Genomic DNA, 57,671 nt, shown 5'->3' with positions numbered 1-57,671 from the left:
GCATGCTGCGCTCGCGCACGTACCGCAGATCGAGCGCGAGCTTCGCCGGCATCACCTCGTCCAAGTACACGCGCTCTGGATCGCTGGCGCGGCCCAGCACTTCGTTCTCGTCGATGTACGCGATGCTCGCCAGGCTGGTGAGTCCAGGCCTGAAGCTGAGGACCTGCCGTTGCTCTTCGGAATAGAGCGCCACGTAGCGCGGCACTTCGGGACGCGGTCCCACGACGCTCATTTCGCCCGCAACGATGTTCAGCAGCTGCGGCAGTTCATCGAGCTTGGTCTTACGCAGCACGTAGCCGATGCGCGTGATGCGTGGATCGCGGCCGCCCACGGTGATCTGGCCGGCGGCCTCGCTGCCCAGCCGCATGGTGCGGAACTTCAGCAGCCGGAATTCCCTTCCGCCTTTGCCCACGCGCACCTGTCGGAAGAAGGCGCCGCCCGGCGATCCAATGGCCACGGCTGCAGCGATGATCAGCAAGAGCGGGGCGAGCAACAGCAGCGCGCTGGCCGATGCGATCAGGTCGAACGCGCGCTTGCCCATGCGGCGAAGGAACGCAACACCGGGCGATGCGGCGGACGCGCGGCCTTCGCTATTCCACCACCAGTCGCAGCGAGCGTGTGGCTCCGCTTCCCTGCATGCTGAGCATGTACACGCCAGCGGGTCGGCCCGAGAGATCAACGACGGCCCGGCCGGCGGTTGCGCGTTGGCGCAGCACCTCGCGCCCGAGCGCATCGCGAGCGATCAGCTGCACCGGCTCGGAGGATTCGATCACCAGATGGAAGACGCCCGTACTCGGATTCGGGTAAGCGCTCAGCTGTGGTGATGCAGCCTCTTCAATGCCGATGGATTCGGCGTCTGCTGTGCGCAGCCCCAAGCTCGCCACCGGACCGCCGGTGAAGCCGATGAACCAATTGCCGCCGTTGCTGATCGGACTGGTGGGCTGGCCGTACACCGTCTCATTCAGGCCGTAGTGGACATGCTCATGGTAGCCGAAGAACACGGTGGGGTTGCTGGTGACGGTGCAGAAGAGGTAACGCGCATCGTCCTGGAGCAGCAGCGGCTCGGTGAAAGGGAAATGGACCATGGCGGAGTTCCCGGTGGCGGTGATCACGTGCTCCTCGTCGTGGATAAGGGAGAGCTGGCTGAAGCCGAATCCTGGATCGTCCATGGTGACGAAGGGATCCTGCCATTCATACACGCGGGTGATCACGCCGTCGCCCGCGATCGTGAGGGGCTCGTTCACCGATACCTGCCGATCCATCCCGGTGACGGCGATGCGTGAGGCGTGCGCATCGCTGAAGTGGATGCAGCTTTCATACGCTCCCGCGCTTTGGGCGGGCTGCATGCCCACGGTGCTCACGGGTGCGCCTGAAGCCGGTTCTACAGGCGCTGGGGCATAGCTGTCTGCGTAGTGCAGCGGCACGGTGTACTGGTTGTCAAGCACGTGCTGGTCATTGAGGGCCACCACGTTGTAGGTGAGCTGGTAGTTGCCGCTGAAGGCGGGCTGCGTCCAATCCGGGAGCTCGGCAAGCAGGCTATCGCCGGGTGCAAGCGCGAAGGGGGGTGTGGCCTCATCGTACACGCTTTCGCCATCCTGTTCGATGACGGCGCGGAGCACGAGCAAAGCGATGTCCTCGGCGCCGAAGTTGTGCACCATGGCGCCGATTCCCACGGCATGGTCACCGGGCTGTGAGGCGAGCAAGCTTGGCAGCGCGAGGCTCTTGGGCAGCAGCACGCCCTGCTTGCGCACGCCGGCATCCACGGCGTAGTAGCCATCCTTGTTGCCGAGAAGCACTGAGAGCGTTGCGCCGGAATCGATGGCCTCCATCCATGCTTCGCCGTCACCCAAGGTGATCTGGAACACCGGTATGTTCACCTGCGGCCCATACGGCCCGCCGCCCATTTCCACGGGCGGGCCCTGAACATTATTGATGATCACAACGGCAATGGCGCCGGCTTCCTGACAATGCTTCGCCTTCAACGCATAGTCGCAGGTGCCGCGGTAGAGCAGGGCCACCTTACCGGCTACCGCCGTTGGATTGATCAGCGGCGAGCAGGCCAGGCTATCGTCCTGTCCACCGCTGTGCGCGCGCACCAGATCGCCGATCACCCGGTTCGATGCATAGAGCATATTCGGCGTGTCCCATGAGCCAGCGGCGGGTTCGGCCCAGGTGTGCGCATAGCTTCCTTGCAAGGGACCTGCACTGAGGATGTCGCAAGCCACTTGGGCCCGGAACGGGATCGCGAGCACGAGGGAGGCGATGAGTGCGATTGCTTTCATGGTGATCGGTGTTGACGCCACGAAGGGAAAGCGCCTCTCAGCGGACGCCGCGGAATGGATGACGGCCCGTGTGATATGGGGCGCAACGCTTCATCCCGCGATTGCACCGTTCATCCGCAGCCGGGAGAGAAGCCCAAGCGGTCTGACTTCCCACGAATAGCTTCGCCGATCATGAAACGCATCCTCCTGCTCACCGCGCTCTCGGCAACGATTTCTGCTTCGGCCCAGCCTCTGTGGCTCCGCAACGCCGCCATCAGCCCAGATGGGCAGTCCATCGCCTTCTGCTATCACGGCGATATCTGGCGCGTACCAGCAACCGGCGGAGACGCCATGCCGCTCACCTCCAACGAAGCCTACGACCATACCCCGGTGTGGAGCCGCGACGGCAAGCTGGTCGCCTTCACGAGCAATCGCCATGGCAACAACGATGTGTTCGTGATGCCCTCCACCGGCGGTGCGCCCACACGCCTCACCTTCCATGGCAATGGCGAAGTGGCCAGCGATTTCAGCGTCGATGGAACGCAGGTGATCTTCTACGGCACGCGCCAGGACGATGTGAAGCACCAGCAGTTCCCCGTGGGCGGCCTCGGTGAGCTCTACACCGTGCCCGTGAAAGGCGGCCGCGTGATGCAGCTGAGCACCATCGCCATGCAGAACGCGCGCTACAGTCCCGATGGTAGCCTGATCGCCTACCACGACCGCAAAGGCTATGAGGACAATTGGCGCAAGCACCACACTTCATCCGTCACGCGCGACATCTGGACCTTCAATCCCGCCACCAAGGAGTACAAGCAGCTCACCCCCTTCGCCGGCGAGGACCGCGATCCGGTCTGGAGCAAGGACGGCGGCACGCTCTTCTACCTCACCGAAGTGAGCGGCAGCTTCAACGTGCACCGCATGCCGGCATCCGGCGGGCGCAGCATGCAAGTGACGCGCTTCACGGATCATCCGGTTCGATACCTCAGCATCAGCAGCAACGGAACGCTCTGCTTCAGTTACAGGGGCGAGCTCTACACCATGGCCGATGGTGCTGAGCCGAATAAGGTGGACATCCGCATCCATAGCGATGGCCGCTATCTCCCGCAGCGCACGATCAACGTGAGCAGTGCCGATGAATACACCTTGAGCCCGAGCGGCAAGGAAGCCGTGTTCATCCATCGCGGCGAGGTCTTCGTGACTAGCATCGCCGAAGGCACCACGCGCCGCATCACCAGCACGCCCGAGCAGGAGCGCAACGTGAGTTTCAGCCCCGATGGCCGTACCATCCTCTACGCCAGCGAGCGCGGACAGAGCTGGGACCTGTTCACCACTTCGTTGGTCCGCAAGGAGGAGAAGTACTTCTTCAACGCCACCCTGCTGAAGGAAGAAGCCTTGCTCAGCACGCCCGCTGAGGAGTTCCAGTGCGCCTATTCGCCCGATGGAAAGGAAGTGGCTTACCTGGAGGAGCGCACCGCGCTCAGGGTCCTCAACCTGGCCACGAAGCAGACGCGCGTCATCGTTCCGGGTAATAAGAATTACAGCTACAGCGACGGCGACCAGTGGTACCAATGGAGCCCCGACAGCAAGTGGTTCGTGGTCAATTTCCTGCACGACAAGCAATGGATCGGCCAGGTGGGCCTGGTGAACGCCTCGGGCAAGGAGCCCATCATCAACCTCACGCGCAGCGGCTACGGCGGCTACACGCCCCGTTGGGCCATGGAAGGCAAAGCCATCGTGTACATGAGCGATCGCGACGGGCAGAAGAACCACGCCAGCTGGGGAGGTGAGAGCGATGCCTACGCCTTCTTCCTCACGCAGGAGGCTTTTGACAAGTTCAAGATGACGAAGGAGGAAGCCGCATTGGTGAAGGAAGAGGAGGAGAAGAAGGACGAAGGGAAGGACGGGAAGGACGGCAAGAAGGACAAGGAGGCGAAGAAGGACAAGGAGGAGAAGAAGGAAGAGGTGAAACCCTTGAAGATCGAATTGGAGGGGATTGAATACCGCCGGGTGCGGCTAACGCCGAACAGCAGCGCCCTCAGTGATGCCCTGCTCAGCCCCGATGGAGAGAAGCTGTACTACCTCGCGGCCTTTGAGAAAGGCACGGACCTGTGGCAGTTCGAGATCCGCACGCGCGAGACGAAGGTCCTGAACAAGATGGGCGATGGCTGGGCGCACAACCTCGCTTGGGACAAGGATGCCAAGAAGCTCTTCTATCTGAACAACGGCAGCATCGGTTACTACGACACCGAGAAGAGCGAGAACAAGGGCGTGGGCATCGGCGGCGAGATGATCCTCGACGAAAGCGCCGAGCGCGCCTACCTCTTCGAGCACATCTGGAGGCAGGTGAAGAAGAAATTCTACCGCGTGGACCTGCAGGGCGTTGACTGGGACAAGTACAAGGCCGAGTACCAGCGCTGCCTGCCCCATATCAACAACAACTTCGATATGGCCGAGTTGTGCAGCGAGATGCTGGGAGAGCTCAACGCATCGCACACCGGTGCCGGTTACCGGTACGAAATGCCCAACGACGACCAGACCGCCTCACTCGGCTGCTTCTTCGCCAATGAACCCGGGCCTGGCCTGCGCATCACGGAGATCATGCCCCGCAGCCCGCTCACAAAAGAAGGCAGCAAGGTGAAGGCCGGGCACGTGATCGAAAAGATTGATGGCGCGGAAGTCGCCGCCGATATGGATTGGGCCATGCTCTTCAACCGCAAAGGAAACAAGCCCATGCTGCTGAGCATGTTTGACCCCAAGACGAAGACCCGCTGGGACGAGAGCGTGAAACCGCTCGCCGAGGGCGAGGACTACGGCCTGCTCTACAAGCGTTGGGTGGAGCGCTGCCGGCATCTGGTGGATAGCCTCAGCGGCGGCCAACTCGGATACGTGCATGTCCAAGGCATGAACGACCACAGTTTCCGCGTGGTGTATGAAGAAGCACTCGGCCGCTACCACGACAAGAAAGGCCTGGTGGTGGACACGCGTTTCAACGGGGGCGGTTGGCTGCACGATGATCTCGCCACCTTCCTCAATGGCAAGACATATATGACATTCCTGCCGCGCGACCAGATCCTGGGCACCGAGCCGCACTTCAAGTACCAGCGACCCAGCGTGGTGGTGATGAGCGAAAGCAACTACAGCGATGCGCACATGTTCCCCGTGACCTACCGCGCGCTGGGCATCGGCAAGCTCGTGGGCATGCCCGTGCCCGGCACCGGCACCGCCGTGTGGTGGGAGGGCCTTCAGAACGGCATGTGGTTCGGCATCCCGCAGGTGGGCATGGTGGACAATGCGGGCAACTACCTCGAGAACCAGCAGCTCGACCCCGACGTGCGCCAGCCGCTCGATCCGGGTGTCGTATCGCAAGGAAGGGATCAGCAACTGGAGGCGGCGGTGAAGGTGCTGATGGGGAATTGAGTTCCGCTGCTTGGTTCGTCGCTGGCGCATCCTATATTAGGAGCGTGCCAGCAGCCCGCACCCATACCGCCCCCCGCGCCCGCAAGCCGCGTCGCGTGCCCGATGAGCTGCTCACCGCCGTGCGCTGCGGCAAACGGAAGAAGCCCGATTGCGTGGCCCTTCAATGGCACGATGGCGCTGGCGAATTGCACATCGAGGTGTTGAGCCCCGCGCAGAGCTGGCCTTACCTGAACTGACCTCTTCGGCTGTGGACGCCGGCGCCGCTCGCGACCTCCTGCTCGCCCTGCCAGACGTCACTGAGCACGCGCACTTCGATAAGCAGGCATTCCGCGGGATCACGCCCAAGGGCAAGGCTTCAAGGATCTTCCTCACGCTCTGGGCAGAGGAGAACCGGGCCGTGCTGATGCTCGATCAGGAGCAGCAGGCCGAACTGCAAGCGCGGCATCCGCTGGTCTTCCTCCCGGTGCCGAACAAGTGGGGCGAGAAGGGCGCCACCTACGTGGAACTGAAGGCGTGCAGCACTGCGCTCTTCCGCGAAGGGGTGAAGGCGGCCATGCGAATCGCGGGTTGTGCTTGAGGTCGATCGTGCAATGATCATCTTCGTGGTTCTGATGGCGTTCGTCGAAGGCCCAGGCAGCGTACGACTTCAGCCATGCGTCATTCCCTCAAGACAGCTGCAAGCATGAAAGCAACGCTCACTCTCGCATTCGCTCTTCTCGGCACGATCGCTGCCTCCCAATGCGACCACGACCCGGTGATCACCCCCGGCGAAGCGATCCTCTGTCCGGATGAGAGCATCATCCTCAGCACCCAGCCTGCCGATAGCTATCAATGGTACAAGGATGGCTCGCCCCTCTTCAATGCGAACCAGCAGACCTTGATGGTGAGCGCTGCCAGCGATGCCGGCTCGGTGTTCACGGTGCTCAGCACCTTGGATGAATGCGGCGAGCTCTCGCCCGGCGTTCTCGTCGATGGATGGGCGTTCCTGCCCCCGTACGTGATACATGAAGGCGATGAGCCCGCAAGCATCGGCACCAAGGGGGAGAGCTACTACTGCCCCGGAGCCTTCATCCAGCTCACGCTCGGCAGCGTCACGGAGAACATCCAGTGGACCTTCAATGGTGACCCCATCCCCGGCGCGAACGGAACCGTGCTTTACCCCACCGAGGCCGGCTTCTATAGCGCCAGCGGCGCACCGGCGGAGTGCCCGGATTTCATCATGAGCCTCGGCGTGGAGATCGGCATCTTCTACTTGGAGGAAGCCCCCCCCGTGATCTTCCAATTCGAGGAATCGATCTGCTTCTACCCCGTATCGACCGATTACCAGTGGTACCTCGATGGTGAGCCGTTTCAAGAGGATGCCTGCTTCATCCCCACGGAGGGCGGGGTGTACACCGTGGAAGCCACCTACGCCTGCGACCCGATCCTCTCAGAGCCTTTCGATCTGGTACTGGGCGTCACGGATGTAAGCAGGCCGCGATTGTCCGTTGCGCCCAACCCGGCGCAGGATGAGGTGCGCATCCGGAGCGCGGCTGCCTTGAGCGGGGCTTGGCGGATGGTCGATGCTGCTGGCCGTGAGGTTTTGCAAGGCCGATTCGCGAATAGCACCGATTGCGTTCTCGCGCTTGAAGGCCTGGAGCCCGGGGCCTACACCTTGTTCACGGGGAATGCGGTCCCACTGCGCTTGGTGGTGAATCGGTAAGTGCACCCATCGGTATAGCGAGGCGCATCCGTCAGGCCAGCCCGGTGGTCTGACGGATGGCAGCTTCATGTGGTCGCGTGGCGCTTAGCTTGCCGCGCCGCCACGCAGGACTCTCCCTGCGGAAAGGCATGAATGGGCCCCAAGCAGCGCATCAAGTTCATCCCGCAGGAGAAGACCGATTTCCACGCCACTGTGCGGGCTCGTGTCGAAGGGTATTTCAATGAGCAGGGCATCAGCCCTCACGCGAACGCCGCCATGGTGCTGAAGACCGTGGTGCTGCTCACCGTCTACCTCGGCGCATTCGTGGGGCTGGTGGTCGTGCAGCCCTCGCCAGGCGTGCAGATGGCCCTTTGGGCGCTCATGGGGTTCGGCCTCGCCGGCATCGGCATGAGCGTGATGCACGATGCCAACCACGGCGCCTATTCCGCCAACGAGCGTGTGAACTGGTGGCTGGGCCACACCCTGAACCTGCTCGGCGGAAGCACGCACAACTGGAAGCTGCAGCACAACATCCTGCACCACACCTACACCAACATCACGCACGTCGATGACGATATCCAGGACCGTCTCGTGCTGAAGTTCTCGCCGCACACCGGCCGCAAATGGTACCACCGTTTCCAGTGGCTCTATGCCACCTTGTTCTATGGCCTGCTCACCCTGTACTGGGTGCTCGCCAAGGATATCATCCAGTTCAATCAGTACGACGCACGCGGCGTGATGCCCGGCAGCGCGCGCTCCAAGCGCATCGCCCTGCTGCGCATCGTCGCCCTCAAGGTCGTTTACTTCCTGGCGGTGGTCGGCCTGCCCATCGCCCTTGGCCTGCCCTGGCTGTTTGTCTTACTGGGTTTCCTGCTCATGCACTTCATCGCAGGCGCCATTCTCACGCTGGTATTCCAGTTGGCGCATACGGTTGAGGGCACCGATCACCCATTGCCGGACGAGCGTGGCGTGATCGCCGACGATTGGGCCGCGCACCAGATGCGCACCACGGTGAACTTCAGCCCCGGCAATCCCATCATCGGCTGGTACGTGGGCGGCCTCAATTACCAGGTGGAGCACCACCTCTTCCCGCGCGTGTCACATGTGCATTATCCGGCCATCGCGCCCATCGTGGAACGCACCGCACGTGAGTTCGGACTGCCCTACAACGTGAACCCGACCTTGTTGAGCGCGCTGCGCTCGCACTTCTCGCTCATGCGCCGGATCGGGCTGCCTAGCCTGAATGAGGCGATCGGGTAGTTGCCCCTATTGCGCCATCACCACCTTCAGGTCCTTCACCTGCAGCATCATGCCGTACTCGTTGCGAAGGCCATTCTCCGGGCCGGTTCGGCTCATGCGATAGCCGGCATGCAGCGGTTGCTCGCTCACGGGGGCCTCGGCATCGATGCGCCCGTGGAGCATCAGCGCGCGCGCGAAATGGAAGGTGACATCGAAGCCGAGCATGGCGTACTCATCGACATCGTGCTGAAAGCGCTCGCGGAAGCGCGCGATGAAGCGCTGGGTCCCGGGGTCCGTAGCGTCGAAATGGTTCGCTGCGGCGTAGGTGAATCCCAGCGCATCGAGGTCGGTGGCCGCGATGGGATCCATGCGGAGCCAGCTCTCCATGCCGACGAGGCGCACGCTGTGCTTGGCGGCCAATGCCTTCAGTTTCACGACCACGGTGGTCGCGAATTCCACGTCCTCACTGGGCACCACGATCACGTTGAGGCGCGCCGGGTCGAGCTTCGCGGCGAGTTCTCCGAGGTCGCGGCGGCCGGTGCGCATCACGAGCACGCTGTCGCGCAGGCGCCCGCTCTGGTTGGCGAGCGCTGAGTTGAGGGTGTTGATCATCGGCTCTTGGATCTCCTTGTCGCCGGTGATCTCAGGGCGCAGCACGATGAGGTTGTCGCGCGCGTGCTTGGCGGCGAGCCAGCGTGCGGCGTGGCGCACCAGGTCGGTGCGTGCGGGTACGGCCTTGCTCACGTTAGGGAAGCCCAGCACCACTTTATTGCTCTGCGGCACCGGGCACACGATGGGCAGGCGCGGGTGCGCGCGAGCCAACTGCTCAATGGCCGCGCGGTGGAAGGGGCCGATGCTCAGGTCGAGGTCGGCGATCGCAGGGTCCTTCAATGCGCTGCCCCATTGCCTCGCATCGTCGCCCACGTCGATGGGTCTCACTTCGGCGTTGAGTCCCAACGCGGCGAGCGAATCGAGGGCGATGAGCGCTCCTGCGTAGAACAGCGCCGCAATGCGCGAGGCTTCGTGGAAGCGCGGTCCGTTGGTCGCGGCGGCCGAGGCATCCAGCGCGCTATCGTTGCGTGCGGTGGAGAAGGGGAGCAGCAGGCCGATCCGGCGCAAAGCACTTGTGACCACTACGGAGGCAGGTGGTTTCGGTGGTTCCGGTGCGGGCCCCACTCGTGGAATGAGGATCGTGGAACCGGCTTTCAGTCCATCGGGCAGGCCGGTGTTCGCGGCCACGATCGCTTCGGGCCTTACGCCGTAACGCTGGCCCAGGCTGAAGAGCGTTTCGCCAGGCTGCACCACGTGATCGATGGTGTGCATGGGTTCCGCGCGCCGGAGGGCCGGATTGCCCGTGGACTGCACCGCCGGTGCCGGAACGATGATCACTGCGCCTTCGCGCAAACCGCCCACGGCCTCCGGGTTTCGTTCGAGCAGCACGTTGATGTCGGTGCCGTATCGCTTGGCGATCCCGAATAGCGTCTCTTTCTTCCCGACGGTGTGCCGGAGCTCGCCATCCTTCAGCAGCAGCGGCGCATTGCGCGCTTCCTTCCTGATCACTGCGGCTTGTGGGACCATCAGTTCCTGCCCGATGCCGATGCCGGCCTGCACCTCCGGATTCGCCTTGATCAGTTCATCCACGGGCACAGCGTACGAGCGCGCGATGGCGAATAGGGTCTGGCCTTGCTCCACCCGATGCACGGTGAATTTCTTCCCATCGATGATGCGCGTCTCTTGCGACCACGAAGCAAGCGGCAGCATGAGGCATGCAGCGAGCAGCAACCTGCAACGCGCGAAGGCCTTTTGCCCAGGGCCAGACCACAGCCCCTCAACTCGAGCGTTCATTCCCATTCAATGGTAGCGGGCGGCTTGCTGCTGATGTCGTACACCACTCGGTTCACGCCCTTCACGCGGTTGATGATCTGGTTCGATATCCGTGCCAGGAACTCGTAGGGCAGGTGGCACCAATCGGCGGTCATCCCGTCGGTGCTGCTTACCGCGCGCAGGGCCACGGCGTTCTCGTAGGTGCGCTCATCGCCCATCACGCCGACGCTTCGCACGGGAAGCAGGATAGCTCCCGCCTGCCACACTTGATCGTAGAGCCCCTCATCGCGCAGTCCTTGGATGAAGATGTGGTCGACCTCTTGCAGCAGCGCCACTTTCTCAGGCGTGATCTCACCCAGGATGCGTATTGCGAGGCCCGGGCCGGGGAAAGGATGGCGGCCGAGGATGTTGGGGTCGAGGCCCAGTTCGCGACCCACGCGGCGCACCTCGTCCTTGAATAGCAGGCGCAGCGGTTCCACCACTTGCAGCTTCATGCGGTCCGGCAAACCGCCCACATTGTGGTGGCTCTTGATGGTGACGCTGGGGCCGTTCACGCTCACGCTCTCGATCACATCAGGGTAGATGGTGCCCTGCCCCAGCCATTTCACATCCTGGATGCGGTGCGCCTCCCGGTCGAACACTTCAATGAAGGTGCGGCCGATGGCCTTCCGCTTCGCCTCGGGTTCCTCGAGGCCTTTCAATGCAGAGTAGAACTCGGACTTCGCATCCACACCGGTGATGTTGAGGCCGAGGTGCCGGTAACTCTCCAGGACGCGCGAGTATTCGTCCTTGCGCAGCAGGCCGTTGTCAACGAAGATGCATTGCAGCCGGTCTCCAATGGCGCGATCGAGCAGCAAGGCGGCCACGCTGCTGTCCACGCCACCGCTGAGTGCGAGCACCACCTGGTCATCGCCCAGCTGCTGCTGCAGGCTGGCCACGGTGTGCTCAACGAAGCCGTGGGGCGTCCAATCTCCGGTGCATCCGCAGATGCCGATCACGAAGTTGTGCAGCAGTTGCAGGCCATCGGTGCTGTGATAGACCTCCGGATGGAACTGCACCGCATAGGTGAGCAGGTCACGCAGCGCGTAGGCGGCAACGGGCACATCGGCCGTGCTGGCGATCACGTCCATGGCCTCGCTCGGCGCTGTGATGCTGTCGCCGTGGCTCATCCATACCTGCGTGCCGGCCTCGATGCCATCGAAAAGATGGTTGTCGGCGATGGTGCTCAGGTGCGCGCGGCCGTATTCGCGGATCCGGCTCTTCTCCACCGGCGCGCCCATGCGCTTGGCGATGAGCTGTGCGCCGTAGCACACCGCGAGGATGGGTTTTACGCCGATGATGCCCGTGAGGTCGGTGTCGGGCGCGTTCGTGTCATGCACGCTGCTGGGGCTACCGCTCAGGATCACGCCCTTCACGCTGGGCTCGTGGGCGAATTGCTGCGCCTTGCTGAAGGGGTGGATCTCGCAATAGACATTCAGCTCGCGAACCCGGCGGGCGATGAGCTGGGTGTACTGCGAGCCGTGGTCGAGGATGAGGATGGATTCGGGCAAGACGGAGCGCCGCGCAGATCAGGTAGCCAGCGGCGGGCGAAGGTAGCCAGCGCGCTCAGAGCGGTGGATCGAACCATGCCGCGCGTGGCGCATCTTTGGTGTCATGAACCGGGCACTTGCCATTGCGGCGATCACATGCATCGCCTTCCGTGCTTCGGGCCAGGCCAACTGCGCACAGACCACTGTCGGCCTCGTTCCCATCATGGACATGGGTTCCTCGTTCTACGATGGATACGATGGCGGCTTATATGGCGGCGGCAGCAATGCCATGCCGCAAGCGCATGCCGACGAGGGACTCGCGCTGGCGCTGGCCGTGGGGCCCTTGGACGCCACAGGCGCTCCCGACGCGGTGAGTGGCCGGATCGGTTGGCTATCCATCGGAATGTCGAACACCCAGCAGGAGACGGCCGCCTTCATCGCACTGGCGAACGGGCATCCTGCAGTGAATCCGGACATCACGTTCGTGAATGGCGGCGTCGGTGGGCAGACCGCGCAGGTGATCTCGGCGCCATGGCATCCGAATTACCAGAACTATTGGACCACCGTTGGCAGTCGCTTGCAGCAAGCAGGCATCTCGGCGCAGCAGGTGCAGGTGATCTGGCTGAAGCAGGCGAATCAGGCCAATGGCCAGCCTTTGCAGACCTACCGCGATAGCCTTTACGTCCAGACCAAGCGCATCGCGCATGAGATGCGCTCCCGATTCCCGAACGCGCGCCTGTGCTACGTGGCCAGCCGGGTTTATGGCGGTTATGCCGTCGGCGCGCTGAATCCCGAGCCATACGCCTACGATCAGGGCTTCATCATGCGCCAGGTGATCCTGGAGCAGATCAACGGGAGTCCTGAACTCGCGTTCGACGGACCCAACAGTGTTTCTCCCTGGCTTGCATGGGGCACCTACCTCTGGGCCGATGGCGCAACGCCGCGAAGCGATGGGCTCACGTGGGAATGCCCGGACGATTTCGAGCAGGATGGGGTCCATCCCTCAGCGGTCGGGGAACAGAAGGTCGCCGCGCTGCTCTTCGATTTCTTCAGCAACGAGGCCACCGCATGCCCATGGTTCCTGAGCAATTGCACAACGGGCTCACAAGAGCTGCGGTTGAACAGCATTCGCTGCTTCCCGAATCCAGCCATGGACAAGGTCGTGATTGATGGTTTCGATGGGCCGGGGGGCTACATCATTGTGCAGGATGGAGCAGGTCGTGCCTTGTGGACAGGGTCCGTGGATCAGGCACCGGCCGCCATTGACCTGAGCGGCTTGGCTGCGGGCCTTTATGTGATCCGAGTCCTTGATCGGAATGGTCGCCGCGTGGCCTCGAGCCGCTTGACGAGGGCCATGCGCTGATCAGCGCGCGTCGATCGACCGCTGGAACACCACCAGGTCGTTTGCGGGGATTCGCTCCAAACCGAGGAAGCGCATCTGGGTGATCAGCTGGCCCCGATGCTGCGTGCTGTGGTTGAAGCAATGCATGAGCATGCGCCACACCCGGCTTCGGTGCTCGTTCCCCTTCAGATCGCGGTAGGACCGCTCTTTCTCGAATTCAGCCTCATCCATGCCATGCACGAGATCATGCAGGCGCTCGCAATGCGGGATGAGCGTGGCGATGTCCGTGCCCGGTTCAGCAGGCCATCGCACCGGTGCGCCCAGCAAGCGATGGGTCCAAGCGCATTCGGCATCGCGGATGTGCAGCAGGGTCTTGCGCAGCGTAGGGAAGCTGCTTGGGGCGAGCGCATCGAGGATGCCCTCCGATTCCTCCGCTAATCGCTCGAAGAAGCGCGAATTGGCCCACCGATCGTAGGCCGCGTACTCATGCAAGAGGGTCTTCATGCTGGTGGCAGGTGGATAACAATGTTGAAATCGGACGAAGCGGCGCCCCGGATCGACGGGCGCAAGCTCTGGACCTTCGCGGGAACCAAGATCGGCATGATCTCAACACTGTTCGGAAGGAAGCGCATCACGGAGGAGAAGCTGGCGAACGTGTTCATCAATTCGGTGCTCGAGATGTGCGCCGATGGATTCCCGTTGGTGGTGGCGGAATTGAATGAGGCACCGGAATTCGAGGAGTCGCCCGGCCTTCGGGAGGATGATGACGCCCGTTTCCTGCTGATCGTGCTCACGGCCAACCTGATGGAGATGCATCGCGCGCTCGGACCCGGCACCGACAAGCGCATGCACGCATTGTCCATCTCGAAGTTCGCGCAGGCCACGGGCCAGGGCTGCACCGATGTGGAAGATGCGGTGCGCGCGCTGAGCGACCGCATGTCGCGCCTGAACGCGCCGAGCAAGAACTCCGTGTACGCCATGGGCAAGGCGGTCTTCCTCGAATACGATCTGTACCGTTTCCAGGACGAGTATTTTCGAGGCACGCGCTCGCCGAATCCCATCGTCCTCAAGCGCCTGAACGCCCTGTTCGGCTACTTCCTCTTCAGCTGGTCCGAAGTGCAGGAGCAGTACCGCATCGGGTAGTGGCGTCGGACGAAGGATCCGTTCACGGCTTACTTTCGATGGGCCGTGCGGAATCTGGCCGTTGCACTCGTCCTGTTGCCTCTGAGTACCAGCGGCCAGCTTGCCGTATGGGGCGAGGAGTTCGAGAATGCGTGCATGGGCGGCTGCTACGCATCGGCTTACATAGGTCCCAACGGCGCCTGGAGCATTACGAATACCGGAGCCAACGGAGCGTGCGCCAATCGCTGGTTCATCAGCTGCCGCGAGAACGGGCAGGCCGCCGGTGCGTGCGGAGCGGGTTGCGGAAACAACGAGACGCTGCATGTGGGCAACGACATCAGCTGCATATCGCCGAACGGCTGCTTCTTCTGCCCTTCGGGTGATTGCGGGGCCGCCTATGATGCCGGCTGCCCGCCGGCGCTCTGCGCCTTCTGCTGCTCGTGCAACTCCTCCCAGACCGATCAGCGCGCCGAGTCGCCGGTGATCGACCTCACGGGGCTCGCGGGCCTCACGCTCAGCTTCAAGTACATGGAGAACGGGCAGGGCGCCACGGACAATGCCACGCTCTGGTTCTACAACGGATCGGTCTGGACCCAGCTCATCGACCTTCCGAAGACACCCGTGTGCGGTAGCGGCCAAGGACAATGGACCAGCTACAGCATCGCCTTGCCCGCCAGCGCCGACAATAACCCGAACGTGCGCATCGGTTTCCGCTGGGTGAACAACAACGATGGCTCGGGCGCCGACCCCAGTTTCGCGGTGGATGACGTGCAGCTCACCATCCCCTTCAGCGCGCCGGGCACAGGGCTGATCGTGAACGAACTGAGCAATGGACCCAGCGGCGCGAAGGAGTACGTGGAGCTGATCGCCGTGGGGCCGCCCTGCTCCACGATCGATATCCGGGGCATCAAGGTCGATGACAATAACGGCGCGCTCTACAACGGATTCGGCGCCACGCTCGTGAATAGCGGCACCGCCGCTGGCCACCTGCGCTTCGCGAGCATCGGGCAATGGGCAGCCGTGCCCACCGGAAGCATCATCCTGCTCTACAACAACACCGACCCCAACGCCTCGCTGCCTCCCGATGATCCCAGCGATGCATCGCCTGCGGACAAGCGGTACATCCTGCCGGTGAGCCATGCGAGCATGCAGGGGTGCGGTTCATCGCCCAATCCGGCCAGCACATCGGGCTACTTCAACTGCGCCTGGGGCGCCGGCAATTGGAACTACATGAGCTTCCGCAACGAAGGCGATGCGGCGCAGACGCGCGATGCACAAGGCCGTTACTTCCACGGCATCAGCTATGGCACCAATGGGCAGAACATGAACAACGGAGGGCTCGACAACCTCCGCATCAGTGCCATGGACCACACCGGCCGCGTGCTCTTCTTCAACAGCGGCAACTACCGTGTCGCCGCCAACTTCACCAGCGCAGGCGTCGCGGGCGTCGAAACGCCGGGCGCACCGAATAATCCCGCCAACCTCGCCTTCATCGCCACCTTCGATTGCCCGTTGCCCATCGAGCTGCTCACCTTCACGGCGCAGGAGGAGGATCGCGTTGCGCGCCTGCGTTGGAGCACCGCCAACGAGCAGGGCAATGCGTGGTTCATCGTCGAGCGATCAACCGACGCGCAGCGCTTCATGCCGATCGCGCAGCTGCCCGGTGCAGGCGATTCGCACGAGCGGCGCGATTACATCTTCGATGATGCGCAGCCCTTGCCGGGGATCGGCTATTACCGCCTGCGCCAGGTCGATCTCGATGGAGGCGGCTCATTGAGCCAGGTGGTGGCGCTGAGTCGTTCGGCCATTCCTGGGCTGTGGGCGAGCCAAGGGGCGGATGGCCGCTTGCGCATCGGCGGCGGTGATGGAGCTGCGCGCCTTGAAATGAGTGATGCGCTTGGGCGGTTGCTGCTGCGGAAGGCGATTGATCAATGGCCGATTGAATTGGTGCCGCCTCAACGCGCTTTGGGCCTCGTGGTGATCACGGTCGATTCGGGATCCGGGCGATGGAGCACCCGCATGGTGCTTGACTGAACGCTATCGGGTGCTGGCACCGGTAGCGCGCGGTGCGGTGCGAGCGGCTTGCGCTCGTTCGGCAACCGCCCCATGCACCGCCTCTTGCACCTTGGTGCGGATGCCCAGTTCGACCAGCTTGTTGGTGGCGGCGCTGGGGTGCACGCGATTGCTGAGGAAGATGTACACCACCTTCTGCTCCGGATCGGCCCAGGCCATGGTGCCTGTGAAGCCGGTGTGCCCGAAGCTGGCGTAGCTCACGCACTCGCAGGTGGGGCCGCCCTTGCCATCGCGCACGGGCTTGTCCCAGCCCAGGCCGCGGCGGTTGCCGGTGCCGTTCGGCGCGCAGAACTGGCACTTGGTGAATTCGTTCACCACGCGATCGCTCAAGTAGCGCCTGCCTCCATAGGTTCCGCCGTTCGCGAGCATCTGCATCACCTTGGCCAGATCATTGGCGCAGCCGAAGAGGCCCGCATGGCCGGCCACCCCGCCCTTGATCGCCGCGCCGGGGTCATGCACATCGCCCCGGATCACGCGCTGGCGGAAGAGCTTGTCATCCTCCGTGGGAGCGATGCGCGCATGCGCGAAGCGTTCGTGCGGCCGGTAGGTGAGGGTGGTGGCGCCCAAGGGGCGGTAGAATTCCTCCTGCACATACCGGTCGAGCGCGATGCCCGTGATGCGCTCGATCATCTCCTGCAGCAGGTAGTAGCCCATGTCGCTGTACACGTATTCGCCCTTCTTCTCCAAGGGCGTGTCGAGCACCCAGTTCAGCAGGCTGTCGCGGTATTCATTGCGGATGAAGAGCCCTTCGGCCACGCGCACCCCATGCGTGGCGCTCGCCGTATCGCTCGCCACGCCCGGCTTGAGCCTCCCGTCCTTCATGAGCTTGTTCTGGAAGGGCACGAAGGGCTTGAGGCCCGCTTGGTGCGTGAGGATATCGCGCAGCTTCATGCGCGCATGCGCCGGGTGCTCACCCTCCATCTCCGTGAGGTAGTGCCCAACGGACTGGTCCAGGTCAACGCGTCCTTCATCCACGAGCTTCATGAGCGCGAGCGTGGTGCTCGCCACCTTGGTGATGCTCGCCAGGTCGTAGAGGTCGTCGGTGCGCACCCGCTGCAGGCCGTCATAGCTGAGGTGCCCATAGGCCTTGTTCCAGATCACCTCACCCTCAACGGCAACGAGCACCTGCGCGCCGGGATAGGCTTTGGCCGCGATGCCCTCCTGCACGATGCGGTCGATCGCGGCGAGGTCGGTTGTGCGCACGCCCATTGCCTCGGGCGGTGCGTAGCCCATCCGGCCTATCGGTGAAAGGGTGCGGCCATCGCCGCACTGGTAGAACGAACTGGCCGTTACCGGCAGCCTGCCATCGGCTCCGATCGCGCCGAAGATGGCCTGCGCCGCGAGGTCCTGGGTGTCGTCGTTCTCTTCGTAGGCCACCACGATGCTGGCGAGGTGGTGCGCGCCATACGCCCGCGTGAGGCGGTACGGATTGGCGAAGAGCGTGAGCACGGTGGGTTTGCGCGACGCGATCTCGCGCACGATATCCATGGCGGTTTCAGGAACTCCGAAGTCGCTCTTCACGCGCCACGAGGTGCGGTGGATGCTCACGATCACGCGGTCACAGCCTTCGAGCGATCGCAGCAGGGCCATCAGGCTGTCCTTCTTCAGGGCCTTGTCGCAGCGCAGGAGCTTCACATCGGCGTAGCGCGAGAGCGATTGCTGGAAGGCGTTGTTCAGCGTATCGCCGATCACCAACGAAGCGATGCGGCCCTTGTGCAGGTCGCGCAAGGGGAGCAGTTCCTTGTGGTCGGCCAGCACGGTGATGGCGCCTGCGTACAGCTTTCGGCGCAGCGCTACGGCCTGCTCGGTGTTCAGGTCCTCCGCGATCCCCTCGGCCTTCACGTGCTCAACATGATCAAGCCTGGCCCATTGCTTGGCGCGGAGCAGCTTCAAGCATTTGTGGTCGATCACCAACGGGTCGAGTTCCTTGTCATCAACGGCTTTGCGTATCCGTGCCATGGCCTTGACCGGATCCTGAGGGAAGAGCAGCACATCGTTGCCGGCGAGCAATGCGCGCAGCTCGATCTCGCCGGGCTTGTCGGCATTGGCCACGCCCTTCATGTTGAGCGCGTCGGTGAACACCAGGCCCTGGAAGCCGAGCTCGCGCGACAGCAGATCGCTCACGATAGGGCGGCTCAAGGTGCTGGGCAGGCCCTTGCTGCTGTCCAGCGCAGGAACCTCGAGGTGCGCCACCATCATGGCGCTGAGTCCTTCTTCCACCAGGCGCTGGAACGGGTAGAGCTCCAACGAATCGAGGCGCATGCGGCTGTGCGCGATCATCGGAAGCGTCAGATGGCTGTCGCTATCCACGTCACCATGGCCCGGGAAGTGCTTGGCCGTGGCGATCACGCCGCCTTGCTGCAAGCCGCGCATGTAGGCGATGCCCTTGCGCGCCACGTTCTCCCGGTCCTCACCGAAGCTGCGGTCGTTGATCACGGGGTTCGCCGGGTTGTTGTTCACATCGACCACTGGACTGAAGCTCACGTGCACCCCGAGCCTGCGCATCTGCCGCGCGATCTCCTCGCCCATCTCGGTGATCGGTGCCTCATCCTGCACCGCGCCAAGCGCCATCTGGTGCGGGAACTTCATGGTGCTGTCCAGGCGCATGCCCAGGCCCCATTCGAGGTCCATGCCGATGAGGATCGGCGTCTTCGCAGCGGATTGGTAGCGGTTGGTGAGCTTCGCCTGACGTGCGGGACCGCCCTGGAAGAAGATGAGCCCGCCGATGTTGCGCTCCCGGATCAGCGCCTCGATCTCTGCTTCATGCTTCGCGTCCTTGTTGCTGTACGCGGCCACCATCATCAGCTGCGCGATGCGCTCGTCGAGGCTCAGGGTGCTCAGCACGCTGTCGGCCCACAGGGGCGATTGCGTCAGGAAGGGCGGCTGCCCGGACCGTCGCGGAAGGCCATCTGGACGGGCCGGCTGCGGACGCGCGCTGCTGAGGCTCACCAAGGATGCAGCGGCGACGGTGAATAGGATGAAGGTGCGTCTCATGCGTTCTGCGCGAAGCTACCGGGGTGCGTTGCGGGCCTCCGGGCAGCTACCGCGCCACTTTTGAACACGCGCCATGTGGCGGTGATATTGCGTTGCGATGATCGCCGCGAACGCCGCGTGGCAGCTGCCCGGAATCGCGAAGGGCCCCTTCCGGAGCCCCACGCTTGGTCTTGGTTCAAGGGTATGGTCAGTGCAGGCTCAGCTTCTTCTCGAGGTCCTCGAGGTATCCGCGGAACTGCTTGTCGGTCTCGGAGAGGTTGTTCACGGTGCGGCACGCATGCAGCACGGTCGCATGATCCTTGCCGCCGCAGTGCGCGCCGATGTTGGCCAGCGAGCTCTTGGTCATCTTCTTCGCGAAGTACATGGCGATCTGGCGGGCCTGCACCACCTCGCGCTTCCGGGTCTTGCTCTTGAGCAGTTCGATCGGCAGGTCGAAGTAGTCGCACACCACCTTCTGGATGTAGTCGATGCTCACCTCACGCGCCGTGTTCTTCACGAACTTATCGATCATCTGCTTCGCGAGATCGAGCGTCACGGCCTTCTTGTTCAACGAGCTCTGCGCGATCAGGCTGATCATGGCGCCCTCCAGTTCGCGGATATTGGTGGTGATGCTATAGGCGAGGTATTCCACCACTTCCTTGGGCAGGTCGATGCCCTCGGCGTACATCTTCTTCTCCAGGATGGCGATGCGCGTCTCGAGGCCCGGTGCCTGAAGGTCGGCGCTGAGGCCCCACTTGAAGCGCGAGAGCAGGCGTTGCTCCATGCCCGCCATCTCTACTGGTGCCTTGTCGCTGGTGATCACCAGTTGCTTGCCGCTCTGGTGGAGCGCGTTGAACACATGGAAGAACACGTCCTGCGTCTTCTCCTTGCCGGCGAGGAACTGCACATCGTCGATGATGAGCACGTCCATCATCTGGTAGAACTGCGTGAAGTCGCCCACGGTATTGTTCTTCACCGCCTCGATGAACTGGTGGGTGAACTTCTCGGCCGGCACGTACAGGATGGTCTTGTCCGGATGGTGCTTCTTGATCTCGATGCCGATGGCATGTGCGAGGTGCGTCTTGCCAAGGCCCACTCCGCCATAGATCAGCAATGGGTTGAATGCGGTGCCGCCGGGCTTCTGGGCCACGGCATAGCCTGCGCTGCGCGCCAGCCGGTTGCAATCGCCCTCGATGAAATTGTCGAAGGAGTAATTGGCGTTGAGATGGCTCTCGACCTTGATCTTGCGGAGGCCGGGGATCACGAACGGGTTCTTGATCGGGCTGTTGGCCACATCGATCGGCAAGGCCACCGAAGGATTCTTGGTCTCGCGAGCATTGCTCGTCGGCATCTTCACCGTGTACGGATGGGCGCTTTGGAATCCGTTCTCCATGATGATGGAGTATTCCAAACGGCCATCGGCACCGAGTTCCTTGCGGATGATCTTCTTGAGCAGACCGATGTAATGCTCCTCCAGCCATTCATAGAAGAACTGCGAAGGCACTTGGATGGTCAGGACATTGTCCGAGAGCTTCATGGCCTTGATCGGTTCGAACCAGGTCTTGAAGCTCTGCGGGTTCACGTTGTCCCTGATCACCGCCAGGCACCGTTCCCAGGTCTTCTCGGGATCCTTCTTCATGGATGGGTCGTCGGATGTTTAGGCGTTGATGGAATCGAAACGGGCTTCTTCGCGATGGTGATCGGTGATGGTCAGTGCATCGCGCTAAGGGGGGCAAATATGTACCGAAGAAAGTGAAAAAAAAACGCGGGCTTCATGTTGCGGCGATGGAAATTTCTCCTTGTCGCGTGATCCGCTTTCGCGTATAGTCCCACCTCGGGAAGCCTGCGCCACGAAGCTGAGAAGAACCGCATCCGCATCGCGCACTCCATCGATCACGTCCGCCGCCATGTGGTGAAGGTAGTTCGCATCCCGTGCCATGCGCAACATCGGCGGATCGCATGGCGGTCGGCTAAACTTGCGGCATGTACAGCCACGAGACTCGTATGCGCGTGCGCTACGCCGAGACCGATCAGATGGGACAGATGTATCATGGCCGCTATGCCGAGCTGTTCGAAGTGGGACGTGTGGAGGCCTTGCGCAGCATCGGGTTCCCATACAAGGCGATCGAGGAAAGCGGCGTGCTGCTGCCGGTCCGTGACCTGAGCATCCGTTACCACCGGCCCGTGCGCTACGATGATGAGGTGATCGTGCGCACCACGATCGCCGCTTTGCCCCAAGTGCGCATCCTGTTCCGCTATGAGCTCCGCGATGCGGATGGCGCGCTGCTCACGGAGGGGGAGACCACCTTGGTCTTCCTTGACAACGCGACCAAGCGGCCATGCCAGGCGCCGCAGGCGATCTTGGAGGCGCTGCGGCCTTTCTTCGATTGACTGCGCTCATGCGAGCAGGATCAGCCCCATGGCGATCACGGCGAGCGCGATCCCGCCTGCTTGCACGCGGCGAAGGCGGTCGCCGAAGAGCGCAAGGCCGATCACCGTGCTGATCAGGATCACGCCGATGTTGAGCAGTGGGAATACGCTGCTTGAGGCCAGTCCGCTGCGCGCCAGCGTGGTCACCAGGAAATACAGGCTCGCGTAGTTCATGCTGCCCAGCACGATCCCGCCGATGAGCGCCTTCGGCTGGAGCACCGTGCGCAGCTCGCCGCGCATGGCCAAGGCGCCGAACCCGATCGCGCCGGCCACCGCGAATACCAGTGTCGGGAACAACGGCTCCGTCATGGGGGTGAGCAGATCGCGCTGGACCTTGTTGATGGTGATGTCGATCGCGGCATTGCCTACGAAGAGCAAGGCCGGCATGAGCCATGCGCCCCGTGCGCCGGGAGCGCCACGCGCATACGAGGCCAGCGGCACGGCCACCAGAGCGAGCCCGATCCCGATCCACCCGATCGTTGAGGGGCGCTCGCCCAGGAACAGCACGGCGAATAGCACAGTGAGCACCAGGCTCATCTTGCTCGCCACCGAGGTTGCGGCCACCCCGGCGCGCTGCGAGCTCAACGCGGTGAGGTAGAAGAGCGCGATGAAGAGCACGCCGAGGAGGAGCGCGGGCATCAGGAGGGCGGTTGGCATCTCTATGCGCCACGGCCTGGTCACCGCGATGCCCCAAGCGCAAGCCGTGGCGTAGTTGATCGCGATCGCGGGCAGCAGCGGCACCTCGCGCTTGCCGAATACCTTGAAGCAGATCAGCAAGAGCGCCATCCAGAGCGCGGTGATCGCTACCAAAGCCATGCTGCATCCGGCACTGCGCGCCGGTCCCTGTTGATGAGGAGGTCGATGCGGTCGGTGCCGTGCTCGATCGATCGCACAGCAGCTGCGGGCGGCTCCGGCGCGGCTGTCCCATGCCCGAGCACGATGTCTCCCGTGATCACCCGCGCCTCGTCCCAAAGCCCGCGGCGCATGAAGTGCCCAAGGAGCTCAGCGCCTCCTTCAATCAGCACCGAACGCACGGCGCGCGCATGCAGCTCGCCGAGCATGCGGTCGATCGGGTCCTCGTGATCCTGCACAACGACCTGCTCCGCTGCGATGCCCGCACGCTCCTTCGCGGTGAACAGCAAGGTGCTGTTCGTGCCTTCGAAGACATTCGACCCCAACGGTGCGGCCCCGCAGCGGTCGAGCACCACGCGCAACGGCTGGCGGCCATCCACATGCCGCACGTCGAGGCGGGGATCATCGTTCACCACGGTTCGGCTGCCTACGAGGATCGCTTGCTCCTCGCTCCGCCATCGGTGCACCAGCGCATCGGTTTCCGGCGATGAGATCCTCTGCGAGCCGCGCTGCATGCGTGGTGAACGGTCGATGAAGCCATCACGGCTCTGCGCCCACTTCAGGATGACATATGGCCGCGCTTCGATGATGGAGGTGATGAAGCGCCTGTTCATCCAGCGGGCCTCATCGGCAAGGACGCCCTCGGTCACCTCGGTACCGGCAGCGATCAACCGTGCGATGCCCTTCCCATTCACTTCCGCGAATGGGTCACGATGCGCGATCACCACGCGCCTCACTCCGCGGGCGATCAGCAGATCGGCGCAGGGCGGCGTGCGGCCTTGGTGCGCGCAAGGCTCGAGGTTCAAATGCATCACCGCGTCGCCCGGCACATCCATGCTGTTGATTGAATCAAGGCAGGCCCGTTCAGCGTGCGCTGTTCCCGGCGTTCGGTGCCATCCTTCAGCGAGCACCCGGCCTTCATGCACCAGCACGGCGCCCACCATCGGGTTGGGCGCTGCACTGCCCGCCCCCAGCCGCGCCAGTTGCAGGCAGCGGCGCATCCAATGCTCGTGCGTTCCCATCAAGGCGGCGCAAAGGTGGATGATCCGTTCCGTGGCCCTGCCGCCCCGCTACTTTTGGCGCCATGGGCGTCCGCAGCAGCAGCAACCGCGTGGGTTCCGTGCTCGATCAGTACCGGGAGCAGCTCGCGCCGCTCTATGATGCGGGTGAGGTGAGGGCCATCGCGCGCGCCGTGTTCCATGAGAAGCTCGGTTGGGATGCTGCTCAACTCGAATTGCGCAAGTTCGAATCGCTGCACGAGTCTGACCTGCTGAAGGTGTACCTGCCGCTCAAGCGACTGCGCGCTGGTGAGCCCCTGCAGCACATCCTGGGCAAGGTCCGCTTCCACGGACTCGATATCGCGGTGACGCCGGATGTGCTCATCCCGCGACCTGAGACGGAAGAGCTCGTTGAGCTCATCACGCAGGATGATTACGTGCCTGCTGCTGTGGCGGATATCGGCACCGGGAGCGGATGCATCGCTTTGGCGCTCAAGCAGGCGTTCACCAAGGCGAAGGTCTTCGGCATCGACCTCAACGAGGCTGCGCTCCAGATCGCACGTGCCAATGGCCGCGCAACGGGCCTGGAGGTGGAGTGGCGCCAAGCGGATGCCTTGCACCGCGCCTTCGGACTGCCCGCCTCGGTTGACCTTGTGGTCAGCAATCCGCCGTACATCCCGGTTGAAGAAGCCGATTCCCTCCTCTCGCGCGTGCGCGCGCGCGAGCCTTATACAGCCTTGTTCGCTCCGGAGGGTGACGCACTGGCCTTCTACCGAGCCATCGGGAAAGCGGCCCTGCGGGTTCTGCCAGCCGGTGGCCGCCTGTGGTTCGAGGCCCATTACAGGCACGCTGCTGAAGCGGCTGCCCTGCTGCGCGAAGCCGGATTCAAGCAGGTTGACCTGCTGCGCGACATGAGCGGCAACCATCGCTTCATCCGGTGCCTGGCATGAGGGCCGCGATGCTCATCCATCTGCTGTTCGTGGTGCTCAGCGCGTGCGCGCAGCAAGAGGCCAAGGTGCGGACCAAGGCCGCCTTCCGCGTGATCTTCAACTTCGATTACCGAAACACCACGGTGAACGCGGAGCGTGTGCGATTCTATGGCTTGCGCCTCGGTGCGCAGCGCGGCAGGGATATCCTGGCCATCGGCTTCTATGGCCTTGGTGACGATTACATCCAGCCCGCCGTGCCCGTCGAAGGCGTCGGCATCCGGGAGCACCATACCGACTTCGATTTCGTCGCGCTCAGCTATGAGCGGCTGCTGATCGATACGCGCAGGTGGCAGGTGGGCGTGCCGGTTGCGATCGGCCTGGGGACGTATCGCCGATCCTACCTCAACGAGAAGGGCCTTCTTGTGCCTTATGCCGTGAATGAGCTCGTGCCCATCGAGGCCACGCTGCACGCTGATTACAGCATCTTCCGCTGGTTGTTCATCGGCGCGGGAGCGGGCTACCGGCATGTGCTCGCGGCCGACCGAGCGGCAACGGTCACATTGAGCGATTGGACATGGTACGGCAAGGTCGGCCTACGTTTGGGCGTCCTGGTCAAGGGCATCTTCAACGGAAAGGAGAAAGACGATGGACCGAGCAAGCGCTGAACGACGCATCGCCGAATTGAGCACCGAGCTCGAGCGGCACAACCACCTTTACTACGTGCTCGCCGCACCGGTCATCAGCGACCTCGAGTTCGATCGCAAGCTCAAGGAGCTGGAGGCGCTGGAGTCCGGGTTCCCCGACCTCGCATCGCCCAACAGTCCCACCCAGCGCGTGGGCGGCGGCATTACCAAGGGCTTCCCCACGGTGCCGCATCGCTATCCCATGCTCTCGCTCGGCAACACCTACTCGCGCGAGGAAGTCGAGGAGTTCGTGGCCCGCGTGGAGAAGGCCATTGGACCTACGCGCTTCAGCATGGAGCTGAAGTACGATGGCGTCGCCATCAGCCTCAGCTACACGAACGGCGAGCTCGTGCGCGGCGTTACGCGCGGCGATGGTGAGAAGGGGGAGGACATCACCCCCAACGTGCGCACCATCCGCAGCATCCCCTTGCGCTTGCAGGGCGAGGATTGGCCCGATGAGCTCGAGGCGCGCGGCGAAGTGATCTTCACCAAGCACCAATTCGATAAGCTGAACGCGCTGCGTGAACAGGAAGGGGAGGAGCTGTATGCCAATCCGCGCAACACCGCAGCCGGCACGCTCAAGCAGCAGGATCCGAAAGAGGTGGCCAAGCGCGGCCTCGATAGCTTCATCTACAGCCTGCAAGGCGATGCGCTCCCGACGCGCAGCCACTTCGACAACCTGATGCGCGCGCAGGAATGGGGCTTCAAGACACCCGATCCGAAGCGGCGATTCATCGGGCGCGCGACCGATGCGGCGGGCATCATGGCCTTCATCGATCATTGGGGCCAGCACCGCAACGAGCTGGAGATGATCATCGATGGCGTGGTCGTGAAGGTGGACGACCTCGACGTGCAGGATGAGTTGGGCCTCACCGCCAAGAGCCCGCGTTGGGCCATGGCGTACAAGTACGCGCCCGAACAGGCCGTCACGAAGCTGCTCGGCGTCACCTTCCAGGTGGGCCGAACAGGGGCGGTGACACCGGTGGCTGAACTGGAGCCCGTGCAGCTCGCGGGCACCACGGTCAAGCGCGCATCGCTCTTCAACGCCGACCAGCTCGAGCGGCTCGACTTGCACCAAGGCGACGAGGTGCGCGTCGAGAAGGCCGGCGAGATCATCCCGCAAGTGGTGGGGGTGGAACTGGCGAGGCGCGAGGCTGGCGCGCAGCGCGTGGGCTTCCCGCACGAATGCCCGGAATGCGGCACTGCCCTCATCCGCCTTGATGGCGAAGCGCAGCACTATTGCCCCAATGAGCATGGCTGCCCGCCGCAGATCACCCGCCGCATCGAGCACTTCGTGTCGCGGCGCGCCATGGACATCGACGGCCTTGGTGCGGAAACCGTGCAGGAATTCCATGGGGCAGGACTCATCGCGAACGTCGCCGACCTGTATGAACTCACAGCTGATCGGATCCTGGCGTTGGGCAAGGGCTGGAAGGAGAAGAGCGCGGAGAAAGTGATCGCGGGCCTGGAGAAGAGCAAGCAGGTCCCCTTCGAACGCGTGCTCTTCGCGCTCGGGATCAGGCATGTGGGCGAGACCGTTGCGAAGAAGATCGCGCGCGGCGCCACAAGCATGGAACGGCTGAAGGCGATGGGCAAGGACGAGCTCCTGGGCATCGAGGAGGTCGGGGAGGTGATCGCTGAGAGCATCATCGATTTCTTCGCGGTTCCGGGGAATCAGCGCATCGTGGAAAGGCTCGCCCGGCATGGGGTGCGCATGGAACAGGACGCCACGGAAGGCCCGGCGAGCGACAAGCTGAAAGGGCTCTCCATCGTGGTGTCGGGCGTTTTCCGCAACTTCAGCCGCGATGGCATCAAGGAGGCCATCGAGCGCAACGGGGGCAAGGTGTCCGGTTCCATCAGCAGCAAGACCAGCTACGTGGTGGCCGGCGAGGGCATGGGGCCGGCCAAGCGCGCGAAGGCGGATGAATTGAAGGTGCCGGTGATCGATGAAGACGAACTCACGCGGATGATCGAAGGATGAAGCTGCTCGACCGCATTAAGGAATGGATGGGCATCCGCAGATTGCTGCGCGACCTGCCGCAGGACCGCAAGCCGATCGCACGGAGCATAGCCCTGGCACGGAAGGTGGCCATCGTGTACGTGGTGGAGGACGAGGCCGCGCACAACCACGTGCGCAACTATGTGAAGCGCCTGAAGGAAGAACTCGGGCTCAGCAACATCATGGCGCTCGGCTACTCCGACCAGAAGGTGATGCCGCATTACCTGCACAGCAAGCTCAACTTCGAGGCCATCTGCCAGAAGGACCTCAACTGGTACCGCATCCCGCAGGGCAACACCGTGCAGAACTTCATGGCCGAGGAGTACGAGATCATCATCGACCTCACCTTGGAGGACCGCCTGCCCGTCCAATACATCCTGGCCAAGAGCCGGGCGCGCTTCAAAGTGGGCCGTTGGAGCGAGAGCAATAAGAAAATCCTCGATATGATGATCGACATGGCCGGCTCGCGCAGCCTGCCGCAGCTCATCCAGCAAGTGCATCATTACCTGCTCATGGTGAACAGCAAGCCGGAGCCCTCACTGAACTGAATGCGCCGATCGGCGAACTGAACATGGACGAACGATTCAAGGGCCTGGGCGTCGCGATGGTGACGCCCTTCCGCGACAACGGGCAGATCGATTACGCCGGGCTGGAGAAGCTCATTGAGCACCAGATCGCCGGGGGCGTGGACTACGTGGTATCCATGGGCACCACGGGAGAGAGCGTCGCGCTCACCAAGGCCGAGAAGAAGCAGCTGCTCGCCGAGACCATCGGCTTCGTGCGCAACCGCGTGCCCGTCGTGCTGGGCGTGGGCGGCAACAACACCGCTGAGGTCGTGGAGGCGCTGGGAGCCTTCGAGATGGATGGCGTGGATGCCATCCTCAGCGTAAGCCCGTACTACAACAAGCCCACGCAGGAGGGCATCTACCAGCACTACAAGGCCATCGCGCAAGTGGCGCTGCGGCCGATCATCCTCTACAACGTGCCCGGCCGCACCGGCAGCAACATCACCGCCGAGACCACCATCAGGCTCGCCAAGGGCTTCGCCAACATCATCGCCATCAAGGAGGCCAGCGCCAACCTCGACCAGATGGGCCGCATCCTCAAGCACAAGCCCAAGGATTTCATGCTCATCAGCGGCGATGATGCGCTCACGCTTCCCATCATCGCCATGGGCGGGGTGGGCGTGATCAGCGTGGTGGGCAATGCGATGCCGCAGGAGTTCAGCCGATTGGTGAGCGCCGCGCTAAAGGGCGATCTGGCGTCCGCTCGCCGCGAGCACCTGCGCCTCATCGAGGTCATCGATCTGCTCTTCGCCGAAGGGAACCCCGGCGGCATCAAGTACGTGCTCAAAGAGCTTGGCATCTGCGGCGACACCATGCGCCTGCCGCTGGTGAACATCAGTGAGGCCACCGAGAAGAAGCTCTATCGCGCGCTGGCCGATGCTGAGGTGGTGAAGTTGTGAGGGAGTTCGATGGCGTGAGTTGCGCCATGCCGTGGCGAATTTCCACCGGCCATTCGGCGGCGCCTTCCTCTATTTTCGACCGCCCCATGGACTTCCTCGCCCTCGACTTCGAGACCGCCACCACCGCCGCCGACAGCCCCTGCGAGCTGGGCATCGCGATCGTGCGCGGCGGCGTGGTGCGCGAGGTGCGCAACTGGCTCATCAAGCCGCCGCAATGGCCGCACTTCAGCCCATGGAACGTGGCCGTGCATGGCATCCGCCCCGATGATGTGGCCGACGCGCCTCGGTGGGAGGAGATCTGGGAAGAGGTGCATGCGCTGCTGCTCGGCGCGACGGTGGTGGCGCACAACGCGGCCTTCGATATGAATGTCCTGAAGGCCACGCTCGCATCGAAGCGCATCGTGCATCCGAGCTTCCGCTACTTCTGCAGCGTGAGCATGGCGCGCCGGGTGTGGCCGGGCCATGGCTCCTACGGGCTCAGCGCGATGTGCGCGCACCATCGAATCCCGCTCAAGCACCACCGTGCAGGCAACGATGCCGAGGCCACGGCCGAGCTGGTGCTGCGCGCGCTCCGCGATGGAGATACGCTCGATACCTTCATCCGTCGCTCGCGCATCAATCTCGGCGCTTTCTTCCCAGGCGGGCACCGGACCCCAGGCGGCAGGGTCACGGCCGCCGCGCAGTAGGTGACGCGCTTTTACCTTCACCGCATGGACCTCGACAGCCTGCACCGCATCGGCCGCATCGGCAAGGCATGGGGCCATCAGGGCGAGCTCACCCTGCATCTCGACGACATCGACCTCGACGACCTCGTTCATGCCGGTTCCTTCTTCGTGGACATTGAGGGGCAGAAGGTGCCCTTTGCCTTCAGCCGCCTGCATGAGGTAGGGAGCGAGACCCTCGTGAAGTTCGACGACTTCAATGACCCGCAGAGCGCGCAGATCATCGTGGGGCGCGACCTCTACGCGCCGCCCGGCCTCCTCGCCGATGGCAGCGACGAGAGCTGGGACCCCGAGGAGTTCATCGATATGCTCGTGCGCGACGAGGAGCATGGCGAGCTGGGCATCGTCACAGCCATCGAAGGCACGGAGAAGAACCCCGTGCTCGTGGTGCTGCACGGCGAGGAGGAGGTCCTCATCCCGGTCACGGACGAGATGATTCTAGGCGTGGATCCGGAAGAGAACGTGCTGCTGGTGCGCACGCCGCCGGGACTGATCGAGCTGAACAAGGGCTGAGCACGGAAAGCGGGCGGCTGGCAGCACGTGCTGCCTACTAGCGGTGGTCTTCGCTGTTGAACGCTGATGCGCGGCTCTGCGCGCAATAGCGTTCAACAGATCATATCCGCAATGCGGATATTTCCAGAATTGTATGGAGGCTCTTATTGCGCATATCGTTCCATCTGGGCAGGTATTCCGCAATAGGGCATTCACAGGTCCAGGTCATCGAGCGGGCTGCGGATCTTGCCAAGGGCTTTGGTGCTTACGTGGGTGTAGATCTCCGTGGTCTTGCTGGAGCTGTGCCCCAATTGGGCTTGAATGTAGCGCAGGTCGGTTTCCTTTTCCAGCACGGCAGGCATGATCATTCACGTTGGTTTGCGTTATTTGATGTGCCCCCAAGGATCATTTCCATCACCTTGGTGCCCTCCTCGCGGCCAAAGCGTTTCCCTTCCTGGACACCGTGCAGGTAATGGATGCCCGCATGGAATCGGCTCATGGCCACTTCATCAGCGGCGGCTTGAAAGCCGGGATAATGGCGTATGCCCATGCCGAAGATGAACTCCGTGCTGTCCGTGAATGAGGTTTCAGCACCGAACAACGTCTCCAGCACCGTGGCCGCTGAACTTGAAACCACGGCATGCCCGCTGGGGAACTCCGGGAAGGGCGGTGTCTGGATCAACGACATCCATTCAGGCTCGATGTACTCCTGGATATAGGTGATGGGCCGCACAAGGTCGGTGTCGAATTTCACGGTCCAGCAGCCGATCAAACCGTCGTACATGGCGATCGCAGCCAGCGTGTACGCTTCGGTCGTGCGGTGAACATCCAGTTCGATGGACCGGGTGTATCCACTGATGATGTTGAGCCAGTGTCCCGGGGGTGAGATCTTGTGTTCCATGGTGACCAGGTGCCCGCGATGGTCAGATGCATTCGGGTTGTCATCCCAATAGAGCGCGATGGCCTTGATCGTATCGTGGATGACCTTGGAATTCGCATGGACCTCAAGGACCATGCGGTGGAAATCCGAATTGCGGCCAGGCAGGTAGGGTGGTGGGGGAATGAGCGATTCGGTGCTGGCAGCATCCAGCAGGATCGGCCGCATGTGCCGCCAATTGGGTTCAAGGGCAGGGGTATGGTCCGGTGGCGTTTCCACCCAATGCCCGGGCAGCTTGGTGCTCGTATGGCGATCCATGGTGCGAACGCGCGAATAGTTGTCTCCATCGATCCAGATGCCCATGTGCGCGGCAGTTGCTTCGGCACAGCGGATGGATGCATCGATCGTTCGTTGTGCCATGCCGGATCGTTGTGCCTTATCCAGGAACTCCACGCCTAGCCGGTCCATTTCCTGTTCGGAGAAGACCATCTTTCGTCCGATGCGGCAGAATGCGAGCAAGGCAGTCAATTCCGGATGCGCATCGCTGGTATCCATGGTCGCCGGTGCGGTCCATCCGTTCAGTGCACCTTCGAGAGGTGGCAGGCTGTCCGGCGCGAAAAGGCGAAGAGTCAGGTAATGGGCCAGGTGCGGGTACACATACACCCGGGAGGCCACAGGCGGGCTGAAGGCATCCATCATGGTGACTTCCAGCAACCGGCGGTTTGCCCTTCGAAGGTCTTCCGCACTGAACGGATCGCCCATTGTTCTTCCGGGTTGGTTGCAATCCACCAGAACGAACACCAGTGAAAGGGCCGAACAGAAGGTTTGAAGTGCCGATCGGCAGGTGGTCATGGCTATTGCTGCTTACTGGAACGCGTCATGGAGCGGTGATCGAACATGCCATTATCGTTCAGTCGCTCACAGGTGCTGTCGTGAATAGGCCAGCGCGCCCGTTATTTCGGACCACCAGCCAATGCGCGCGGTTCGCTCCTTGTATCGGTACAACGGTCCGTACGTTGCCGGGTATGCTGAGCCCGCTCTTGGTGGCCGACAGGGGTTCCAAACCGCCCTTTCCATCACCACGCAGCAGTACGCCGATGCAGGCATCGCTCCGGCCGAACTGTGGGTCAGTGCCATAATGGTTGCCGGCCACGATCAGGTCCATGTGGCCATCGCCATCCACATCGCCGAACCGCATGGCCCGTGCGGCGGATAGCTGTGCAATCTTCGGCAATTCACGCGCTTCGAGCCACTTTCCACCCCGGTTCAGGAAGAGCGTATGGGCCATGGTGGTCGCCTTCAGTTCCTGTGCACCGCGCAACTCGTCAGCAGTGAGAACGTCAGAAAGCCGCGCTGCAGCATACGGCTGATAGCGCTGGAAACGCTTGCGCAGCATCACCATTTGGTCACGCATGCGGTCCAGTGTGTGCACGGGATAGATCGCTCCATTGTACGTGCGGCACAGGATCGGGTCCACTGTGCCATTGCCGTCGAAGTCCTTGTGGATCATGGTGGCCGGATTCTCCTTGTGGGCTTTGTGGACCGTGTTCAAACCTGCATTGCCCACGATCAATTCGGGCAGTCCGTCGCCATCCAGGTCCGCTGCATCGAGGGCGTTCCACCAGCCATGGGTCTGCTCCAGGCCCCAGTCCGCAGTGACGTTCTCCAGCTTTCCGTTCCGCTTCTTGAATATGGTCACGGGCATCCATTCACCAACCAGCACCAGTTCCTGCACCTGGTCACCATCCAGATCAATGAACCGTGCGTCGGTTACCATGCCGATGCGGTCCGATCCCAATAACCAATCGGCGGTGGCATCCGTGAATCGGCCGCCTTCATTCCTTAGCATTATGCTTCGCGGCGTTTCCGGATAACGGCCCGGGGTTGATCGCTGGCCTACGAACAGGTCCGGATCACCATCGTCATCCATGTCCCAGGAGGCCACGCAACCAGTACTGATGAGCATCACGGGCAAGGCGTTATTCGCCCGCTGGAACCCGCCGCGCCCATCGTTCAGGTAAAGCCTGTCCTGATAGGCGGGGTCGTCCAGTGACCGTTCATTGCCGCCACTGCCTGCGTACAGGTCCATGTCTCCATCGCCATCCGCATCCAGGAACAAGGCGGCGACATCCTCATGCAATGCATCGGCCACAAAGGCGGGAATGGACCGTTCCAGGAAGCGACCATCCCGTTGTTGCAGGAAAAGCCTGCCGGGCTGATCCATGGCACCGCCGAGGAAGACATCCTCCGAACCATCGTTATCCACATCGGCCACGGCAACGCCCGGTCCGTCCTCACTCAGTTTGTGGTGGAGCAGGGGCTCCCGCTTGAAGTCGATGAACGGGTTCTCCACATGCGCGAAGGTCTGTGGCAGTAGCGCGGATCTGTCCACCAACAGCGTGGGTTTTGGCGTGGTTGATGGTCGCACCAACCCCGGCTCCTTCATCACCCTGTGCGTGGCATCCAAGGTTGGCGAAGGCAGATCAAGCACAGTGCCGTTCGGCCATTTCACCCGTGCGCGCGAAAGGGTGGTGCCTTCCGGGATTCCGAAGTGCAGGATGGGTTCGCTGCTGGAAAGGAAGCCCCGGGCCGGTTGGAGTTGCTGTACCTGCGTACCGGTCGACGTGGTCAGTTCAACCTCACTTCCATAAACGTTCTTTCCGGAGGTGTCGGCCAGGATGAACCTGACATACTGGTTCGTTCCAGTGCTTGCACCGGTGTTGCGCAGCACGGTGGCCGGGCTGTTCAGGTTGTTGATGACCAGGTCCAGCCATCCATCACCATCCAGATCGGCGTAGGCGGCGCCATTGTTGAAGCCGGGTGGCCCGCTGTTCCATTCCTCCGTCACATCGCTGAACGTGAGATCACGTTCATTCCTGAACAGCGGCGATCGCAGCGCCACGGACGGTATGGCATTCAGCAGCGCCGTTACCGTGGACCTACCCATCTGCACTTCCTTATACAGCGAATCGCGCACGTAGTATCTGAAGTCGTTGTTGGTCAGGTCGCGTTTCAAGCTGTTGGTCACCAGGATGTCCTTCCACCCATCGTTGTCCAGATCGGCGAGCAGGACGCTCCAGCTCCAATCGGTATAGGCGGTGTTGCTCAGGAAGGCAATGTCACTGTACTGGCCATTGCCATGCGATAACTGCAAGGTGTTGGTGGATAGCTGAGCACCCAGGCCAACGGTCATGGCCCGTTCAAAACGGTCGAAATTCTGCTCGCTCGAGAGCATCTGGTAACGGTACCGGTCCGCAGGAACCATGTCCAGCGTCAACAGATCCGGGTAGCCGTCGTTGTTGATGTCGGCCCGGTCGGACCCCATGCTGGAAAGGGCCGAATGCCTGAAGTGCTCCTCGAAGCGCTCGGTGTAGCTGCCGTCCCGGTTGGCGATGTACAGGAAATCCGGACGGCTGTAGTCATTGCACACGTATATGTCCGGCAGCAGGTCGTTATTGAAATCACCGATCATGGCGCTCAGGCCAAAGGCCTCGTTCAGTATCCCCGACCTCTCAGTGACATCCGTGAACCGCCCCCCTGTATTGCGATAGAGGCGGTCGGAGTAGTTGGTGAGGTCATCGCTCGTGGCCACCATCAGTTCACCTTTCGGGTTGCGCGTGACGCGCAGCATGTTGGCTTTGCTCATCTCCGCCGGGTGGTTCAAGAGGTAGAGGTCCAGGTCGCCATCCAGGTCCATGTCGAAGAAGTAGGCCTGGCTCGAATAGCTGGCGTCGTCCAGTCCGTATTCGGCGGCACGCTCGGTGAAGGTCAAGTCGCCGTTGTTGATGTAAAGCAGGTTGCGCCGGAGCTCGGGGTCCGAAACGCCCGACCGGCAGACATGGATGTCCAGCCAGCCGTCTCCGTTCACGTCCACCATGGTAACGCCCGTTTTGTATCCGCGTGCGGTGGCGATGCCGGCTTTGGTGGAGATGTCCTCGAACCGTACACCGCCCTGGTTGAGGTACAAGGCATCGGCACCGAGATTGGATACGAAGTACATATCGGGCATGCCATCGTTGTTGATGTCGCCCACGGCAACGCCACCTCCATTGTACAGGTACTCGTAAAAGAATAGGTTCAGGCGCTCGTTCTCATCCAATTCATTTACGAAGCGGATGCCGGTCCTTGAACTGTCCAGCAATTCGAACAGCGTTCGTGCGGGGGCTTCTGAAGGCGGTGGGTCTGGGCCGGAGCAGCCCACCGCCAAGGCCAGCAGGAGCATGGAAGCAGAGGCCGTATGGTGAGCGCAGATGGTCATATTCACGCTCCGTATGGTCGATAGTCCGAGCCGGACCACAACGGTCGGCAACAATCTCGACTTCTCCAAGCGTCAGGTCATTGTTTCGGATCCGACCCTGCAGCTGCTCCCTGCTCAGCTTCTCGCGCAGCCGGTCCACGATGATTGGGAAGGCGAAGGGCGTGAACTTGCCGGGGTCCTTCAGCACCTTGTGCTGTGCTTCGGTGCGTTCCATGGTTCCGCGCGTGCGGAGCAGTTCCATCTGGTTGTCGAAGGCCTCGTTGCAGGCCTGGCGCGTGCTGCCTATTGGCGGTGGTCATTCGGCGTTGGACGCTGTTGCGCGGCTCTGCGCGCAATGGCGTTCAACGTTTTGCAGCTACCCGAAGGGCGGGACTTTTACCACAAAACTTGATTTGAAAAACTAATGTTTGATTAACCACTAAACTGTCTTTGGAACACGAAACCCCGCCTTTTGGGTAGGTGCTGTTATGGGCTGCCTTTCTTTCTGTCGTCATATGTCACACAATGTTTTTACAGGATATTTTTTGTGTTGAAATATTTTTATGTGATTTTCTAAGTCGCTAAAAATTGTCTCAAACCTTTCAAAGTTCTCTTCATAACCAAAAGAACCCGTTTCTTTTAGTCCTTCGATTATTTTCAATGTCCCAACTTTTTCAAATCTGTCTTTGAAATTGATGAAGTCTTTGTGGTCAACTGCAAGTTTGATAACACCAAAAAAGAAGTTGCAATTACCTCCAGTTAATTGCCAAATTCTCTCTATTCCTGGTTGTCGCTCTTTTGTTGTTTGTTGGTCATAACCGCTACCAATTTGTCTGCCTAAAATTTCTTTGTCTTTCAAATCGTCAACTGTCGGTTTTTTATTTTCATTGTAAGTTGTCGGAACTAAAATATAATTGCATTGACCTCTGTATTGGTCTATTGATGCACAGATAACAGCTCTGTAATTACCGTCTTTAAGTTGAAACGTCAATAAGTCGTCAGGTTGAAAATAAAAGTTGGTTATTTTTCTGAACTTTTTTCTTGCTCTTACTTTCGTGTTTGTCTGACTGATTTTCTTCCAAAATTTGTCAAGTTCTTTTTGTCGTGCCTTGCCTTCTTTCGGGTCATATTCCTCTGTCCAAACCTTAACACAAGCTCCTTTGTCGATTACTGATTTAACGTATGTGAGTTTATCTTCTGTCATTTGCCCCATTTCCCAAAGAGCCAAAGCACAAGAGGTAACATAAATTTCATTGTCAAAATCGTCAAAGTAGTCAACTTGTATTAAAGGAAACTCTTTGTTTATGGTGTCGAAGTCCGCTCCACTGTCATACAAGTCCATAATACCCCAGTAGGTATCGTGGGCTGTGTCACCGTCAATTATTTTAACTCCGTCTGTTGCCATTACTGTCTGTCTTTAAGGTTGCCCATAACGGGCCTGCGCTTGCCGCAGGCTATTCGTGTTCTTGTTCTTGGACGAAGTGTTCATGCTTCAACGGGAGTTGGCACCGGGACGAGGGCGGCTTGCGGCAAGCGCATGTTAGCGCACGTTTATTTCTTTTTATTCTTCAGCTCAAGTATCATGTTGTACACGCTCTGCACATTGGAGATCATCTCAAGCTGGGTATTGGACTTAACCCCAGGCATCCAGTTTAGACCACTAACGCCATGAACCAATGGATTCCTGGGTCCAATCTCAATAGACCCCGTTCCATCGTTATTCTCAGTGAATACAAAGTTTGAAGAGGAATGAAGGTCAATATTCCTTATTTCTTTCTTCCTCAATCCAGACTTGATGATAATCCGATTCTCTGTGAGTCCATATACACTGCTCTCCCTGTACTTTGAGTCAACCACAAAGCGGCCGAACGCGAAGAACAAACCAAACAGAACAAAGGGTACACCGAACAATGCGAACATTGGAGATGTTTGGCCAGCCATGTACATCCAAAATATGGCGAACCCCAACCATAAAAGGCTAAACGGGATAAGAAAGACGTCTGCGGTCCTGAAGATGATCCCTTGCTTGGGTTGTCCTGTCCAAACAATGGATTCGCCTTCAGGAACATGTCTTTGTAACTCAGATTTGAGGTCCCTGTATTTCATCGAATAGGTTGGCTTGTTTCTGAATGGGCGCTAACGTTTAGTAGCCGAAGATCTTCGCATATCCACGCTTGTAGTGGCAGGGGGGATCTTCGCGCTATTGGTCAATTGGGGAGTGTTTTGCGAAGGTTGTGACAGTAAAGCCGTCAAGGTGTGTCAAGGTTGTCCATGGGGTTCACGATGCCTTGCAAGTAGCGTGTGCTCACATGGGTGTAGATCTCGGTGGTCTTGCTGCTGGCATGGCCTAACAGGGCCTGAATATAGCGCAGGTCGGTTCCCTGTTCCAAGAGGTGCGTGGCGAAGGAGTGCCGGAGCGTATGCAAGGTGGCCTCTTTCCGGATCCCTGCTTTTGCGAGCGCGGCTTCGAGCACTTTCTGCAGGCTCCGGGCGCTGTACGTGCTGCCGCTCTGTCCAACGAATAGCAGGTCCTGTGGTTGGAATTGCTCCAAGTAGCGCTTCAAGAGTTCTGCTGTGCTCCGGCCTAGCAAGGTCGTTCGGTCTTTGTTGCCCTTGGCACTGCGGATGCGGATGAGGCCGCGGTCGAAGAGGAGGTCATCGGCCTTGAGGGCAAGGATCTCGCTCATGCGCAAGCCCCCCGAATAGGCCAAGGCGAGCATGGCTTGATGCTTCAGGTTGGACGGAGCTTTCAATAGCGCGGCTACTTCCGCCTTGCTCAGCACCAACGGCAGCTTTCGTTCTGCACGAGGCCGTTCGATGAAGGTGACCCGCTTGGCATCGCCCATGACGTTCATGTAGTAGTAACGGATGGCGTTCACCGCCTGGTTCAGTGTGCTGTTGCTCACTTTTCGTTCCGTGGCCAGATGATGCTGGAAGGCTTCGATGTCCTCCGTGCGGATGTCGTTGGGATGCTTGTTCGGGAAGTGCAGGAATAGCTGCTTGGCGGCGCCGAGGTACACCTGGATGCTCCGCGGGCTGTAGCGTGCCACCTCCAGCTTGCGGCGCATGGCGTTCAGAGCGTCATCTTGGACGTTCGCGAGGGAACCCGCTCCCCGTGCAGCTTTCGGCGCTTGTGCGGTTGCGGGAATTGGCGTCGCACTGGTGGTGGGCTTGCCGGTGGGCTTCACGCCCGGATTCGACAGTGCCGCATCGGGCTTCTTCCGCAGGCCGTTCATGTCCACCCATGCCAGACCCTTGAATGCCGCGAAAATGGCTTGCAGATGCTCGGGCGAGTTGGGGGTATGCCAGCACCGGTGGGTGCTGCTCCATTTCGCTCCCGACTTCTTGGCTGCCGCGATGAGCGACGCTTCGTAGGGGAAGCGCAAGGCGATCCTCCGCTGCGATTCATGCACCAGGTGCTCCAGCACCACGGGCTGCTTTCCGCCGACGACTTTCTTGTCCATCACGAATAGGCAAGGTAGCATCTTCGCCGCGTGTTCCGGTTCAAGCAGTTCACCATCCACCAGGACCGCTGCGCCCTGAAAGTGGGCACCGATGCGGTGGTCTTCGGCGCGTGGGTGGATCACAGCAGCGCGAAACGGATCCTCGATATCGGCACGGGAACAGGCGTGCTGGCGCTGATCGCCGCGCAGCGCAATGCAGAGGCGCAGGTGCATGCCGTGGAGATCGATGATGATTCAGCTGCACAGGCCATCGAGAATGCCGCTGCTTCGCCTTGGGCCCATCGCATCCGCGTTCACCGCATGGATGTGCGGCGCATGAAGAGCGATACGCCTTTCGATTTGATCCTGTGCAATCCGCCGTATTACAGCGGCACCGCGCCGGCCAGTGCTGAACGCGGCCGTGTAGCCAAGCATGGCGCGGAGCTCGACTTCAATGAGTTGCTGTTGTCTGTGGGCGGATTGCTTGCTGCGGAAGGACGCTTCGCGGTGATCATCCCATCGGATCGCGAAGTGGAGTTCGTATCGATTAGCACTGCGCATGGGCTGTTCCCTTCGCGGCGATGCCTGCTTCGTTACGTGGCGCACCGTCCGCCGAAGCGCGTGCTACTGGAGCTTAGGCGCGAGCGCGGAGCCTGCGCGGAGGAAGAACTCACGGTTGAAGGAGAGGGGCCGAAGTCCTTCACGCCCCAGGCGCGTGACTTGGTGGCCGACCTGATCGATCGTTGATCACGCTTCAATCTCTTCCTCCCGGAACACGATGCCGTGCTTCTCCAGTTCGTTGAGGATGGGGTCGTAGATGGCCGGCTTCAGCGGAAGCAGCACGCCACGGTCCTCGAGCTTGCCGTTGAGCACCAGCTTGCACGCCATGGCAATGGGCAGTCCCACGGTGCGGGCCATGGCGGTGTGCGTTTGGTCCTGACCGATAACGCCGAGCGAGGCCTGCAATTCCTGGTGCTGCCCTTCGATGCTGAAGCGGAAGCGGTGCCACATCACCACGAGGTCCTTGTCGTCGGTGCCGAGCTTCCATTTTTCTTCCAGCAGGCGCTGTAAGGTGGCGGCAGGGGAGAGGCCCACAGCGCCGACGGTCTTGTCCGAGAACAGATCAAGCCAATCGAGCTTCGCCATCACCTCGCCCTTCGGGTCCAGGCCCAGTGTTTCAGCGAGCATGGTCCGCGTGTCGCGTCCGGCGGCGTGTGGCAGGAAGGAATCGAGGTAGTCGTTGTAGGTGGCGGTGGCAGGCAGCTCCATCGCGTAGCTGTCGTCGGTGCAGCCCAGTTGCACGAAGGTGTTCCAGGCCTCGCAGTAGCCGGCCTTGCGCAGGGTGCCGCGCAGCAAGGTGGGGATCTCCTCCAGACCGTATGCCTTGCGGTATTTGAGCGAATCGCGGTTGGCATAGGCATCGAATTCGCCCAGGTCCTTCACGCTGATGCGCACCGTATCGGTGAAGAGGCGGTGGTAGGGGATATACTTCACCTGCCCATCGCGAATGTACTTGGCGGCGCCGCCTTGTCCGGCCAGGATCACGTTGCGCGGGTTCCAACTGAACTTGTAGCCCCACGGATTGTCGTCGCTCTCGGGTGCAACGAGCCCGCCGCAATGGCTCTCGAAGGCTTCCATTCGGCCGCCCTCCGCGCGGATGCGATCCAGGATCCGCATGGCGCTCATGTGGTCTATGCCGGGATCGAGGCCCATCTCGTTGAGCACGATCAGTCCCTTCGCTTTGAACGCTGCATCCATCGGCCAGAGCGCATCGGGCACATAGCTGGGGGTGATCACGTGCTTGCCCAGGGCGAGGCAGTCCTTCAGCACATCCATGTGCATGAAAGCGGGCAGCATGCTGATGATGAGGTCGTGCCGCGCGATGAGGCTGGCCCTTGCTTCGGCATCCAGGGCATCGAGCGCCGTTCCCTGCGCCACGGCGGGCCCTTCATGCACCATTCGCTGGGCCTGCGCCGCATCCTTATCCCCTACGGTGATTCGCCACTCCTGCTTGTCGGCGTGGGTGATCAGGTAATGGATGAGCGACGAGGCGCTGCGGCCCGCGCCGAGGATGAGGATCTTGCGCATGACAGGTTGGGGCGCGAAGATGCGAAGCACCGGTTGCCTGCTTGTGGGGCCCGTGTTCCGCACTTCGTGGCATACCCGTTGCCTTCGTCGGTCACGAACTACATTCGCGAACCCGAAAAACACCCTTTCCCATGAGCAAGCTCTCCGCTCTTCTCCTCGCCGCCTTGATGGCCCCTGTGGCGGCTTTCTCCCAGACCTGCGACCTGGTGTTCTTCACTGACGATGGCGCCAAGTTCACCCTCATCATCGATGGCGACGTGAAGAACGCGGCGCCTGCCTCACGCGTTGTGGCCACCGGCATCCGCAACGAGACGCCCCTCTGCGTGGTGAAATTCGAGGACCAGTCGATTCCTGATGTGAAGCAGAGCGGCTGGTTCACTATGGGCAAGGAGAGCACGATCCTGATCACCACCAACAAGAAGGGCCAGCGCGTATTCCGTCCGCAGGGAGAAGCCGAATTGGGCACGGCTGCTCGATCCGAGCCGGCAAAGCCGAAGCCCACCGAGTTCGTGGAGGACAAGCCCGCGCAAACAAGGCCCGCCAACACGGTGCAGCAGGATGTGGCCGTGGGTGGAGTGCAGCAGTCGACCTCGGTCACCGTGGTGGAGGAAGGCGGCGGCACCGGCACCGGGGAGAATGTGAACATGAGCATCGGCATCAACGGCGTGGGCATCAACATGAACGTGGGCGTGACCGACGGCACCACCAACCAGACCACGCGCACCACGACCACCACGCGCACCACCACGACCACTACCACCACGGGCACCGTTAACGCCGATCCGATTGCGCCAGTCAGCAAACCGGCCGCGAAGCCTGCACCCGTGGAAGAGCCCTACCGCATGCCCGGCTACAGCGGACCCGTGGGCTGTCCCATGCACATGAGCGGAACCGAGTTCGCCGATGCGAAGAAGAGCATCGAGAGCAAGGGCTTCGAGGAGACCAAGCTCACCCTGGCCAAGCAGATCGGTCGTGATCGTTGCTTCACCACCGAGCAGGTGAAGGCCATCATGGGCGTTTTCAGCTTCGAGGAGAGCAAGCTCGATTTCGCCAAGTTCGCCTACGATCGCACGCACGACATCGGCAATTACTACAAGGTGAACGACGCCTTCTCCTTCAGCAGCAGCATCGACGACCTCAACGAATTCATCCAATCGCGCTAAGGGCCCTCCGACCCAATTCGCCTGCCACATGAAACGCTCGATCGGCATCACGCTGCTGGCCATCGCCCTTACGGCGGCCGCCTGCTCCGGCTCGAAGTCCTTCGCGAAGAAGGGCCTGAAGCTCGATGAAGCGGGGCTGTATGCCGAAGCGGCTGCCATGTACGAGGAGAGCGCACGCCGCAGCGGGAAGAACATCGAAGCCAAGATCGGCCTGAAGAAGACCGGACAGAGCCTGCTCAACGACAAGCTCAGTACCTTCTTCAAGGCAACGGCCATGGGCTCGGCCAAAGGGGAAGCCGTTGCCGCCTATCTGGATGCCAAGGCCTATCAGGAGCGGATCGGCCGCTTGGGCGTGGTGCTCGAGATCCCAGACCATTACCGCACGGACTTCGAGCGCGTGAAGGATGAGCACCTCGTGGAGCTGTACAACGAAGGCCAGGCCCTGATGGCGAAGGAGGATTACAAGGCTGCGGAAGCGGTGTTCGCCAGGATCGCCAGGCTCGAGCCCAACTACAAGGACGCCAGCAGCCTGCAGAGCATCGCGTACCTGGAGCCCCTGTACCGCCAGGGCAAGAAGGACCTTGAAGCAAAGGCCTTCCGCAAGGCCTATGGCGAGTTGGACCAGGTGGTGAAGCGCGATGCCGCCTACAAGGATGCCATGGCGCTGCGCCAGGAGGCGCTCACCAAGGGGCAATTCACTGTGGCCGTGCTCCCGTTCACCACCTCCACCAAGCGCCAGGACATCGCCGCGCGCCTGCAAGGGCATGCGATCACGGCGCTCACTGAATCACGGGATCCCTTCCTGAAGGTGGTGGACCGTGAGAACCTTGAGCGCATCATGCAGGAGCAGCGGCTCAGCCTCAGCGGCATCGTGGATGAGCAGACGGCGACGCGTGTAGGCAACCTGATCGGAGCGCAGGCGCTGCTGATCGGCGAGGTGACCGATTACCGCGAAGAGCCGGGCCAGCTCAGGCAGAGCACCAAGACGGGCTTCGAGGCCTACCGTGTGGAGCAGGTGAACCGCGAGACCGGTGAGAAGTACTTCGTGACCCGCTACAAGCAGGTGAGCTACACGGAGCACTATCAGGAGAACAAGGCGCGCATGGCCGTGAACTACCGCTTGATCTCGCTCGAGACCGGGGAGGTGCTCATGAGCAAATCGTTCGATCGCGAGACCGAGGACCACATGTATTACGCCAACTACACGGGCAACCGCGAAGCGCTTTACCCCGGCTTGAATGGCGCCGCGGACCTCAGCAGCAACCGCCGTGGCGAGCTGCGCAATCTGCTCAACGCCCCGCGCGAAGTGAAATCCTCGGCCACGCTCGGCGGGGAACTCGTACGAACGAGCACCGGCCAGATGGCCACCGCGATCCTGCAGGAACTGAATACCCGTTTGCCATGAGGCGCGCCGCCTTGATCGCGGCCCTGGCATTCGCGGCCTGTAAAGGCAGCCAGCAGGCCCAAGCGCCGCCGCCTTCCCCTCCCCCGGACACCCGTCCTGAGTGGGTCCGATCGCGACCGGTCAGCAGCGCCTATTACATCGGCATAGGGCTGGGCACCAAGGCACGGGGCGATGCCCAGGATGTGGCCCGCAAGAATGCGCTGGATCAGCTGGCGCAGGAGATCAGCGTGCGCGTCGAGGGCAACAGCCTGCTCTTCACCGCCGATGGCCGGAATCGCTTCGACGAGACCTTCACGAGCACCATCCGCACCACGTCCACCGAGCAGCTCGAGGGCTACGAAGCGGTTGACACCTGGGAGAGCCCCACTGAGGTCTGGATGTATTATCGGCTCTCGAAGAGCGAGCATGCGCGTCTCAAGGCCGAACGGAAGGCGAAGGCGATCGCCACCGCGCTCGACCTGCATCAGCGCTCGCGGGCCAGCATCGCTGCCGGCAACCTGCGCGAGGCCGTTGATCAGGACCTAAGGGCCCTGATCGCCATGAAGGCTTATTGGGGCGAGAACGACCTGGCTGAGCTGGATGGCAAGCAGATGCCCTTGGCGAACGAGGTCTTCGCGCACCTGCAAGGGTTGACCTCCGGTATCCGCCTTGCGCTGCTGCCAGAGCGCATCGACCTCGATTATGCCAGCCACTTCCGCAGGGAGGTGATGATCACGGCGAGCTACAGCGCGAATGGGCGCGCGAAGGACCTTCCGCAACTGCCGCTGCGCATCACCTACGCCGGCCTCGATGGCGCGGTGGCCGAGCAGAAGAACACCGACGCCGAAGGCCGATTGCGCACCAGCGTGCAGCGTGCGGCCGTGGCGATGAGCGGCAATGAGCTGGTGGTGAGCCCTGACATGGACGCGTTGGTGAGCAAGGACCTGGAGCCCGATGTGGTGAAGGCCCTGGTCGGGAGCCTGAGCGTGTCACAGGCCCGAGCGCCGATCAGCGTGCGCATGCCCCGCGTGCACATGCGGACCAACGAGGTGAATCTGGGCGTTCCTGTAGGCGATGCCGGCCTCGGCGCCGTGCTCCGGGAAGAGCTTACGCGCCATGGGTTCCGCATGGTCGATCGCGGAACGGAGTCCGATCTGCTCCTCCAGCTCACCTGCAGCACCCGGAGCGGGGGCGAGGCCAACGGCTTCCATACGGCTTTCCTCGACGCCAGTTGGAGCTTCCGTGACCGGAAGACCGGTGAGGCCGTGAAAGAGGGTGTGAAACAGAACGTGAAGGGCATCCAGCTGAATGCGGAGAAAGCGGGCCTCGATGCCTATAAGAAGGCTGCGCAGGATGTGCGGAACGAGATCGTGCCATCGATCATGAATGCCATGCAATAGCGCTATCCCAGCTGTGATCCCGGAACCCAAGAGCCCGATAAGCACCAATCAGCAGGCTTCGCACTCCGTTCAGTAGTTTGGCACGCGATCAGCAAAACGGCATCACCCCGAACAGAACCATCCCATAAACGCCACGCCGGGCAACGGCGCAACACCATGAAAACGATGCGTATCCACCGAACCCTGATGTTCAGCCTCTCTGCCGCAGTGCTCGCTGGCAGCCTGGCCTCGTGCAAGAGCAAGAAGAAGCAAGCCGAGGCGAAGCCCGACCCCACGGGCGAGACCGAAGTGGTGATCCCTTGCTCCGGCCCTGAGTTCTTCACGGATAACAAGGTCTTCCGCGCCAACAACCTGGGTGAGAGCATGGATCAGGCCACCAGCAAGAAGAAGGCGATGAGCAATGCCCGCGCCGACCTGGCCGCCGCGATCAACACCCGCGTGAAGGCCGTGATCGACAACTACGTGAACAGCCGCGAGATGCAGAACCGCGAGGAGGTCGGGGAGCGCTATGAGGCCCTGGCCCGCGAAGTGGTGGATCAGCAGCTCACTGGCGTAAAGACCATCTGCGAGAAGATGATGCGCGTGAACGCTACCGGCAACTACAAGACCTACGTGGCCATCGAGCTCAGCGCCCAGGAATTGCTCGCGGCCTACAACGAGCGCCTCAGCAACGATGAGCGCCTGCGGATCGACTACGACTACGAGAAGTTCAAGGAGACCTTCGAGAAGGAGATGGAGAACATGAAGAAGTAAGGTCCCGCTTCGCTCGACAACGGAAGCCCTTCCATCCCCGCTGCGGGAGGAAGGGCTTCTCCTTTAGCAGCCCCGACCTTTGCCCGATGAACGTGAACCGCATCATCGCCCTCGGCGCTGCTTTCCTGATGCTGGCCGTTGGGCTCGGAGCCTTCGGAGCACATGGCCTTCAAAGCCGGATCGGCCCGGAACAGCTCGGCACTTGGCGTATCGCGGTTGAGTATCACTTCTACCATGCTCTTGGACTTCTGCTCCTGGCCGCCTTGGAGCCGCGCATCGGAAACCGGCCAATCAAATGGGTGGTGGCGCTCTTGGTTTCGGGCATCCTGCTCTTCAGTGGCTCCTTGTACCTGTTGAGCACCAAGGACTTGCTGGGTCTGGAAGGCGCGCTACCGGTGCTCGGGCCAATCACACCTCTAGGTGGAATATGCTTCTTGGCCGGCTGGCTCGTCCTGTTCATAACCGCTTCACGGCAAGGTGACCGGCGTTAGTCGCTGCTGGGTGCGTCCCGCTACTTTTGGCGCCCAATTCCAAATCGCAGGAACATGAACGACTTCGGTAACAAACCGAACAATGCCGATCTCTCGAAGCTCGGCCTGAAACGCGTGGGCGACGTCTATTGGAACCTGGAGCCCGCCGAGTTGGTGGAGCACGTGCTCGTGAATGGGCAAGGCGTGCTGGCCGACACCGGAGCCCTGGCCATCGACACCGGCGAATTCACCGGCCGCAGCCCCAAGGACAAATTCACCGTGAAGGATGCCAAGACCGAGGGGACCGTGTTGTGGGGCGATGTGAACATCCCGGTTACCACCGAGGCATTCGACAAGCTGCATGAGAAGCTCTGTGCCTACCTGCAGGGCCGCGATGTGTACGTGAAGGACGCTTACGCCTGCGCCGATCCGACCTACCGACTGAGCCTGCGGGTGGTGGCCGAGCTGCCCTACAGCGCCATGTTCGCCAGCAACATGTTCCTTCGGCCCAGCCTCGATGAGCTCGAAGGATTCTCGCCCGAGTGGAACATCATCTGCGCCCCAGGCTTCACCGCAAATGGCCCAGCCGACGGCGTCCGCCAGCACAACTTCGCAGCGATCGACTTCAGCCGTAGGATGATCCTCATCGGCGGCACCGGCTACACCGGCGAGATCAAGAAGGGCATCTTCACCGTGCTCAACTACGTGCTGCCCCAAGAGCGCGGCGTGCTCAGCATGCACTGCAGCGCCAACATCGGCAAGGATGGAGATACCGCTGTGTTCTTCGGATTGAGCGGCACCGGCAAGACCACCCTCAGCGCGGACCCGGACCGCCGGTTGATCGGAGATGATGAGCATGGCTGGAGCGATCAGGGCGTCTTCAACTTCGAGGGCGGCTGCTACGCCAAGTGCATCGACCTGAGCAAGGAGAAGGAGCCCCAGATCTGGGATGCGATCAAGTTCGGCTCGATCCTCGAGAACATCAACTTCACCGAAGGCACCTCCACGGTCGATTTCGCTGACAAGAGCAAGACTGAGAACACGCGCGTCAGCTACCCGATTCACCACATCGCCAACATCGCCGAGCCCAGCGTGGGCGGTCATCCGAAGAACATCTTCTTCCTCACCTGCGATGCTTACGGCGTGCTGCCCCCGATCAGCAGCCTTACGCCCGGCCAGGCCATGTACCACTTCATCAGCGGATACACCGCAAAGGTGGCGGGCACCGAGGCGGGCGTCACCGAGCCGCAGAGCACCTTCAGCGCCTGTTTCGGCAAGGCCTTCCTCCCGCTGCACCCGGCCAAGTACGCCGACATGCTCGGTGAGAAGATGAAGCAGCACAACGCCCGCGTGTGGCTGGTGAACACCGGCTGGAGCGGTGGCGCTTATGGCACCGGAGAGCGCATGAAACTGAAGTTCACGCGTGCCATGATCGGTGCAGCGCTGCGTGGCGATCTGGACAAGGTGGATTACAAGGAGCACCCGGTCTTCGGTGTGAGCTGCCCGATGAGCTGCCCCGACGTGCCTGCTGAGATCCTCGACCCGCGCAACACGTGGAAGGACAAAGGGGCGTACGACGCCGCCGCCGAGAAGCTGGCCAGGCAGTTCAACGACAACTTCAACAAGTACAAGGATGGCTGCAGCGCCGAGACCCTCGCCGCTGCTCCGCGTACCGCAGTGAAGGCTTGATCGTGAGCGGAAGCCGATTGGGAGCCCCCGCAAACGCGGGGGCTCCCTTCATTTCACCTTGCCATTGGCCTCACACCGCTCATCTAGCTTTGCGGCCATGCGGAAGTTGATGGTGCTGTCCATCGGGGCGATGATGTGCGCAATAGCGTTCGGGCAGCATGGCGGCTTCGGATCAGCCTTGTACCCCGAGAAGCTGCGGGCCGATGCCGAAGCCCTGCGAATGGCCATCCACCAAGCGCATCCCGATCCCTATCGTTACCTCACCCGCGGCGAGCTCGACGCAGCCTTCGACAGCGTGATCGAGGCTATCCGCGAGCCGCTCACCGCAGACCGTCTCATGGCTCGCCTGATGCCAGCGATTGCGCGCATCGGGGACTCCAATCTGCGGGTGGATCTGCATGCTGATCTGAAGGAACGTGTCCTGCGGGAATCAGCCCAGATCCCCTTCGCGGTGCGCCTATTCGGCGATGGGCTGTATATCGAACGCGAGCTGAAGGGCTTCCGGAGCTTCGCGCCGGGAACGCGCATCCTTTCCATCAACGGCCTCAGTGCGGAGCGCATCGTGCGCGATCTGGGTGCCTGGATCACCGTCGATGGCGCGAATGAGACCTGGCGCATGCATCAGGTGCAGGAGCAATTCGCCTGGCTCTTCTTGCTCAGCTATGGTCCGGCCGAGCGGTTCCTAGTGGAGGCCGAATCGCCGGACGGATCCCGGCGCGAGGAAGTGGTGGTGGGGCTCCTGCAGCGCGAGATTGAGGACAGCCGGCGTCCGAGTGGCCTGCCCTCGCTGCCATGGCGGAGCGCCTGGCTGCCGGAGAGCGGCACCCAGTGGATCACCTTCACCAGCCTCGATCCGGATGTGATCAAGCGGAGCGGACAGAATCCGAAAGCGTTCCTCGCAGCGGCTTGCAAAGAAGCGAATGAGCAGCAAGCCAAGGCCGTGGTGCTCGATCTGCGCGGCACCGGCGGCCGGGAGCTGGGCGTTGCCGAGGTCATCCTGGCGGCTTTCGCCCGAGAACCGTTCAGGCTGGTGCAGAACATCACCGTGCGGGCCACGCGGCCTGCGGCCCTTCCTGGATCGGTGGCCATGCCTGAAGAGTTCATCGCAAGCATCGACCGCAACTACCTGCCGCCGCAGAACGGCAGTGCCATGCTGCGGCCCGATGATCCGCGGCTCGATCCGGTGGCGCCCGCCAAACATGGGTTCAGGGGGCGCGTCTTCGTCCTTTGCGACGGTGGAACCCGCGATGCAGCGGCCTTGTTCGTCATGGCCGCGCATCGGAGCGGATGCGCCCTCTTGGTGGGTGATGAGCCCGCGACCAATGCCCACAGCTTCACCGGTGGGCGCACTGCGGTTGTAACGGCGCCGAACTCCGGACTGCGCCTCGAGATCCCCTTGCTCCGCTATATCCCGGATGGCGTGAGCGATGCGCCGCTTGATCGGGGCGAGCAGCCCAGGCATCGGGCACAGTCAACCGCCGCAGCCCTGGCCGATGGCCGCGACGAGGTGCGCACCGCCCTGTTGAGACTGATCCGTGAGCTGCACTGAACGATTGCACTCAGTACGGGATGCCAACCCGGCGGTAGATGAAGCTCATGAGCCATGCCGGGCCGATCAGCAGGAATTGGAGGTCGGTGAGGAAGCTGGGCTTCTTGCCCTCTATCCGATGACCGATGAACTGACCGATCCACGCAACCGCGAATAGCACGAGGCTGACGAGCCAGAGCGGCCAGGGCGCTTCGTCGATCACGAACTTCGAGAGCCAGAGGCAAGCATAGCCCCAGAGAGCCATGCCGACGGCAATCGCGAATGAGCGAGGCAGGTAAAAGCCGATCACCAACAGCCCGACGGTGAGCTTCGCCCAAGGGACGCGGCCGATGTACGGCAATTGATCGGGCGGGATCGAAGCGATCAGCCCGACCACGCAGAAGAAGATCGTGGGCACGCAGACCCAATGGATGAGCTTGTTCGTGGGGTCCTGATGGCTCTCGCCGTACAGGTCGAACCATTGCTGGATGGATTTACGCATGGGGGAGGTAGCGTTCGGTGATCACATCGAGGTGATGGAGCTCGTGCCCGGCGATGGCCCAGCCGAGGGCGCGCACTGAGAATCGGTTTCCATTGGCGGTGCCTTCGCGAAGGAGCATTTCCGCCGTGAAGCTGTTGAATAGCGCGATGGTCGACGAACGTACGGCATCATGCTCCGCGCGGAGGCTGGCCAGGCTCCTGCGGCCGGCCTGGGATGCGGGCGCGTAGGCATCCTCATCGAAGCCGGCCAGTTCGATCGAATCGTTCCGTGCGAACCGCAGGGCACGGTAGGCGAATACACGTTCGCAATCGATCAAGTGCTGGATCACTTCCTTGATGGACCATTTGTCCTCCGCGTACCGGTGATCGCCCAGCGACTCACCCAGGTTGCCGGTGATCCGTTCGAATCGTTCACCGGCGAGCTGAAGCGCGATGATCAGGTCCTCACCCTCGCACCGTTGCAGATATCGATGGTAATACGCGGCAATCTCGCTCGCGGCAGGTCGCTGGCGGTTGTTCATGGCACCAAGGTAGCCGGTGAGGCCGAAGGCTTTTCCACAGGGCATGTTGACATCGAGCGGCGAGCAGGTCGATCACCGCCTTCGCCGCCCCGGTAGCTTGCGGCATGCATACATGGGAGCCGCCTGCTTTCGAGCAGCCCTTCGAGCTCTGGCGCGACGACGGTGTGCTGCATCTGGCGCTCATGAGCCGCGCGCGACTGACCACCGGCGTGATGAAGGAGATGATCCGCTTGGTGGCGGCCATGGATGCTACAGGCCGTGTGCCGGTGTTGATCGACCATGCGCCCGAAGTGGTGGTGGAGGAGCCAGCCCGGGCCTTGCTTGTTCGCGTTTGCCGCAGCCAGGGCCACCCGGTGGCCGTGTTTTCCGAGAGCGCGCAGTGCAGGGCCCAGCTCGATGTATTCCGCCAAGTGCACAAACCGCGGTTCCCCTTCAGGGAATTCAGCTCGCGCGTTGAGGCCTGGCGCTGGGCACAGGCCTGCGCGCAGATCAGCGCGGTGCGCGAAGCGGTGAAGGCAAGGCTATGATCATGTCGCGCATCGCCCGAGCGGTCGTTCTCGCATGCGCATGCGCCGGTTGCGCGGTGGTCGATGCCCAGCCCTTGACCTGCCATGCCACCGGCCAGGGCGATGATGTCATCGTGGAGGCGAAAGCGGAGGAAGGCGGTGACGGGGAGATCCGCGTGCGCGCCATCTGGCGATCGGTTAGCCAAGGCGGTGCATCATTCGATCTGCGATCGCTCAGCCCGATGCAAGCCGGTGAGCGCTTGATGCTCGACCGTTTGCTCGAAGCGGCCGTGGGGCGTACCTCGACGCACGGCTCCAGTTCACGCGGCAAGGCGTCTCGACCGATCGGCCGGCCGCTGCATTGGCCGGTGACATCGATGCCATGATCATGGCGGCCACGGCTCATGCACAGCCCAACCCTGAGCCGATCGCGTTGAGCGCGAGCACGCGCCAGCAGCTCGATCGCCTCACCCGGATCGATTGGCGCAACGCAAGGTTCGGCGTTGATGGCGGCGCCGAGCAGGACAAGTACCTCGCCGTGTACTATTACGTGCGCAGCCAGCGGCAGGAGCTGGAGCGGCAATTGCGCGCCGACCTGCTCCCCTTGAGCGGGATCGACCTGTTCGCGGCAGATGAGCTCCCGCCCGGCAGGACCGAGCCGATCAACAGCACCTGCGGTACCGTGTTCGATCAGGACAATTACCTCTGCGCACTGGACCTTCGACTGGCGGACACCAGCGGCGGGCTAGGCGCTGATCCTTCGTTCGCCGTCGCTTGGCGCACCGCGATGACAGGCCCTGAGCCATCGGCCCCCGCCGCTCCTGAGCGCTCCGCTGAGCAGCCGATCCGCATCCGCAAGCGCGACCGATGGCTCAAGCAGGAGCTCGACGCCATCAACCAGCGGATCGATCGCATGGATCAGCGCCGCGAGCTCTGGGAGCTGCGCGACCGCATGGAGGACATCGAGGACCGCATCACCGGGCTTGAGATCGATGTGAGGGAGGTGCGCGACGGCAGCAGCGACAATCCCTCGGCGAACCTCGCCACGCTCACCGGACGCAACATCACGGTGCGCTTCGAGCGGAACAGCGTTGCGCTCGAGCCCGATCAGCGCGTGCTGCTCAATGAGGTCTTCGAGCAGTTGGCACGCGCACCGCAGGACAAAGTGCTCATCACAGGCTACACCGATCGCAGCGGCGATCCGGCGCGCAACCTCTGGCTCAGCGAGCAGCGCGCGAAAGCCGTGCGCAGCTACCTGCTCGCGCGCGGCATCAATGGCGACCGCCTGCTGGTGAATTACTACGGCGACAGCCGAAGCCTGGGCCGGGATCCCGGCGAGCGGCGCGTGGAGCTGGAGTGGCTGCGCTGACCAGGGGTCAGATCGCATCGAACGCCTCGATCCGGGAGCGCAGTCCGTGCCCTTCGGTCTCTTCGACCCGGCTGCAGAATTTCAGCGCCATGCATGTGCATGGCAGCGGGTACGTGAAGAGCATCACCCCGAACTGCAGTCCGAAGAACACCGACATCACGATCGGCATCACGGAGTTCATGGCATCGGAGTCTCCCGAGGCGCCCAGGAACATCAGGAGCATCATCACCGCGACGCCAAGGATCTGCACGATGTAGCCGATCGCGCCCACGATCAGGCCCATCACCAACGAGACGCCCAGGGTGGGCCAGAAATCGCCGCGCACCAGCAGGTAGGAGCGCTGCAGCGCGGAGGTGACGCCCGTGCGCTCGATGGCCTGCGCGGCGCTGGCGAGTGAGGCGAAGGTGCTCACGGCTGCCGCGGCGGCCATCATGCCGAGAAGGCCCACCACCATGAGCACAGGCTCTTCGAGCATGAAAAGGGGCACGAAGACGACGCATGCCGCAGCCACCAGGAGGACGAAGATGATGAGGATGCCGAGGTAGTGGAAGATCCGGTTCAGTGCGCGCTTCATGAGGAAGCCCGTGGTGGCCGTGGCCGATTCGCCGCGATCGAAGGCCCGCAGGAATTCGTGCACCAGGGCATGCAGGTAAACGATCAGGAGCACGAAGAGCACGTATGCCGCACCGATCATCAAGCTGGCATATGCGAAGCGGTCACCATTGGAGGCGAACGGGTCCGCGGTGCGCGCCCCGATCATCTGGCTGAAGCCCCCGCCAATGAGGTAGGCGCCGAAGAGCAGGAGCGGAAGGCAGCTCACGGCGATGGCGCGGTACAAGGGCCGGCCGTGCTGCCTCAGCAGCGCAAAGGACCCGCTGATCAACTGGCCGAAATCCCGGGACTTGCGCAGCTCGAAGGCAGGCTTCAGCATCCAGCTAGAGGTGCATGAACTCCTTCTTCGCCAATAGCTGCTCCTTGGTCTCGCGGTGGTCAGGGTCGTCCACGCAGCAATCCACCGGGCACACGGCGGCGCATTGCGGCTCGTCATGGAAGCCGGTGCATTCGGTGCACTTGTCGCTCACGATGTAGTACACGTCCATTGCTTTGGGCGAGTTGGCCGCATCGGCATCATAGCTGTTCCCGGTGGGGGTGGTCTGAGGCCCGTGCAGCGCGGTGCCATCGGCCAGCCGCCATTCAGCCCCGCCCTCGTAAATGGCATTATTGGGGCATTCTGGTTCGCATGCACCGCAATTGATGCATTCGTCGGTGATCATGATGGCCATGGGGGTGCGGAATACTTTTGGCGCCGCGAAGATAGCCGGGCGATCCGGAGCGCATGGGCAGAGCAGGACAGCATGGAAGGACTTCAGCATAGGACCGCATCGCTAGCGCAGCTGGGCGAGGTGATGCGCGCACTCGGCGGGGCAGCGCCATGGCCCGGGCATGGAGTTGGGCTGGCCGAGGCGGAGTACAATGAACTGGATGCCGCGATCCGCCGGGCGAAGCAGCATAACGGATGGTTCACGGAGGAGAATGTGCGCCATGCGTTCAGCGCTTGGGGCCATGCGCTGGCAAAGGCCGGCATCTCAGAATGGCTGGCTCCGTACCCGGACGTGGCGGAGCCGAACCGGGCGGAACGATGCATCGGGCTGATCCTGGCGGGCAACGTACCCCTCGTGGGTCTGCATGATGCGCTCTGCGTCCTCATCACCGGCCACCGCGCGCGCATCAAGTGCTCCGCGCAGGAACCGGAGCTGATCCCGGCGCTGATCCGTGCGCTCGACCAGTTCATGCCGGGCACGGCCGGACGCCTCCTTGTCGTCCCGACCAGGCTCGGTGAGGTGGACGCGCTGATCGCTACCGGAAGCGACAACACCTCACGGTACTTCGATCATTACTTCGGGCACCTGCCGCGCATCGTCCGCAAGAACCGCGTGAGCATCGCGCTGCTCGATGGCTCCGAGACCGACGAGCAATTGGCCGCATTGGGCGAGGATGTGTTCCGCTATTTCGGCCTGGGATGCCGCAACGTGAGCAAATTGCTGGTGCCGCGCGGCTTCGACCTCGACCGGATTTTCAAGGCCTTCTTCCCTTGGTCCGCGATCGTGCATCACAACAAGTACGGCAACAACTACGACTACACGCGCGCGCTGTGGATGCTCGACCGGGTGCCCTTCCTCGAGAACGGCTTCGTGCTCCTGAAAGAGGATGCTGCTCTGGCCAGCCCGGTTGCGGCACTATTCTACCAGCGTTACGACAGCAAGGAAGAGGCGATCGCATACATCGAGGCCAATCGGCAGAAGCTCCAGTGCGTGGTGGCGCGCGATGGCATCGCCTTCGGGGAGGCCCAGCACCCGGCCCTCAGCGATTACGCCGATGGCGTGGACACCCTGCGCTTCCTGCTCGGGCTGCGCTGATCAAGGCACGAACTCGTAGCAGCCCAGATCGCGCAGGCCATCAGCACCGCGCGCGATGCCGTCCAGATCGAGGAAGGGGCCGGTGGCATCAGCCTTATCGCGCGCGAAGGCCGATGAGGTGAGGTGGAAGTCCCGGTCCTGCACGCTCACGAAGCCGTGGCTCTGATTCCGGTAGATGCTCAGCGGGTCGAAGAAGTCGCCGGTCGTGCTCTGATCGGTCTTCAGCATCATGCGGTCGAAGAAGAGCTCGGGCGTGGCGAGGCTGTTGAACTCGAGCTTGAACTCATTGTTGTTGGCACCGTGGATGATGCTGTTCTTGAAGCTGCTGCTGATGATGTCCCGGACCTGCAGGGTGCCGGTGATGTCGGCGTATGTATTGGTCATGATGAAGGCCGGCGTATTGCGGATGCCGTAGCTCCAGTAGTTGGCCACGGTCATGTGCTGGAACTCGTACTCGCCTCCGCCAGTGAGGGCCACGCAATGCTGCCCGCAATCGCTCACCAGCAGGTTGGCGGCATCGATCCGGTAGTTGCGGCTCAGGATCCCCGCCGCACTGCAATTGCGGATCTTCACGTTGTTGAGCACGAGCTTCGCCTGGCTCGTAGCGGCATCAGGCAGGCCGGGCCAGGTCTCGCATTGCACGCCCACCAAGGCGTTCTTGATCAAGACATTCTCCAATCTGTTGTCGCCGCCAGCTGGGCCATCATTGATCCAGATGCGGTCCCACTGGCCCGGCAATTCGGCATAGAGCGACTCGAGGCGGTCGCTTTGGAACGTGATCGGGTTGCTCACATCGCCGTTGGCTTCGATCTGTCCCCATCGATAGATCCACAAGCCGCCGCCGCCATGCACGTGCACACGAACACCAGGGTCGATGATGAGTTTACTGCACGAGTCCACCACGGCGTAGCCATAGATCACGTACGGCTTGTCGTTCGGCCAAGTCACGGTTTCGCAGATGCTGTTGCCGAGGTCATCGAGCCCCGCGATGATGCTGTAGGCGGGCAGGCCACTGGGGAAATTATCGGGCCTGAAGTAGTGCGCATCCTGCCCCCAAGCAACCAGCTTCACCTTCTGCTCGGTGCCGTTGGTGAGGAATAGGACGTGGTCCTCGTGGATCAGCGGAGCGCTCTGCCCGGTCTGGTCCAGGCTTGCTTCCACGAAGACATAAATGCTGTCGCCGCCCAGGATCTCCACATCCTGGAAATCGACGCCCGCAGCGCCATCGACATTGATCCGGAAAGGGGAGGGGCTGCCGCCTTCGAGGGCGATATCGACCCGCACCCCCTGGGAATTGGGGTTGCGCACCCGGAATCGCTTGGTCACCGAGAATGGGTTCTGCGTGAAAATGGTGTCGAACAGGACCTCGGCCTGGCTGAAATCCAGGCTCACGGGTTCGTCCGTGAAGAGCTTGTCCTTGCGGCAGTTAGCCAGCAGCACAGCGGTGGCCAGCAGGGGGAGTAGGCGGGTGGGCTTCAAGGCGGGCAAAGATGGCCGGAACCGAATGCCCATACGCACGAACGGGAAGATCATTGCCTTAGGGATGTCCCTAGGGCTTGTCCGAATGAGGTTAACGGTTAAATTTGCGCCCCGCTCGCAGGAGGGCGGCCATAACGAGAAAGGCCATGAAGAAAGGCATCCACCCCGAGAACTACCGCACGGTGGTTTTCAAGGACATGAGCAACGAGTACATGTTCATCGGCAAGAGCTGCGCCGCCACCAAAGAGAGCATGAAGTGGGAGGATGGCAACGAGTACCCGCTCGTGAAGCTCGACATCAGCCATACCAGCCACCCCTTCTACACCGGCAAGATGATGCTGGTGGACACCGCAGGGCGGGTTGATAAATTCAACAAGCGCTACGCGAAGCACTCGGCGAAGAAGGCCGAATAAGCTGATCGTTCATGAAGCAAGGCCCTCCGAGCATTCGGGGGGCTTCTTCATTGGTGGCGGTTGCGCATCTTCGCCATGCCAATGCAGCTTGAAGCAGGCTTGAAGCGTTGATCCTGCTCTTGAGCCGTCCGGATCACTCGGCACTCTGAACCCTCGCCCATGCCCTTCGCACCTGGAATTGATACCCTGCAGCGCTATGTGCACACTCTCTTGGCGCTGGTGCTCACGGTGGTCGTGCTCTTCTACGGCCGCGACCTGATCCTGCAATTACTGGTGAGCGGGCTGCTCGCTTTCCTGCTGTTACCACTGGCGCGCGGCGTGGAGCGAAAGCTGCCGCGTTGGGCGGGTGCGCTGGTGGCCACCTTGTTACTGGTGCTGCTGGTCCTGGGCCTCTTCTTCGTAATCGGCTGGCAACTCGCGGGCTTCGGCAAGGAACTGCCCCTGCTGCAGGAGCGCTTCGCTGCGAAAGGGGAGTGGCTTCTCACCTGGTTGCAGGAACAGACCGATATGGACCGCCGCGCGCAGATCACTTGGTTCAATGAGCACCTCAGCGGCGTAGCGAGCTGGGGGGGCCAGGCTGCCGTGAAGCTCTTTCAAGGCACCGGTTCCGTGCTGGCGGCTATCGCGCCCATTCCGGTCTTCGTGTTCCTGTTGCTCCTGCTGAAGGACCGCTTCCGCACCTTCTTCGCCCGCTTGGGCACCACACGCGAAGGAGCCGTGCTCGATGTGATGGTGCGCATCAGCGCGCTCTCACGGAAGTACGTTCAAGGCGTGGTCACGGTGGCGCTCATCTTCGGCTCCCTTTGCGCGATCGGTTTCGCGCTCCTCGGTCTCAAGTATGCGCTGCTGCTGGGCTTCATGCTCGCGGTGCTCAATGTGGTTCCGTACGTAGGCGCGCTGCTGGGCAGCTTGCTCCCGATCTTCGTGGCGTTGGTGACGAAGGACAGCTATAGCGCGGCCATCGCCGCCTTGGCCGTGGTGCTCGTGGCACAGGCGCTCGACAACAACTTCATCACCCCCAAGGTGGTGGGCAGCAGCGTGAGCATCAATCCGCTCGCGAGCCTGGTGGCGCTGATCGGCTTCGGCATGCTCTGGGGCGTGGCCGGCATGCTGCTCGCTATCCCCATCACCGGCATGCTGAAGGTGGTGTGCGACAGCGTTCCTTCGCTTGAGCCCTGGGGCTACCTGCTCGGCGAAGAGATCGAGACGCCGAAGGAGAAGCGCTTCCACATCCGGCTCAAACGGAAAGGTGATGGGGTGAAGAGGGATGCGAAGTGATCCGCCAGGGATGATGGATTGACATTGCGCACTTCACCATTGCATCAGCTCCCACCTGCTTTCGGTGCGAAACGCCGCAATTGATTTCGGGCACGGTGCATCCGTGGCGGTCAACGGCGATAGG

52 protein-coding genes (1 of these 52 only partly in view) are annotated in these 57,671 nt (G+C 62.0%); 30 read left to right on the top strand and 22 right to left on the bottom strand.

The genetic code is table 11. From position 1 onward, the window contains the following. Both IPM12_16455 and IPM12_16450 read right to left on the bottom strand, forming a co-directional pair. Positions 1-541, bottom strand: partial view of a sugar transferase gene (locus IPM12_16455; protein MBK9149398.1) — the 5' portion only. The gene continues 53 nt to the left of window position 1, outside the view; 541 of the gene's 594 nt are visible here — the first part of the coding sequence; the start codon lies at positions 539-541; the stop codon falls past the left edge of the window. Positions 542-590: 49 nt separating this feature from the next. Further along, positions 591-2,282: a T9SS type A sorting domain-containing protein gene (locus IPM12_16450; protein ID MBK9149397.1), complete on the bottom strand. Its 1,692-nt coding sequence runs from the start codon at positions 2,280-2,282 to the stop codon at positions 591-593. A gap of 171 nt (positions 2,283-2,453) precedes the next feature. Here IPM12_16450 and IPM12_16445 point away from each other — a divergent pair, with 171 nt between their 5' ends. From IPM12_16445 to IPM12_16425, 5 genes are all read left to right on the top strand, one after another. Beyond that, the gene (locus tag IPM12_16445) at positions 2,454-5,678 is read left to right on the top strand and encodes a PD40 domain-containing protein (protein ID MBK9149396.1); all 3,225 of its coding nucleotides are present in this window, start codon (positions 2,454-2,456) and stop codon (positions 5,676-5,678) included. Positions 5,679-5,722: 44 nt separating this feature from the next. Continuing rightward, entirely contained in the window at positions 5,723-5,914 is a 192-nt protein-coding gene (locus IPM12_16440) for a hypothetical protein (GenBank protein MBK9149395.1), read from the top strand. An 11-nt stretch (positions 5,915-5,925) separates the two neighbouring features. Beyond that, entirely contained in the window at positions 5,926-6,255 is a 330-nt protein-coding gene (locus IPM12_16435; GenBank protein ID MBK9149394.1) for an MmcQ/YjbR family DNA-binding protein, read from the top strand. Positions 6,256-6,330: 75 nt separating this feature from the next. Next, positions 6,331-7,380: a hypothetical protein gene (locus IPM12_16430; GenBank protein MBK9149393.1), complete on the top strand. Its 1,050-nt coding sequence runs from the start codon at positions 6,331-6,333 to the stop codon at positions 7,378-7,380. Positions 7,381-7,512: 132 nt separating this feature from the next. Beyond that, positions 7,513-8,619 carry an acyl-CoA desaturase gene (locus IPM12_16425; GenBank protein MBK9149392.1) on the top strand — a complete coding sequence of 369 codons (1,107 nt, stop codon included), beginning with the start codon at positions 7,513-7,515 and terminating at the stop codon, positions 8,617-8,619. A 6-nt stretch (positions 8,620-8,625) separates the two neighbouring features. Here IPM12_16425 and IPM12_16420 read toward each other — a convergent pair whose 3' ends face one another. Together IPM12_16420 and guaA are read right to left on the bottom strand one after the other, a co-directional pair. Beyond that, a complete protein-coding gene (locus tag IPM12_16420; protein ID MBK9149391.1) occupies positions 8,626-10,359 on the bottom strand; it encodes a LysM peptidoglycan-binding domain-containing protein in 1,734 nt (577 codons plus the stop codon). Positions 10,360-10,439: 80 nt separating this feature from the next. Next, positions 10,440-11,972 (bottom strand): glutamine-hydrolyzing GMP synthase, encoded by a 1,533-nt coding sequence (guaA, locus tag IPM12_16415; protein MBK9149390.1) that lies wholly within the window; start codon positions 11,970-11,972, stop codon positions 10,440-10,442. A 103-nt stretch (positions 11,973-12,075) separates the two neighbouring features. Between guaA and IPM12_16410 the strand changes: the two genes are divergently transcribed. After that, the gene (locus IPM12_16410) at positions 12,076-13,314 is read left to right on the top strand and encodes a T9SS type A sorting domain-containing protein (GenBank protein ID MBK9149389.1); all 1,239 of its coding nucleotides are present in this window, start codon (positions 12,076-12,078) and stop codon (positions 13,312-13,314) included. On the opposite strand, the gene IPM12_16405 is transcribed toward IPM12_16410, so the two are convergent. Then, positions 13,315-13,797 carry a hypothetical protein gene (locus IPM12_16405; protein MBK9149388.1) on the bottom strand — a complete coding sequence of 161 codons (483 nt, stop codon included), beginning with the start codon at positions 13,795-13,797 and terminating at the stop codon, positions 13,315-13,317. It lies immediately after the preceding gene. A gap of 96 nt (positions 13,798-13,893) precedes the next feature. On the opposite strand from IPM12_16405, the gene IPM12_16400 reads away from it, so the two are divergent. After that, on the top strand, positions 13,894-14,436 hold the full coding sequence (locus IPM12_16400) for a hypothetical protein (protein ID MBK9149387.1): 543 nt from the start codon (positions 13,894-13,896) through the stop codon (positions 14,434-14,436). A gap of 45 nt (positions 14,437-14,481) precedes the next feature. After that, positions 14,482-16,449, top strand: a complete 1,968-nt coding sequence (locus IPM12_16395) for a hypothetical protein (GenBank protein MBK9149386.1) — start codon at positions 14,482-14,484, stop codon at positions 16,447-16,449. Positions 16,450-16,452: 3 nt separating this feature from the next. On the opposite strand, the gene IPM12_16390 is transcribed toward IPM12_16395, so the two are convergent. Both IPM12_16390 and dnaA read right to left on the bottom strand, forming a co-directional pair. Further along, positions 16,453-19,482 (bottom strand): serine hydrolase, encoded by a 3,030-nt coding sequence (locus IPM12_16390; protein MBK9149385.1) that lies wholly within the window; start codon positions 19,480-19,482, stop codon positions 16,453-16,455. A 187-nt stretch (positions 19,483-19,669) separates the two neighbouring features. After that, positions 19,670-21,100 carry a chromosomal replication initiator protein DnaA gene (gene dnaA / locus IPM12_16385; protein ID MBK9149384.1) on the bottom strand — a complete coding sequence of 477 codons (1,431 nt, stop codon included), beginning with the start codon at positions 21,098-21,100 and terminating at the stop codon, positions 19,670-19,672. Between the two features lie 344 nt (positions 21,101-21,444). Here dnaA and IPM12_16380 point away from each other — a divergent pair, with 344 nt between their 5' ends. Beyond that, positions 21,445-21,852 carry an acyl-CoA thioesterase gene (locus IPM12_16380; GenBank protein ID MBK9149383.1) on the top strand — a complete coding sequence of 136 codons (408 nt, stop codon included), beginning with the start codon at positions 21,445-21,447 and terminating at the stop codon, positions 21,850-21,852. 6 nt (positions 21,853-21,858) lie between these two features. On the opposite strand, the gene IPM12_16375 is transcribed toward IPM12_16380, so the two are convergent. Together IPM12_16375 and ribD are read right to left on the bottom strand one after the other, a co-directional pair. Beyond that, positions 21,859-22,707, bottom strand: a complete 849-nt coding sequence (locus IPM12_16375) for a DMT family transporter (protein MBK9149382.1) — start codon at positions 22,705-22,707, stop codon at positions 21,859-21,861. After that, positions 22,695-23,765, bottom strand: coding sequence for a bifunctional diaminohydroxyphosphoribosylaminopyrimidine deaminase/5-amino-6-(5-phosphoribosylamino)uracil reductase RibD (gene ribD, locus IPM12_16370; protein ID MBK9149381.1), 1,071 nt, complete (start codon positions 23,763-23,765; stop codon positions 22,695-22,697). Before ribD ends, IPM12_16375 begins: the two co-directional genes overlap by 13 nt. 62 nt (positions 23,766-23,827) lie before the next feature. Between ribD and prmC the strand changes: the two genes are divergently transcribed. The 7 genes from prmC (at position 23,828) to rimM (ending at position 30,052) form a co-directional block, all read left to right on the top strand. Next, a complete protein-coding gene (gene prmC / locus IPM12_16365; protein ID MBK9149380.1) occupies positions 23,828-24,691 on the top strand; it encodes a peptide chain release factor N(5)-glutamine methyltransferase in 864 nt (287 codons plus the stop codon). Continuing rightward, the gene (locus IPM12_16360) at positions 24,688-25,335 is read left to right on the top strand and encodes a hypothetical protein (protein ID MBK9149379.1); all 648 of its coding nucleotides are present in this window, start codon (positions 24,688-24,690) and stop codon (positions 25,333-25,335) included. The genes prmC and IPM12_16360 overlap by 4 nt, the downstream gene beginning before the upstream one ends. Beyond that, positions 25,316-27,334 carry an NAD-dependent DNA ligase LigA gene (ligA, locus tag IPM12_16355; GenBank protein MBK9149378.1) on the top strand — a complete coding sequence of 673 codons (2,019 nt, stop codon included), beginning with the start codon at positions 25,316-25,318 and terminating at the stop codon, positions 27,332-27,334. The genes IPM12_16360 and ligA overlap by 20 nt, the downstream gene beginning before the upstream one ends. Next, positions 27,331-27,900, top strand: a complete 570-nt coding sequence (locus IPM12_16350; protein MBK9149377.1) for a hypothetical protein — start codon at positions 27,331-27,333, stop codon at positions 27,898-27,900. Before ligA ends, IPM12_16350 begins: the two co-directional genes overlap by 4 nt. A gap of 23 nt (positions 27,901-27,923) precedes the next feature. Continuing rightward, complete coding sequence (locus tag IPM12_16345) at positions 27,924-28,817, top strand: 4-hydroxy-tetrahydrodipicolinate synthase (GenBank protein ID MBK9149376.1); 894 nt, start codon at positions 27,924-27,926, stop codon at positions 28,815-28,817. A gap of 86 nt (positions 28,818-28,903) precedes the next feature. Next, positions 28,904-29,503 (top strand): 3'-5' exonuclease, encoded by a 600-nt coding sequence (locus IPM12_16340; GenBank protein MBK9149375.1) that lies wholly within the window; start codon positions 28,904-28,906, stop codon positions 29,501-29,503. A gap of 24 nt (positions 29,504-29,527) precedes the next feature. Further along, positions 29,528-30,052, top strand: a complete 525-nt coding sequence (gene rimM, locus IPM12_16335) for a 16S rRNA processing protein RimM (protein ID MBK9149374.1) — start codon at positions 29,528-29,530, stop codon at positions 30,050-30,052. Positions 30,053-30,243: 191 nt separating this feature from the next. Here the strand turns inward: rimM and IPM12_16330 are convergent, their stop codons facing one another. From IPM12_16330 to IPM12_16300, 7 genes are all read right to left on the bottom strand, one after another. Further along, a complete protein-coding gene (locus tag IPM12_16330) occupies positions 30,244-30,399 on the bottom strand; it encodes a tyrosine-type recombinase/integrase (GenBank protein MBK9149373.1) in 156 nt (51 codons plus the stop codon). Further along, positions 30,396-31,604, bottom strand: coding sequence for a vanadium-dependent haloperoxidase (locus IPM12_16325; GenBank protein MBK9149372.1), 1,209 nt, complete (start codon positions 31,602-31,604; stop codon positions 30,396-30,398). Before IPM12_16325 ends, IPM12_16330 begins: the two co-directional genes overlap by 4 nt. 214 nt (positions 31,605-31,818) lie before the next feature. Next, positions 31,819-35,049 carry a VCBS repeat-containing protein gene (locus IPM12_16320; protein ID MBK9149371.1) on the bottom strand — a complete coding sequence of 1,077 codons (3,231 nt, stop codon included), beginning with the start codon at positions 35,047-35,049 and terminating at the stop codon, positions 31,819-31,821. After that, positions 35,009-35,407, bottom strand: a complete 399-nt coding sequence (locus IPM12_16315) for a hypothetical protein (GenBank protein ID MBK9149370.1) — start codon at positions 35,405-35,407, stop codon at positions 35,009-35,011. Before IPM12_16315 ends, IPM12_16320 begins: the two co-directional genes overlap by 41 nt. 249 nt (positions 35,408-35,656) lie before the next feature. Continuing rightward, entirely contained in the window at positions 35,657-36,550 is an 894-nt protein-coding gene (locus IPM12_16310) for a hypothetical protein (GenBank protein ID MBK9149369.1), read from the bottom strand. Positions 36,551-36,696: 146 nt separating this feature from the next. Next, positions 36,697-37,251: a hypothetical protein gene (locus tag IPM12_16305; GenBank protein ID MBK9149368.1), complete on the bottom strand. Its 555-nt coding sequence runs from the start codon at positions 37,249-37,251 to the stop codon at positions 36,697-36,699. A gap of 143 nt (positions 37,252-37,394) precedes the next feature. Next, positions 37,395-38,609: a tyrosine-type recombinase/integrase gene (locus tag IPM12_16300; GenBank protein ID MBK9149367.1), complete on the bottom strand. Its 1,215-nt coding sequence runs from the start codon at positions 38,607-38,609 to the stop codon at positions 37,395-37,397. 30 nt (positions 38,610-38,639) lie between these two features. Here IPM12_16300 and IPM12_16295 point away from each other — a divergent pair, with 30 nt between their 5' ends. Beyond that, positions 38,640-39,335, top strand: coding sequence for a methyltransferase (locus tag IPM12_16295; protein ID MBK9149366.1), 696 nt, complete (start codon positions 38,640-38,642; stop codon positions 39,333-39,335). Here IPM12_16295 and IPM12_16290 read toward each other — a convergent pair whose 3' ends face one another. Further along, positions 39,336-40,676 (bottom strand): saccharopine dehydrogenase NADP-binding domain-containing protein, encoded by a 1,341-nt coding sequence (locus IPM12_16290; protein MBK9149365.1) that lies wholly within the window; start codon positions 40,674-40,676, stop codon positions 39,336-39,338. It lies immediately after the preceding gene. A gap of 131 nt (positions 40,677-40,807) precedes the next feature. Between IPM12_16290 and IPM12_16285 the strand changes: the two genes are divergently transcribed. From IPM12_16285 to IPM12_16255, 7 genes are all read left to right on the top strand, one after another. Continuing rightward, a complete protein-coding gene (locus IPM12_16285) occupies positions 40,808-41,839 on the top strand; it encodes a DUF4476 domain-containing protein (GenBank protein ID MBK9149364.1) in 1,032 nt (343 codons plus the stop codon). A 28-nt stretch (positions 41,840-41,867) separates the two neighbouring features. Beyond that, entirely contained in the window at positions 41,868-43,244 is a 1,377-nt protein-coding gene (locus IPM12_16280; GenBank protein MBK9149363.1) for a hypothetical protein, read from the top strand. Further along, positions 43,241-44,623 (top strand): LPP20 family lipoprotein, encoded by a 1,383-nt coding sequence (locus tag IPM12_16275; protein ID MBK9149362.1) that lies wholly within the window; start codon positions 43,241-43,243, stop codon positions 44,621-44,623. Before IPM12_16280 ends, IPM12_16275 begins: the two co-directional genes overlap by 4 nt. A gap of 165 nt (positions 44,624-44,788) precedes the next feature. Beyond that, positions 44,789-45,376: an LPP20 family lipoprotein gene (locus tag IPM12_16270; GenBank protein MBK9149361.1), complete on the top strand. Its 588-nt coding sequence runs from the start codon at positions 44,789-44,791 to the stop codon at positions 45,374-45,376. A gap of 86 nt (positions 45,377-45,462) precedes the next feature. After that, entirely contained in the window at positions 45,463-45,867 is a 405-nt protein-coding gene (locus IPM12_16265) for a DUF423 domain-containing protein (protein MBK9149360.1), read from the top strand. A gap of 54 nt (positions 45,868-45,921) precedes the next feature. After that, complete coding sequence (pckA, locus tag IPM12_16260; GenBank protein MBK9149359.1) at positions 45,922-47,535, top strand: phosphoenolpyruvate carboxykinase (ATP); 1,614 nt, start codon at positions 45,922-45,924, stop codon at positions 47,533-47,535. A gap of 97 nt (positions 47,536-47,632) precedes the next feature. Continuing rightward, positions 47,633-49,084, top strand: coding sequence for a hypothetical protein (locus IPM12_16255; GenBank protein ID MBK9149358.1), 1,452 nt, complete (start codon positions 47,633-47,635; stop codon positions 49,082-49,084). A 10-nt stretch (positions 49,085-49,094) separates the two neighbouring features. On the opposite strand, the gene IPM12_16250 is transcribed toward IPM12_16255, so the two are convergent. Further along, positions 49,095-49,565 carry a DUF962 domain-containing protein gene (locus IPM12_16250; GenBank protein MBK9149357.1) on the bottom strand — a complete coding sequence of 157 codons (471 nt, stop codon included), beginning with the start codon at positions 49,563-49,565 and terminating at the stop codon, positions 49,095-49,097. Next, the gene (locus IPM12_16245; protein MBK9149356.1) at positions 49,558-50,085 is read right to left on the bottom strand and encodes a DinB family protein; all 528 of its coding nucleotides are present in this window, start codon (positions 50,083-50,085) and stop codon (positions 49,558-49,560) included. The genes IPM12_16250 and IPM12_16245 overlap by 8 nt, the downstream gene beginning before the upstream one ends. 104 nt (positions 50,086-50,189) lie before the next feature. On the opposite strand from IPM12_16245, the gene IPM12_16240 reads away from it, so the two are divergent. Genes IPM12_16240 through IPM12_16230 form a run of 3 tightly spaced genes read left to right on the top strand, consistent with a single transcriptional unit; the run spans position 50,190 to position 51,960 of the window. Continuing rightward, a complete protein-coding gene (locus IPM12_16240) occupies positions 50,190-50,612 on the top strand; it encodes a hypothetical protein (protein ID MBK9149355.1) in 423 nt (140 codons plus the stop codon). Between the two features lie 2 nt (positions 50,613-50,614). Beyond that, positions 50,615-50,977 carry a hypothetical protein gene (locus IPM12_16235; protein MBK9149354.1) on the top strand — a complete coding sequence of 121 codons (363 nt, stop codon included), beginning with the start codon at positions 50,615-50,617 and terminating at the stop codon, positions 50,975-50,977. Next, positions 50,974-51,960: an OmpA family protein gene (locus IPM12_16230; protein MBK9149353.1), complete on the top strand. Its 987-nt coding sequence runs from the start codon at positions 50,974-50,976 to the stop codon at positions 51,958-51,960. The genes IPM12_16235 and IPM12_16230 overlap by 4 nt, the downstream gene beginning before the upstream one ends. 7 nt (positions 51,961-51,967) lie before the next feature. Here the strand turns inward: IPM12_16230 and IPM12_16225 are convergent, their stop codons facing one another. Next, positions 51,968-52,891, bottom strand: coding sequence for a hypothetical protein (locus IPM12_16225; protein ID MBK9149352.1), 924 nt, complete (start codon positions 52,889-52,891; stop codon positions 51,968-51,970). Between the two features lie 4 nt (positions 52,892-52,895). After that, positions 52,896-53,243 (bottom strand): 4Fe-4S dicluster domain-containing protein, encoded by a 348-nt coding sequence (locus IPM12_16220; GenBank protein ID MBK9149351.1) that lies wholly within the window; start codon positions 53,241-53,243, stop codon positions 52,896-52,898. Between the two features lie 72 nt (positions 53,244-53,315). Here IPM12_16220 and IPM12_16215 point away from each other — a divergent pair, with 72 nt between their 5' ends. After that, a complete protein-coding gene (locus IPM12_16215; GenBank protein ID MBK9149350.1) occupies positions 53,316-54,377 on the top strand; it encodes an acyl-CoA reductase in 1,062 nt (353 codons plus the stop codon). On the opposite strand, the gene IPM12_16210 is transcribed toward IPM12_16215, so the two are convergent. Further along, positions 54,378-55,856, bottom strand: coding sequence for a hypothetical protein (locus IPM12_16210; protein MBK9149349.1), 1,479 nt, complete (start codon positions 55,854-55,856; stop codon positions 54,378-54,380). Between the two features lie 146 nt (positions 55,857-56,002). On the opposite strand from IPM12_16210, the gene IPM12_16205 reads away from it, so the two are divergent. Both IPM12_16205 and IPM12_16200 read left to right on the top strand, forming a co-directional pair. Next, positions 56,003-56,269 carry a type B 50S ribosomal protein L31 gene (locus IPM12_16205; GenBank protein ID MBK9149348.1) on the top strand — a complete coding sequence of 89 codons (267 nt, stop codon included), beginning with the start codon at positions 56,003-56,005 and terminating at the stop codon, positions 56,267-56,269. 159 nt (positions 56,270-56,428) lie between these two features. Then, positions 56,429-57,547 (top strand): AI-2E family transporter, encoded by a 1,119-nt coding sequence (locus tag IPM12_16200; protein ID MBK9149347.1) that lies wholly within the window; start codon positions 56,429-56,431, stop codon positions 57,545-57,547. Positions 57,548-57,671: the final 124 nt, after the last annotated feature.

The sequence above is a fragment of the Flavobacteriales bacterium genome (assembly GCA_016716605.1).
Taxonomy (GTDB): domain Bacteria; phylum Bacteroidota; class Bacteroidia; order Flavobacteriales_F; family PHOS-HE28; genus PHOS-HE28.
The sequence above is the reverse complement of the archived record's forward strand: the minus strand, read 5'-3'. Positions and strand labels throughout refer to the sequence as shown.

Coding starts and splice junctions, on each gene's coding strand:
- IPM12_16230 (MBK9149353.1), top strand. CDS start 50,974: ATGATCATGGCGGCCACGGCTCATGCACAGCCCAACCCTGAGCCGATC.
- dnaA (MBK9149384.1), bottom strand. CDS start 21,100: ATGAAGAAGGATCCCGAGAAGACCTGGGAACGGTGCCTGGCGGTGATC.
- IPM12_16235 (MBK9149354.1), top strand. CDS start 50,615: ATGTCGCGCATCGCCCGAGCGGTCGTTCTCGCATGCGCATGCGCCGGT.
- IPM12_16300 (MBK9149367.1), bottom strand. CDS start 38,609: ATGGACAAGAAAGTCGTCGGCGGAAAGCAGCCCGTGGTGCTGGAGCAC.
- pckA (MBK9149359.1), top strand. CDS start 45,922: ATGAACGACTTCGGTAACAAACCGAACAATGCCGATCTCTCGAAGCTC.
- prmC (MBK9149380.1), top strand. CDS start 23,828: ATGGGCGTCCGCAGCAGCAGCAACCGCGTGGGTTCCGTGCTCGATCAG.
- IPM12_16255 (MBK9149358.1), top strand. CDS start 47,633: ATGCGGAAGTTGATGGTGCTGTCCATCGGGGCGATGATGTGCGCAATA.
- IPM12_16430 (MBK9149393.1), top strand. CDS start 6,331: ATGCGTCATTCCCTCAAGACAGCTGCAAGCATGAAAGCAACGCTCACT.
- IPM12_16345 (MBK9149376.1), top strand. CDS start 27,924: ATGGACGAACGATTCAAGGGCCTGGGCGTCGCGATGGTGACGCCCTTC.
- IPM12_16275 (MBK9149362.1), top strand. CDS start 43,241: ATGAGGCGCGCCGCCTTGATCGCGGCCCTGGCATTCGCGGCCTGTAAA.
- IPM12_16225 (MBK9149352.1), bottom strand. CDS start 52,891: ATGCTGAAGCCTGCCTTCGAGCTGCGCAAGTCCCGGGATTTCGGCCAG.
- IPM12_16205 (MBK9149348.1), top strand. CDS start 56,003: ATGAAGAAAGGCATCCACCCCGAGAACTACCGCACGGTGGTTTTCAAG.
- IPM12_16240 (MBK9149355.1), top strand. CDS start 50,190: ATGCATACATGGGAGCCGCCTGCTTTCGAGCAGCCCTTCGAGCTCTGG.
- IPM12_16250 (MBK9149357.1), bottom strand. CDS start 49,565: ATGCGTAAATCCATCCAGCAATGGTTCGACCTGTACGGCGAGAGCCAT.
- IPM12_16360 (MBK9149379.1), top strand. CDS start 24,688: ATGAGGGCCGCGATGCTCATCCATCTGCTGTTCGTGGTGCTCAGCGCG.
- IPM12_16215 (MBK9149350.1), top strand. CDS start 53,316: ATGGAAGGACTTCAGCATAGGACCGCATCGCTAGCGCAGCTGGGCGAG.
- IPM12_16315 (MBK9149370.1), bottom strand. CDS start 35,407: ATGGAACTGCTCCGCACGCGCGGAACCATGGAACGCACCGAAGCACAG.
- IPM12_16265 (MBK9149360.1), top strand. CDS start 45,463: ATGAACGTGAACCGCATCATCGCCCTCGGCGCTGCTTTCCTGATGCTG.
- IPM12_16425 (MBK9149392.1), top strand. CDS start 7,513: ATGGGCCCCAAGCAGCGCATCAAGTTCATCCCGCAGGAGAAGACCGAT.
- IPM12_16305 (MBK9149368.1), bottom strand. CDS start 37,251: ATGAAATACAGGGACCTCAAATCTGAGTTACAAAGACATGTTCCTGAA.
- IPM12_16330 (MBK9149373.1), bottom strand. CDS start 30,399: ATGATCATGCCTGCCGTGCTGGAAAAGGAAACCGACCTGCGCTACATT.
- IPM12_16380 (MBK9149383.1), top strand. CDS start 21,445: ATGTACAGCCACGAGACTCGTATGCGCGTGCGCTACGCCGAGACCGAT.
- IPM12_16375 (MBK9149382.1), bottom strand. CDS start 22,707: ATGGCTTTGGTAGCGATCACCGCGCTCTGGATGGCGCTCTTGCTGATC.
- IPM12_16245 (MBK9149356.1), bottom strand. CDS start 50,085: ATGAACAACCGCCAGCGACCTGCCGCGAGCGAGATTGCCGCGTATTAC.
- IPM12_16200 (MBK9149347.1), top strand. CDS start 56,429: ATGCCCTTCGCACCTGGAATTGATACCCTGCAGCGCTATGTGCACACT.
- IPM12_16400 (MBK9149387.1), top strand. CDS start 13,894: ATGATCTCAACACTGTTCGGAAGGAAGCGCATCACGGAGGAGAAGCTG.
- IPM12_16280 (MBK9149363.1), top strand. CDS start 41,868: ATGAAACGCTCGATCGGCATCACGCTGCTGGCCATCGCCCTTACGGCG.
- IPM12_16410 (MBK9149389.1), top strand. CDS start 12,076: ATGAACCGGGCACTTGCCATTGCGGCGATCACATGCATCGCCTTCCGT.
- IPM12_16290 (MBK9149365.1), bottom strand. CDS start 40,676: ATGCGCAAGATCCTCATCCTCGGCGCGGGCCGCAGCGCCTCGTCGCTC.
- IPM12_16270 (MBK9149361.1), top strand. CDS start 44,789: ATGCGTATCCACCGAACCCTGATGTTCAGCCTCTCTGCCGCAGTGCTC.
- IPM12_16390 (MBK9149385.1), bottom strand. CDS start 19,482: ATGAGACGCACCTTCATCCTATTCACCGTCGCCGCTGCATCCTTGGTG.
- IPM12_16310 (MBK9149369.1), bottom strand. CDS start 36,550: ATGGCAACAGACGGAGTTAAAATAATTGACGGTGACACAGCCCACGAT.
- IPM12_16340 (MBK9149375.1), top strand. CDS start 28,904: ATGGACTTCCTCGCCCTCGACTTCGAGACCGCCACCACCGCCGCCGAC.
- IPM12_16420 (MBK9149391.1), bottom strand. CDS start 10,359: ATGCTGCCGCTTGCTTCGTGGTCGCAAGAGACGCGCATCATCGATGGG.
- ribD (MBK9149381.1), bottom strand. CDS start 23,765: ATGGGAACGCACGAGCATTGGATGCGCCGCTGCCTGCAACTGGCGCGG.
- IPM12_16220 (MBK9149351.1), bottom strand. CDS start 53,243: ATGGCCATCATGATCACCGACGAATGCATCAATTGCGGTGCATGCGAA.
- rimM (MBK9149374.1), top strand. CDS start 29,528: ATGGACCTCGACAGCCTGCACCGCATCGGCCGCATCGGCAAGGCATGG.
- IPM12_16445 (MBK9149396.1), top strand. CDS start 2,454: ATGAAACGCATCCTCCTGCTCACCGCGCTCTCGGCAACGATTTCTGCT.
- IPM12_16405 (MBK9149388.1), bottom strand. CDS start 13,797: ATGAAGACCCTCTTGCATGAGTACGCGGCCTACGATCGGTGGGCCAAT.
- IPM12_16325 (MBK9149372.1), bottom strand. CDS start 31,604: ATGGATGCCTTCAGCCCGCCTGTGGCCTCCCGGGTGTATGTGTACCCG.
- IPM12_16350 (MBK9149377.1), top strand. CDS start 27,331: ATGAAGCTGCTCGACCGCATTAAGGAATGGATGGGCATCCGCAGATTG.
- IPM12_16450 (MBK9149397.1), bottom strand. CDS start 2,282: ATGAAAGCAATCGCACTCATCGCCTCCCTCGTGCTCGCGATCCCGTTC.
- ligA (MBK9149378.1), top strand. CDS start 25,316: ATGGACCGAGCAAGCGCTGAACGACGCATCGCCGAATTGAGCACCGAG.
- IPM12_16285 (MBK9149364.1), top strand. CDS start 40,808: ATGAGCAAGCTCTCCGCTCTTCTCCTCGCCGCCTTGATGGCCCCTGTG.